Consider the following 56827-nt stretch of genomic DNA (forward strand, 5'->3'; position numbering starts at 1 on the left):
CTGCAGGTCGCGGGTCACGGTGTCGTCGACGAACCAGGAGAGCTCCGCCACCGTCATGTCCTGGCTGGAAACCGCATAGGTGACGACGGATTGCGCCTCTTCCTCGATCCGCTCGATCACCGGCTCGTCGATGGTGCCCGGAAGGTCGCCCCGGATCCGGGCTACGGCATCGCGTACGTCGGCCATTGCCCGGTCGGGAGAGACAAGGCCGAGTTCGAATTCGACGGTGGTCACCGACCGGCCTTCGCCGATCGTCGACGAAAGCTCCTTGATCGCCGGTAGCGAGGCGATGGCGTTCTCGACCAGCCGCGTCACCTCGGTCTCGAGTTCCACCGGCGTGGCGCCGGACTGCTCGACGGTGACCTTGACCGCCGACGTGATGATCGTCGGGAAGTAGGTGATCGGCAGCTTCACGAAGCTGTAGAGCCCGACGACCGTGAGGACGACGAAAAGAAGGATGGACGGGAGCGGGTTGCGGATCGCCCAGGCCGAGATATTGCCGTTCATCGCGCCGCCTCCACGTTTTCGATCGTAAAGGAAGCGGCCAGATGATCCGCCGCGGGACGGTCGGAGGCAGCAATCACGGGCCGGACCTTCTCCTCGGCCTTCAGGAAACCGCCGGATTTCAGAACGACCATCTCACCGTCGCGCAGCCCGTCGAGAATCTCCACGAAGCCGTCCTGCCGCACGCCCACGATCACCTGGCGCAAGTCCACCACGCCGTCCTTGACGACGAAGACATTGCTCGCACCGCTGGCGGTCTTCACGGCACTGCCGGGCAGAAGAATGTTGCGCCGCGCCAAGGCATTGATGCTGCCGCGGGCAAAGACGCCGGGCTTCAGGCCATCCACGTCGTCGAGTTCGATGCGCACTTCACCGCTGCGCGTCGCCGGATCGAGCTCGGCCGCGTTGAGCCTTACAATGCCGCCGAGCGGACCTTCATATCCCGGCAGGGTGATGGTCGCATGCATGCCCTCGGCCAACCGCACGAAGCTCGTCTCTGTCACCCGGGCAACGAATTCGATGGCCGCATCCTCGGCGAGCACGAACAGCGGGTCGCCCGAGTCGGACGTTATGGCGCCGACGCGGGCCGTCCTGCGCAATACCAGCCCGGCCCCGGGCGCCCTGACGGTGCTGCGCTCGATCGTCACCTCGATCTCGTCGCGCTCGCGGGCAATGAGTTGCGCGTCGGCTTCGGCCAGCCTGAGCGATTGCCGTGCCAACCCCAGTTCCGCAACCGCGCGGGCATGGGCATTCTCGTGCTGGTCCAGGACCTGCTGCGAGACGGCTCCCTTCGGCTGCAGCGCCCTGCTGCGCTCCAGCATCTTGCGGGCTTCGGCCTCGCTCACCTTCGCGACATCGAGCCTGCTCTCTTCTACCTGTATCGCCGCCGTTGCGCGCAGGATGCTGACCGAGTTCTTGTCGAGCAACAGGCGGGCATCGGTCGTATCCAGCATCGCGAGCGGCTGGCCCTTGTCGACCTTCTGCCCGACTTCCACCAGGATATGCTCGATCGCTCGCCCCTGAATGAGGGGGCGAACCTGTACCTCTTCCCTTGCGGCGAGCGAGCCGACCACGGGGACCTTCTCCGTCACGGCGCCCTGGCGGGCGACGATAACCGTAACCGGCATCTGCTCCTCGGCTCGAGACGCGGACACGAATCCAAGCCAAAGAAGCAGCGCGCCCGTCAAAAGCCCCGGAACCGGAGGCGCCTGCGACAAGATTGATCGGGATATCCCACCCATGAAACGACCTTCCGTTTGATCCGCAGACAGTTGCGGATGATCCGGATAAGACCGTAGCGTTCAGGGCATCTATGGGTGTGTCATCGCATTAAGAAACGTTGCGTCGGCTGATCTGGAAACGAAGAGTTCCGTTGCCGGCCAATGAAGCACGCCATTCACCTTCAGATGAGATGTCGCACCGCCAGATTGCGCATCAGGTGCGAGACGCCGAATGTCCAGGGAGGGCACTCGGTCGACAGGCGCACGCGGTTCGTCAGCGCCCCGAGCCGGTCATTGGCGATCGTGACGATATCACCGACCTTGTGGGTGAAGCCCTGCCCCGGCACGTCCCGGTCCTCCGTCGGCGCAAAAAGCGTCCCCATGAAGAGCATGAAACCGTCCGGATACTGATGATGGCGGCCGATCGTCTGGGCGACGAGATCGAGCGGATCGCGGCTGATCTCCTTCATCGAACTGCGGCCATCCAGGACGAAGCCGTCCTCGCCCTCGACGCGCAAGGTAAGCTCGGCATTGCGCACGTCGTCGATGTTATAGCTGGCATCGAACAGGCGGATGAAGGGCCCGATCGAGCAGGAGGCGTTGTTGTCCTTGGCCTTGCCGAGAAGGAGGGCCGAGCGACCCTCCACGTCGCGCAGGTTGACGTCGTTGCCAAGCGTAGCGCCCTGCACGACGCCGCGCGAATTGACCGCGAGCACGATCTCAGGCTCCGGATTGTTCCACTTAGAGATAGGATGCAGCCCGACATCGGCGACATGGCCGACGGAAGACAGAACCTGCGCCTTCGAGAAGACCTCCGCGTCGGGCCCGATGCCGACCTCCAGATACTGCGACCAGATCCCTTCCTCGATGAGCGCGTCCTTGACCTTTTCCGCAGCCGGTGAACCGGCCCTGAGGTCGCGCAGGCTGTCTCCGATGATGGCGGTGACCTTCTCGCGGACCTTCTGGGCGAGGTCCGGATTGCCTGCCGCGCGCTCCTCGATCACGCGTTCGATCATGGAGCGGGCGAACGTCACGCCGCAGGCCTTTACGGCCTGGAGATCGTTCGGCGCGAGAAGGTGCGGCGTGTCCTTGCTCAGCGAGCCGATCCCGGCGGAGAGCAGCGCATGCAGGGGCGCAAGCACGGGGCCCTCGGCCTCCGCCGCATAGGCTGCCGCATCATCGCGCTCGAGCAGGTCGCGCACGGTCGGGACGGCTCTGGAGGTGATGTCGATGACGTGGCCGTCTCGAACCACCACCACGCTCGGCCCCGCCACCTCGGGGTTCCAGGCGCGCCCGACGAATGTCCCGGCGCCGATAGGGGTCTGTTGCGTGCTCACGTCTCAATGCTCCTTGAATGCCATGGTCAGTATCGTGTCTTCCGTCATCGCCACGCGGTCGAGGATCCCGGCGAGCCGGCCCTTGGAGAGGACGGCGACCCGATCGCAGAGCGCGAGAATCTCCGGCACTTCGGATGAGGCGATGACGACGGTCAGCCCCTTCTCCGCCTCGCGCGTAACGATGTCGTAGAGATCGGCCTTGGCGCCGACGTCGACGCCATGCGTCGGCTCGTCGAGCAGCAGCAGGCGCGGTTCCGCCATCAGGGCGCGGGCGAAGATCACCTTCTGCTGGTTCCCGCCCGACAGCGTCGAGATTTCCTGTGTGTCCGTCGCCATGCGAATGCCGAGGCTCTGGCGATAGGATGCCATGCGGCGCGGATCTCCGCCCCGATCCGAGAAGATGCCGCGGGAAAAGCGCCGCAGGCTGCTGATCGCCGCATTGTCGCGCACGGAATGCTGGGGCAGGATGCCGGCGGTCTTGCGCCCCTCCGGCACAAGCGCGATCCCGGCCCTCACCGCCTCGCTGGGGTCGCTGAGAGAAAGCCTCTCGCCGAAAAGCGAAATCGTGCCGGCGGTCGGGCGATGGACGCCATGGATCAGATCCAGCAATTCCGTGCGCCCGGCGCCGACGAGGCCGAACAGACCGAAGATCTCCCCCATTCGCACGTCGAGGTCGATGCCGCTCAGCAGGCGGTCGCCTGACACGCCTTTCAGCGACAGCGCCATCGTGTCGCTGGCGGTTCGTGGACGGTGCTCGTAGATCGCAGGCTTTCCCGTCATGTCGGTGATCAACTGCTGCCGGCTGGTTTCGGCAGGGCGCCGCTCGCTGACGATCGCGCCGTTGCGCAGCACGACGACCCGGTCGCAGAGCGCCATCGCCTCTTCCAGCCGGTGCGTGATGAAGATGATCGCCACGCCCGACGCCCGCGCCTCGCGGACGTAGGAGAAGAAGCCTCCGACCTCGTGCGGCGTGAGCGAGGATGTCGGCTCGTCGAGGATCAGGAGCCGCGGCTTGCGCGCCGCCGCCTTGGCGATCTCGACGAGTTGCTGTTCGCCGGCGCGCAAGGTCGCCGCCTCGCGGCGCGGCTCGATGTGGCCGGCGCCCACCCGCTCGAGAAGCGCACGCGACGCTTCCTCCATCAGCTTGAAATCGACGAGACCGGTGCGGCTCCGGGACATCCGGCCAAGGTGCAGGTTCTCGGCGACGCTGAGCGCGCCGACCACCGACAATTCCTGGTGCACGAAGCTGACGCCCGCCTCGATGCCATCGGCGACGGAACCGAAGCGCACGGGCGCTCCGTCCATCTCGACCGTGCCGGCGTCGGGCTGCAGGCCACCCGAAAGGATGTGCATCAGCGTCGACTTGCCGGCGCCGTTTTCGCCCAGCAGCCCGACCACCTCGCCGGCGTGGAGATCGAGGTCGACCGACTGGAGTACTGCGTTGCCGGAGAAGCTCTTGGCGATGCCCCGTGCACGGATCAGCGGCGGCAAGGAAGCGGAGGCGGCCGCGCCGGATGCGGCTGCCTCCTTCAGGTTGTCACTTCGCATCATCGGGCGTCAGCAGCTTGCCGGTCACCGGAATGACCTTGGCGGGCGGCTCCTGGCCGGCGACGATGTAGTTGTAGAGCATCACGCTGGAATCGAGCGCCTGCTGGTACGGCGCCTGGTCGAGCAGGCCCACCATCTCGCCGGTCTTGAGATACTGCATGTTGTCGGGCGTATGATCGAAGCCAACGACGCCGACCTTGCCGGTGAGGTTCAGGTCCTTCACCGCCTTGGCCGCGCCGAACGGGCCGCCGGCGGTCACATAGACCATTGAGAGATCCGGATTGGCCGTCATCATGTCCTGCACCAGCGAATAGGCCGATTCCGCCTTGTCCTTGTTCTCGAACGGGCCGACGATCTGGATGTCGGGGAATTTGGCCTTCAGGTAATCGACCGCGCCGTTCATGCGCTGGGTATGCTGGGTGGCGCCGAAATAACCGGTGATCACGCCGAGCTTGCCCTTGCCGTCCATCTTTTTGGCGATGTACTCGCCGATCTGCTGGCCGGCCGAGATCGCATCCTGGCCGATGAAGGCGAGGCGCTTCGATTCCGTGGCGCCCTCGGCGACGATGTTGAAGACCGGCACACCCTCGTCCGTCGCCTCGTTGATGATACGCGCGGTGCCGTCGAAGATCGGCACCACGACGATGCCGTCATATTTCTTGGCCAGCGCCCCCTCGATGCCGGCGACGACGGCCTCTGCCGAAAGTTCGTCGCCGAGATCGACGAAATCGACCGTAGCGTCGAACTTCGTCAGATAGTCGTTTGCCGCTTTCGCCCCTTCGGTCACAGGCGTCCAGAACGGATTGTTCTGGAACGACAGGAAGGCGATGCGGACCGGTCCCTTGGTGTTTTCCACCGCGGCCACGCTGCCGCCTTCCGGGGCCTCTGCGGCGATCGCGGGAAATGCAACCGCGGTTACGGCAACCGCCGCCATCGCGATCATTCTGATCTTTTTGAGCAACATGTTCGTCTCCTTCACTTGTCTGTTGTCAGTCGTCGTCGCCACGACGCTGGAGCCCGTCCAGGCCGACGGCAAAGATGATCACCAGCCCCTTCGTCACCACCTGCCAGTAGGCGGAGATGCCGAGGAGCACGAAGGCATTGTTGAGCAGCGCCATCAGCAGTGCGCCGATGACGACACCCAGGATCGAGCCGCGGCCGCCGCTGAGCGCCGTACCGCCGAGAATGACGGCTGCGATGACGTCGAGTTCGTATCCCATGCCGAGATTGGGATCGGCGCTGGCAAGATTGCCGGCGAGGATCAGCCCGCCGAGACCCGCAAGCAGGCCGCAGAGGGCAAAGACGATCAGGCGGATCGCCCGCAGATTCACGCCGGCGAGGCGCGAGGCCTTCGGATTGTCGCCGATCGCATAGATCTCCCGGCCCATGACGGTGCGGCTGGCGAAGACATGCACGACGATGGCGAGCACGATCATCAGCAGGAAGGATACGGGAACGTCGAAGATGCGGCCGGCACCCACGAATTCGGCAAGGCCGCCGAACGGCACGGGAATGCCGCCGGTCATCAGAAGGGCAATGCCGCGCGCGATCGACAAGGTGCCGAGCGTGGCGATGAAGGGATTGATGCGGAAGCGGGTATAGAGGACGCCGTTGACGAGGCCACAGGCAAGCCCGGTCAGGAGGCCCGCCATGAGCCCGATCGTCTCGCTCCCCGTATCGCGCATCAGGACCGCCGCGACCACCGCCGACAGGCCGATCACCGAGCCGACCGAGAGGTCGATGCCGCGGGCGATGATGACCAGCGCCTGGCCGAGCGCTACGATCGCGACGACGGACGCCTGGCGCCCGACGTTGAGAAGGTTGCGCGGCTCAAGGAAGTAGTCGCTGGCAAAGGAAAGGTAGAGGGCCACGGCAGCGAGCATCGCGAGCACGGAAGCTTCACGGTAACGGCCGAGGCTGCGGATGTAGGCGACGCCGGTCTGCATGGCCGTCACCGCCGCCGGAAGACGGGTGCGCGCTTCTCCTTGAAGGCTGCGCGGCCCTCGGCGGCGTCCGCCGTCGCAAAGCAGATCGTCTGAAGGTCGCGCTCGTACTCGATGGCCTTGTCGACCGGCATCGATACGGCGGCCTTCAGATTGGCCTTCGCCGTCTCGGCCGCGATCGGCGCGCGCGAGGCGATGACGTCGGCGATGGCACGGGCACGCGGAAGAAGTTCGGCTTGTGGCACGATCTCGCTGACCAGCCCCCAAGCGAGCGCCTTGTCGGCCGGGATCGCATCCCCCGTCATCAGCATGAGCGCCGCATTCGAGGCGCCGATCGAATGCATCAGGTGCGCGGCCATGCCGCCGCCGCCGATCCATCCCAGCTTGATCTCGGGTGCGGCGAACTGCGCATTGTCCGAGGCGATGCGGATGTCGCAGGACATCGCCGTTTCCAGCCCGCCACCGAGCGCGTAGCCGTTGACCGCGCAGATCGTCGGCTTCAGCAGCGCGCGGAAGGCGTCGCAATAGTCGGGGCGGTTGCGGAACTGCCAGGGCGTCTCGTAGGTGTCGAGCTCGCGGATGTCGGAGCCGGCGCAGAAGGCCCGCTCGCCCGCACCCGTCAGGATGACGCAACGGATCGTGTCGCTGTCGTTGCATTCCTCGACGGCGGCCACGATCGCATCGGCCATTTCCGGCGTCACCGCATTGAGCTTCTGCGGGCGGTTCAGCGTGATGGTCGCGATCGCGCCATCCACAGTGAAGAGAACGTCGTCTGTCATGTCATTCCTACCTTTCGCCGCCGGCCGAGCGGTGGCTTGCATAGAGAGCCTGCAGGTCGTCGAGCACGCGATCGGCCGCCGCCCGCTCTTCGAAGGCGTGGCGCAGCAACGCGGACGCCTTTCCCTGAAAGGCGATGTAGCCGTCGTGGCGCGGGCGCACATAGGCCTGCTCCAGCGTGTCGGCGGTGTTCTCGTAGAAGCTGCCCCAGCGTGCGTTCACCCCGGCGTTATGCCAGGCCTCGCGGCGCGACGGCTGGCCGTCATGGCCGGGGATGAAGCTGACCTGCGCCTCTCGCCCCATCAGCCAGAGAAGGTGCCGTTTCAGCGCGGGCGTGACCTCGCATCGCCTGGATATCCCGATGCCGGTGCCCCCCAGCGTGGAGCCCGGACGGCCGCCGGCGATCCGGCGGGGCGCATTGTGGAACGCAATCGCGTTGCCCTCCAAAGGTGCCGCGTAATTCACGTAGCCGTAGATCAGCGGGCAAAGGACGACGTCGTCGTGGTTTGCCATATGGCCGAGGATGCCGATCGGATTTTTCTCGCGCACCGATGGCGGACTGCGCGCGGCAACGTCGCACATCAGGTCGTAGACCTGCCGGCCCGTATCCTTCGAGACCAGCAGGTCGGGATCGCTTTCCGCTGGCGGCTCGCCGAACGCGGCTGCAATCGACAGGAAGGAGAGCGCGGCATGCGGCCCCGCCAGCGACAGGGCCACCTTCCCCGTGGACCTCGAAAGCTCCGCCACGTCTTCCCAGAGAAGCGGCACCTGCCGTTCCAAGAGGTCGGCCCGCACCGCCATCACCTGCGTCGCCGCATCGAGCGGCAGAGCCCAATGGACACCCGCAAACCGATAACTCCGCAAGGACGGACCAATGCTTTCGGCCTCCAGCGCCTGCAGCACCTCTTCGCCGAACACGCTCTCCAGGGACTGGAGGCAATGGCCGGCCACGGCTTCGCCCACATGCGGGTGGTCGAGGACGACCAGATCGTAGCGGTCGCAGAGGTCCGCGATCGGATGGGACTCGAAGCCTTCGAGCGGCTGCCTGTCCCACGCGATCGCAAGGCCGCTCTCCGTCAGTTCGGGTCGTGCCGCCGCTGCCGCAAGGGCATTGTAGCCGCGTGGGTGATCCCACGTCAGCGCCTTCAGCCGCTGCATGTCAAAGCTCCCCGGCGGTCACCGCACCCGCCCGCTCGAGCGCTGCGATCCGGCCGTCGTCGTAACCGGCGTCCTTCAGGATCTCGCGCGTGTGCTGGCCGACGATCGGCGCGCCGCGGTCGATCGTCGACGGCGTCTTGGAGAACTTGATCGGAAAGCCAGGCGTCTTGACGCGGCCCTCGGTCGGATGATCGTATTCGACGAAGGTGCCGTTGTGCCTGATCTGGGCATCCTCGACGACGTCGGCATAGCCGTAGACCGGACCGCACCAGATATCGGCTGCGCGCATCCGCTCCAGCCATTCGGCAGACGTCCGCGTCTTCAACCGCTCGCGGGTCTTGGCGAAAATCTCGTCGCGCCTGGCCCAGCTGTCGACCTCGTCCTCCATGGTCAGGAAACTCTCCTCGCCGATCACTTCGCCAAGCGTCTTCAGCTTGGGGAAGGCGACGATGATGAAGCCGTCGCTGGTGGCAAACGCTCCGTAGGGCGCGCGGATATAGACGTGCGCATGCGGCTCGGCCGACCGCGTCTGCGGCTTGTTGCCGATGGTGAAGACCGAGAGTTCCTGCATCTGGATCGTGGTGATCGCATCCAGCATGTTGACCTGTACCAACTGCCCCTCGCCCGTCCGCTCGCGATGGAACAGGGCTGCAAGCGCGCCTTCGAAAGCGTTGTAGGCCGTGATCGCATCGACGAGGTACTGCCCGGCGGCCGTCGGCGCCTCGTCGGCCCGACCGGCCGAAAGCATGGCGCCGGACATGCCCTGCAGCACGAGATCCTGCCCCGGACGGTCGATATAGGGACCATCCTCGCCATAGCCGGACATGGACACATAGACGAGGCGAGGATTGATCTTCGACAGCGTTTCGTAGTCGACGCCTAGGCGCTTGGCGACGCCCGGCCGATAGTTCTGCAGGAAGACGTCTGCCGTCTTCACCAGGTCGAGCAGGACCTGCTTGCCATCCGGCGACTTGAGATCGACCGCCAGCGATCGCTTGTTGCGGTTGAGCGACAGGAACGAGACGTTGATCTTGTTGCCGCCTGCACCGCCTGCCGAGACGTGCCGCTGCCATTCGCCGGTCACCGGCTCGACCTTGATAACGTCCGCCCCGAGATCGCCCAGTCTTTGCGCGGCAAACGGCCCGGCCATGGCGATCGAGCAGTCGAGGACGCGAATTCCACTCAGAATTCCCATTTCTTTCAAATCCTTATCAATAGAAAGCGATCAGTGCATGACCCAGCCGCCGTCGACGTTCAGCGTCTGACCGGTGATGAAGCCCGCGGCATCGGAAATCAGGAACGACAGCGCGGCGGCAATGTCGGCCGGACTGCCGCGCCGCTTGACGGCCTGGTGGTCCAGCACGAAGCGCGTGTAGCCTTCCGGGTCTGGATGGATCTTCTCGGCATCCGTCGGAAAGGCGCCGGGCGCGACCGCATTGACGGTGATGCCGTAGGCGCCGAATTCCCGTGCCCAGGCGCGCGTCAGCCCGACGAGCGCACCCTTGGACTGGACGTAGGGCGAGAGGTTCGCCCATCCGCCGTAGAAGGTGACGCTGGCAATGTTGACGATGCGGCCCCAGCCCTGCTTGCGCATGTGCGGCAGGGCCGCCTGGACGCAGACGATGCCCGCATCGACGTTCACCCGCTGCACCATCTGGAAGTCTTCGATGCTGTAGTCCTCGAACGGCTTCGAGGGGTAGATGGCGGCGTTGTTGATGACGACGTCGAAACCGCCGACCTCGTCGGCAACGCGGTCGAGCTCGGCGCGCAGGCCGGAAAGATCGGAAAGATCGATGGCGCGCACCGTCAGGCCCGCCAGTCCCTCCCTGGTCACAGCATCGCGCAGCGATTGCGTCTTGCGCTCGTCGTTGTCGATGGCGACGACCTTGGCGCCGGCCCGCAGGAAGCTCAGTGTCGTCTCGACGCCGAGACCGCCGGCGGCACCGGTATAGAGGATGACCTTGCCCGCGATCGACGCCGCAGCGTCCATGTCCTTGCCCGGGGAAAGCTGCATGTTCATCCGCGCCCCCCGATCGCGACGTGATTGCCGGACAGCGCCGGAAAATCCTCGGCAGGCTGGTCCGCAAGATTGCGGATGCGCTGTTCGCTGGCTGCGATCGCATGCGTGTCCGTCAGGATGCGGAAGGTCGTGTCGTAGCGGCGCTCCTCGGCATGCTCGAGCCAGATCAGTTCGCCTCGCTCGCGGGCAGCCGAATGGCCGAGCACATGGTTCGTGGACGGTTCGATCCCGAGCGCATACTGGCCGGACTGAAGGTTCTGCCACTCGAACATGCAGGGGAACTGGTCCTTGCGGGTGACGACCTCGAAGCCGATGCCGAGCGCATCGTTGACGAGGGCGACGGGCACCTCGCCATTGCCGTCGGCAACCAGTTCGTGCTGCCAGACCTGCTCGTGGAAGTTCATCTGCGGTGCCGGCATGGTGCGGTAGCCGACTTCCTGCTTGCGGTAATCGGACCCGGCATGCGCCGCCCAGACCACCTCCCGGATCGGTGCGAGATAGCGCGACTTCTCCGCCAGCACCGGATGGCCGACATTGATGTGGTAGCAGTACATGTGCGGCGTCCGGTAAAAGCCGCGGTTGACGACCCGGTCGGTCAACCTGATGTCGTTCGTGCCGGCCTTGATCTCGATGCGACGGACGAGTTCGAGGTGCTCGCCGAACACCGTCCCCTGCGTCACGACCCCTTCGCACCACAGGATGCAGTCGTCGCCCTGCCAGTCTTCGCCATATCCGGTCAGCTTGCCCGGTATGGTGCCGATGCGGCCGTGCAGCGAATGGCTGATGGTCTTGCGCGGTCCGTAGACATAGCTGTCGCCCGGCTCGTCGTTCATGAACAGGATGTGGTCGAGCCCGCAGGTCACCATCAGGCCGGAGAACGAGCGCAACCAGGCCAGGCCGCCCTCTCCTTCGTATTCCGCCAGCCCCGGATGCTTGAAGCCGGCCGGCGAGTTCCAGCCGATCGCCAGACCACGATACTCGCAGTCGGCGATGTCGAAGGCACGGTCGACGAGGACGGTGAAACGCAGCCCCGTGCCGCTGCGGAATTCCAGCATGCGGATACCACGCTCGACACCGTCTTCGAGCGTCATCAGGCGCACGCCGGCAAATTGCGAGAAGGATCCGGCACTGGCGGCGATGTCACGACGTGACATTGACCTCCCGTAGAGTTCGACCATGTCAGTTTTCCTGTTGTGAGTCCGGGGGTTGCGGACTGTCCTGTCTTCGGTTGCGGCGGCCGGACGATGCCCGGCCGCCGGGTTGGCGTTCAGAGACCGTTGGCGCGAAGCTTCCCGTCGAGGAACGTCTTGGCCCGCGGCACATCGCTTTCATCGAGGTGCTCGATGATGATCGGGATGTTCGGGTGCTTCTTCGAAAGCCGCTGCAGGTAGAGATCGTAGTTCAGCGAGCCGAGACCCGGTGCCGGCAGTTCGATCTCGCCGACGCCGCGGAAGGTGTGGCTTTCCAGCGCGTCCGCGTCGCCGATATCGGCATGCTTCTCCGTCTTGTCGTCGCCCGAACGCTTCACGTCCTTGGCATGGGCGATCCTGATCTTGTCGGACAGCGTGTCGAAGACCTGGTTGAGGATCTCGTCCATGCGCTCGATGTTGTGGGATTCGAAATAGTTGGTCGGGTCCATCAGGAGACCGAGGCCGGGATGATCGACCTGCGCGAACATCTTCACCGTTTCCTCGACGGAGCCGACGACGTTGTTGACGTAGGTCTCCAGCAGGAACACGGCGCCATGGTCATAGGCATGCTGCGACAGGTCGGCGATGACCTTGCGGCATTCCTCGAAGCCTTCCTCGGTCTTGTTCTTGGGATGATGGACCCAGTCGGATTCGGTGTTGAACGTGCCGGTTTCCGAAATGACGTAGGGCGTGCCCAGGTGCTGGGCGTAGCGGATGATTTCCTTCAGGTAGCCGACCCGCCGCTCGCGCTCCGCCTTGTCCGGGTGGATGATGTTGGTGTAGCCGGAGATGCAGGAGATGGGCAGGTTGTGATCGCGGAAGGTCTCGCGGATGCGGACGCATTTGTCCTTGGTGATCTGGCCCGCCGACAGGTCGACGTCCTTGAAGTGCATGTCGAGCTGGACGGTGTTGAATCCGAGCCCCCTGATCTTCTGGGCCGTCTCCTCGAGGCCGTAGGGGAAATATCCGGAGAAAATGCCGGTTTGCATCATGATGAAAATCCTCCCTTGGAATTCAGTTGATTGCGATTTCTGAAAGCCTGACCGTGCGCCGCTCCTCGATGGAGCGGTAGCCCGCCTCCACGAGTGCCACGGTCTTGACGTTGTCGGCGACGGAGAGCGCCGGCGGAGAGCCGGACTTCACCGCATATTGCAATTGCTCCATCACGCCCACGAAGGCATGCGGGAACCACATGGTCTCCCATTTCGGGGACACCCATTTGCCGTCCGTGGTCCTCTTCGAGGCATAGGTCAGCGTCGACGGCGACCCGTCCGGCCAGCCGATCGTGCCCTGGGCCACGCCCTCGGTGCCCTCGACGCGCCACTTGATGTAGATGTCGCTGTCGAAGCCTTCTTCGCGCGGTCCCGACCAGACATCTTCCATCGACACGGCGAGGACGCCGCTCGGGAAAGTCAGCGTCGAGACGGTAATCCCGTCCTTGTGGGCAAAGCTCGTGCGCGGATCGGTGCGCGTCACCGTGGTGATCGCATCGGGTTCTCCAAACAGGAAGCGCAGCACATCGAGATGATGCACGCTCATGTTCGACAGCGTCAGCCGGTCGTAGTCCTCGAGGAATGTCTGCCAGTGCGGGATGGCGCGCATCTCGATCGTCGCCATGACGACTGTGCCGAGTTCCTCCCTGTCGAGGATCTGCTTCAGCACGCGCATCGACTGGTCGTAGCGCATGTTCTGGTTGACCGAGAGGATCTTGCCGGCCTTCGCCGCCTCGTCGCGAAGCGCCTTGGCCTCCTCGAGCGTCAGCGCCAGCGGCTTCTGCGCCAGGATCCCCTTGATATGCGGCGCCTTCAGCGCCTCTCGGATCAGCGCCGGCTGCTGGTCCGGCGGGAAGGCGATGTCGAGGATCTCGACCTGCGGATCGGCAATCAGCGCCGAGGGCGTATCGTGCACCGTCGGAATGCTCCAACGCTCGGCAACGGCTCTCGCCTTTGCAGCGGTTCGCGACGCGATGGCTGCGACTGGAAACCCCGCCTCCTTGTAGGCGGCGAGATGGCACTCGGCCATGATCATGCCGGCGCCGATGCAGCCGATCCGGTAGTCCTTCGCCCGCACCGGCGGATCCGGCACGAAGCTCCTGTTGTCTCCCATAGTTTCCTCCCATTTCACCTGTTCGTTCATGGCCGCAGCGCCTCTCCCGCCGCACCAAAGAAGTGCACTCTCTCCGGAGAGCAACTCAGCGCCACATCACTGTCGATGCGGATATCCGGCTGTCCTCTCAGAAGGGCGCGCAACTTCTGGTGCCCCGTATCGAGCGTGACCACGGTGTAGCCGCCGAGCGGTTCCACCTCATAGACCCTGGCCGGCCGGCCGGGCCGGCCTTCCTGCCATGGCTCCACCTTGAGATCCTCGGGGCGGATGCCCATCCCCGCGACGTTTGCGGGGATCGAACCGGACGGCAGGACGATCGTCCCGTCAGCCGCGGCCAGCGGATCGTGGTCTCCCGCCGCCATGATGTTCATCATCGGTGCCCCGAGAAGCTGGGCGACATAGCGGTTGGCCGGTCGATCGTAGATATCGACCGGGGTGCCGATCTGGCGGATTGCGCCATGCTCCAGGATCGCCATCCGGTCCGCGACCGACATGGCTTCCTCCTGGTCGTGGGTGACGTAGATCAGCGTCTGGCCGAGATCGCGCTGGATGCGCTTCAGCTCCACGCGCGTCTCCTCGCGCAGGCGCGCGTCCAGCGCCGAGATCGGGTCATCCATGAGATAGGCGACCGGATCGCGCACCAGTGCGCGCGCGATCGCCACGCGCTGGCGTTCCCCGCCGGAAAGCTGCGCCGGCGGCTTGTGCAGCAGATGGCCGATATGCAGCTTGGCTGCGACCGCGTCGACGCGCGCCCTGATGTCTTTCTCCGGCACCCTGCGCTCGACCAGCGGGAAGCGCACGTTCTGCATCGCCGTCATGTGCGGAAACAGCGCCAGGTTCTGGAACACCATCGCGATGTTGCGGCCCGCCGGCGAAACATTGGTCACCGGGCGACCGTCGATCAGCACCTCGCCCTCGTCCGGCGTCTCGAGCCCGAGGATGAGCTTCAGGATCGTCGACTTTCCCGAAAGCGGCGGGCCGAAAAAGCAGAAGAACTCGCCGGACTGGATGTCGAACGTCGCATTGGCCACCGCGACGGTCTTGCCGTAGCGCTTGGTGACATTGCGGAAGGAAATCGAGCCCATCGTCACGCCTCCCTGATGCCATGGCCGGAGGCCGCATCGAACAGCCGCACCGAACCGGGCTCGATGGCGATGGCGGCGGAGACGCCCGCTTCGAGCGCCACGTCGTTGTCGAACACGGCCTTGACCCGCTGCGCGTCCGTGCCGAGATGGACGACAGTGCGGGCACCGATCCGCTCGACAAACACGACGGGCATGGTCATGCCTTCGCCCGAAGGCGCCAGCGATACGCGCTCCGGCCGGAAGCCATAGACAATGTCGCGGGAGCCGTTCGAACGGGCGGCCGCGGCAAGGGCGGGGCCGAGCGGGGCAGACCGTCCGAGCGCGGCGAGATCGACGACGAGGCCGCGGTCGCTATCGGCGAGTTCGCCCTTCAGAAGATTCATCCCCGGCGCCCCGATGAAGCCGGCAACGAAAAGATTGTCCGGGTTGTTGTAGACCTCGAGCGGCGTGCCCACCTGCTGCAGCACGCCATGATCCATGACGGCGATGCGGTCGGCCATGGTCATGGCCTCGAGCTGGTCATGTGTGACATAGACCATCGTCTGCCTGAACTGGCGCTGCAGATGCTTCAGCTCCGTCCGCATGACGGCGCGGAAGGCAGCGTCGACATTCGAAAGCGGCTCGTCGAGGAGAAAGATCGCCGGCTCGACGATCGCCGAGCGGCCGATCGCCAGCCGCTGCAGGATGTTGACCGAGAGCTTGGCCGACGGCTGTTTCAGCAGCGGGCTCAGTTGCAGGAAGTCGGCGATCTTCCTCACTCGGCTATCGACCTCGCCTTCCGGCAGCCGGCGCATCCGCAGGCCGTAAGCGAGATTGTCGTAGACGTTCATGTGGGTGAAGATCGCGTAGTTCTGGAACACGAAACCGACGCCGCGGCGGCCCATCGCCACCCCGTTCATGTCCTTTCCGTCGAACAGGATCCGTCCCTCGGAAGGGTTCTCCATACCGGCGATCATGTTCATCGTCGTCGATTTGCCGCAGCCGGACGGTCCGAGCAGCGCCATGAATTCGCCGTCGCGGATTTCCAGGTCCATCGTCTTCAGCGCCGTGAAGGCCCCGAAGCGCTTGACCAGGTTCTGAAGGTGAATTGCGGTCATGGATCAGGCTCCCTTCGCGGCGTTCATGCGGCTGATCGCCAGCGAGACGAGGATGGAGAGAGCGACGAGGATGACGAGCGCGATGGCCGCGACATAGCCCCAGATCAGGTCCTGCTGCGTCACCTTGTAGATGTAGACGGAGATCGTCTCCGTCGCGACGCCGGGGCCGCCGCCGGTCATGATGTAAAGCGTATCGAAGATCTTGAAATTCTCGATGACGCGGATTGCGAGCGCGATGACGATGATGGTTTTCATCTTCGGCAGCACGATGGTGCGGAAGCGCTGCCACCACGACGCGCCGAGCAACGTGGCCGCACGAACCTGGTCCTCGGGCACGCCGACGAGGCCGGCAAGCAGAATCAGGAACATCAGCGGCGTCCACTGCCAGATATCGGCGATCATCACGGCGATCAGCGCGGTGGTGGGATCGGAGAGCCAGGCGATCGCGACGTTCATCCCGGTAAGGCCGGACAGGATATCGTTCACCGGCCCGCCGGACTGGAACAGCATGAAGAACATGTAGCCGGCGACGGCAGGCACCACCATCATCGGGATCAGCATGATCGAATAGAACACGCGCTTGCCGACGAAATCGTCCACGAACAGGATCGCGAGCCCGAGCCCGATCAGGAATTCCGCCGGAACGCAGATCGCCATGACGAGCGCCGTGCGGCCGAGCGCGCTCCAGAAGCGGCTATCCGCCATCAGGTCGGTGTAGTTGGCGAAGCTGTTCCAGAGTTCATAGGCCTGCCACCAGCCGATGCCGTCGAGCGGCGACCAGTCGGTCAGGCTGATGTAGAGCTGCATGAGCAGCGGAAAGACGGCGATGAACAGCACCAGCAGCTGGGCCGGGAGCGTCAGCAGGAAGCCGAGGCGACGGCCGCCATCTTCCGCCCGCAGGCTGTCGTCGAGTGCCACATCTGCCATGGACACCTTCTCCGGGTTTGCCAGGCTGGTCATTGCTTCAGCGCTCCGAAGGTCAGGCCGCGCACGAGATGCCGCTGGATGGCGATGCCCATGATGACGGGCGGGACGGCCGCTATCAGGCCGAGCGCCGCCTTGGCGCCATAAAGCTGGCCGGTCATCGAGGACGACAGCGACGCCATGTAGACGGGGATCGTCACCCATTCGCGCGTCGTCAAGAGCAGCGCGATCAGATAGTCGGACCAGTTGAGGATGAAGACGAAAAGGGCCGAGCTTGCGAGCGCCGGCCGCATCATCGGCAGCGTGATCTTCATGAAGACCCGGCTGCGCGAGCAGCCCTCCACCAGCGCGGCATCCTCGATCTCGCGCGGCATGTCGTCGAAGAAGGTCTTCATCAGCCAGAAGGCGAAGGGCAGCGTGACGATACCGTAGATCAGCGCCAGACCCCACCAGCTGTCGACCATGCCGAGAAAGGCCCACATGATCATGACCGGGATCATGACCGCCATCGGCGGGAAGAGCCTGAGCTGGATCAGGGCCAGCGGCAGGTTCTTTCCCGATCCGAAGCGCGACAGGCCGTAGGCGGCAGCAGTTCCACAGCCCATGGCGATCAGCGTGCCGAAGACGGCCGAAAATAGCGACGACAGGATCGGCTTGCCGGCCGTCCGGTCGAGTGCAACGATCAGGTCGCTGGTCGACGTGCCGAAGATGAAGCGAAAATTGTCGAGCGTCGGGTTCTTCGGCCACCAGGTCAGGTCGACGCCCGCGGCAGACCATTCGGCGATCGGCTTGAAGGCCATGGATGCCATCCACAGCGTCGGAACGAGCGTGACCGCGAGCGCCAGCGAAATGGCGGCATAGCGAAAGACTTCGAAAGGCAAGGAGCGGTTCATGAAATCAACTGCAGCGTTTGCGTGTCTTCGGAAAGGGCGGATCCGTGCCCGCCCCTTTCCGCCGATGAGACGGCCGGTCAGCCGGTCACAGGATCGAGCACGGTGGGCCACGCCTCCTTGTTGGACTTGATGGCGGCCACGAGCTTGTCCTCGCCGATGCGCCGCGCGATGCGGTTCCACTGCCGCTCCGTATCGGCCATCGCGTCTTCCGGGCTCTTGGTCTTCGTGAGCGCGGCCATGAGGTTCTCGTCGAGCGCGTTGTGGAAGGCGGTGGCACCCGGATAGTTGATCGTCGGCACGGTGCGCGCCACCGTCTCCCGCACGACGTCCATGTGGTAGTCGTGGTAGGTCTGGCGCACGAGCGGATCGGCGAAGTTCGATAACTGGAACGGATCGAAATAGCCGCCCGGATTGGCCGTCATCCACGAATAGATGCGGCTGGAGCCGAGCCACTGCAGCAGCAGGTAGCAGGCTTCCGGATGCGGGCTCTGCGCGGATACCGACGCCGAAAGGTTGAGCCAGAGGACGGAGCGCCGGACGAGCTGCCCGTCGAACTCGCGGCCGGGCGGCAGCATCGAGCCGACCTTGCCGGTCACCTTCGAGCCCTGGTTGCCGGCATTGTCGAGGAACTTCGGCAGGTTGGAGAAGGCGCAGGTCATCGCTGCACCCCCGCCGGCAAAATTGCCGTACTGCTCCGGCCAGCCCCAGGAGATCGCATCGGGCGAGTGATAGGACAGGGAGTCGATATACTCCCGGGTAGCCTGGAAGCCGGCCTCGCCGTTGATCAGCGGCTTGCCGTCGTCGTCGAACAGGAACTGGTTCGGCGACGCCATCGAGACGAAGCGCTGGTACCAGTTGGTGTAACCCCAGCCCTGGTTGCGCAGGTCCGTGCAGCCGAACAGGCCCTTGTCCGGCCGATGGAAGAAGGCGGCGACCTCATCGAGCTCCTTCCAGGTCTTCGGCGGCGCCAGTTCATGGCCGTGCTTGTCGGCGAAGGCCTTCTTTTCCGCCTCGTCATTGAAAAGGTCGGTGCGGAAGTTCCACGTCTGGAAGTCGCCGTCGAGCGAGACTCCGTAAGTCGAGCCGCGATACTGGTTCAGCAGCGAAACGCCCTTCTGGCCGTTCACGTAGCCGCGCTCGGCATCGTCCCATTCTGGCTTGTGCTGAGCGACATAGTCGTCGAGTGCAACGATGCCGCCGGCCTCCGCAAGGTCGCCGAGCCGGTTCCATTCGACGGCATAGATGTCGAAGGCCCCCCCCTTCGTGGAGATGTCCTGCATCGTCTTGGTGAATTCCTGGCCATTCGGAACGCCGACGATATCGAGCGTGATGCCGGTTTCCTTCTCCCAAAGATCCTTGATCGAGGGCGCGCCTTGCGGGAACGGCTGCGTCAACTGGCCGATCGAGCCGTCCGACAGGCCGAGCACGATGCGCGTCGGCGCCTTGCCGGCGCCCTTGAGCGCCTTGAGCGCCTCGATGGCGCGCGCCTCCGGCGTATCGGGGCCATACTGGTAGCGCTCCGCGCCGTCGAAGCCCGTCGGCCCGCCGATCATTCCGGGCGCCAGCGCGTCCGAGGCGAAAGCGCGCGCCGGGCGAATGAATTGCGGTGCAATGCCTGCAGCAGCGGTCAGCGCGATGGCCTGCCCGCTGCCCGCAAGAAATCGGCGCCGCGATGTACGGTAAATCTCTGCCATGATGTTCCCTCCCATCGACAGACCCCTCCTGTGCTGCCGAATTGACGGGATACTGCGGCGGCGCACCATCATTGTCAACATCATAAAAGATCATTTTACATCATAAAATTTTTCACTAACGATCAACATCATACATCTTGACCGCTCAGACACATGATCGACCGTGATGATAGGGCCTCTATTTCTGCCTAGGCGGTTCAGAATCGCGCACTCTCCTGCGGAAAATCGCCAATGGGGGCTTGCATCTGGCTCCCGACGATTTACATCAAATCACATCATTTGGAGAAAGGAATCGCTTTGCGATCGACTTTGATTGACATCGCCCGGGCGGCGGGAGTTTCCAGCGCCACGGTCGATCGTGTCATCAACAACCGCAGCGGCGTGAAGGAGCGCACGCGCGAACTCGTGATGGAGGCCGCGCAGCGGCTCGGATATCTGAGCGCCGGTAGCGTGATGTCTGAAACCATCCGTAGAATTCGGCTCGACTTCGTCCTGCCCGCCGGCACGAACACGTTCATCGCCAACCTGCTCTCGCAACTGGAGAGCCAGGCGTCGGCGCGATCCGACCTCGATGTCCGCATCCATTCGATCGAGGGCTTCAATCCGGACACGCTGGCGCGGACGCTGCAGGACCTGCACGGGCAGACGATGGGCGTCGGTGTGATCGCGCTCGACCACCCGACCGTGCGCGAGGCCATGCGCTCCCTTTGCGCATCCGGCGTCCCGGTCGTCACATTGGTCTCCGATATCCTGCACGTACCGCGGATCGGCTACATCGGCATCGACAATCGCGCGGCCGGGCGGCTCGGCGGCTATCTTCTCGGACGTTTCCTCGGGCGCGGGGTCAAGCGCAAGATCGCGCTTTTTGCCGGATCGCTCTCCTATCGCGGCCATGAGGAACGGGAGATGGGGTTTCGCCACATCATCGCAGACGATTTTCCTGATCTCGAGGTGGTCGAACTACGCGAAGTTCGCGACGACCGCGACCGTGCGTTCGAGGAGGCCACGGCCCTCTTCCGGCGTCATCCCGATCTCGCCGGCATCTACAATATCGGCGCTGGGAACTCCGGCATCGGCCGGGCACTGGTCGAGGCCGAGATGGCCGGAAACCTTATCTTCGTCGGCCATGAACTGACCGAATACACGAGGAAGCTCCTGCTCAGCGGCGTAATGGACGCCATCATCGACCAGAATCCCAGGGTGGAGGCACGGGAGGCGCTGTCCATGCTGACCAGGACCGCCCAAGGCCTTCCGATCGACTATCATCCTCCCCGGCTGCAGGTCATCTTTCGCGAAAACATACCTGAAACCTAGGTCGTCCGTTTCTCGATGCATCGGGCGAGACCGGCTGTATTCCGAGTTCGCCCGATAAGCTGCTGACGATCGTTTGCCCGCTATTCGGCAGCGAGTTGCGGCCGGTATGGCGCATGCTCCCGGGCGTCTTCGGCGTCCTGTCCACCGGCCTGCTCCGGCTCATGCGTCCTGCTTTTCGGCTCCCGGCCGAAGAACAGGGCGTAGGCGGCCGGCAGGACGAGGATTGTGAGCACCGTCGCGACCAGGATACCGCCCATCATCGCATAGGCAAGCGGTCCCCAAAAGACGCCGCGCGAGATCGGGATCAGCGCGAGAACGGCGGTCAGCGCGGTCAGCATGATCGGCCGGAAGCGCCGGACGGCCGCCCCGATGATCGCTTCGGAACGCTCCATGCCCGCCGCGATATCCTGGTCGATCTGGTCGATGAGGATGATCGAATTGCGGATGATGATGCCGAGCAGTGCGATGACGCCGAGGATCGCGACGAAACCGAAAGGCGCACCGCTGATGAGGAGCGCTGCCGTCGCACCGATGATGCCGAGCGGGCCGGTGGCGAGCACGAGCATCGCCTTGCCGAAGTGCTGGAGCTGAACCATCAGCAGCAGGAGGATGACGAGCAGCATGATCGGTGCCTTGGCTGCGATCGAAGCCTGGCTTTCGGCCGAGTCTTCCGCCCCGCCCTGGATCTCGACGCGGTAACCGGGCGCAAGACCGTCGCGAAGCGGCTGCAACTCGCTGTAGAGCTTCAGCGCCACGTCGTTCGATTGAACGCCGTCCGGCAGCGTCGCGCGCACGGTGATGGTCGGCAGACGGTCCCGGCGCCACTCGATGCCCTGTTCCATCACCGGAACGACCTTGGCGACCTGGGACAGAGGCACGAAGCCGCCGAAGTCCGTCGGAATGTAGACCGACCCGACCGCCGTCAGCAGCCGGCGGCTGTCGTCCGGCTCGCGGGCGACGATCGACACGGTTTCCTCGCCGTCCCGGAAGTCGCCGAGCGGCGCGCCGCTCATCGTCGCCTGCAGCATCTGGCGGATGCGCTGCGAGGTGACGCCGAGCGCACGGGCGCGGTCCTGGTCAATGACGAGCTTCATACCCGGCACCGGTTCTAGCCAGTCGTCGTGAATGGCCGCCAGCTGCGGATTTTCCTGGAACTTCGCCTTGACCTGGTCGGCGATGCGGCGCACCTCGTCCCGGTCGGGTCCGGTCACGCGCATCTGCACGGGCCAACCGGTCGGCGGTCCGAGGAAGAGACGGTCGACCTTGGAGCGGATCGACGGGAAGTCGGCGGCCAGGATGGACCGCAGCTCGACGATCAGCCGTTCACGCGCCGGCTCGTCCTTCGCCATGATGAGCAACTGGGCGAAATTCGGGTTGCGAAGCTGCTGGTCGAGCGGCAGGAAGAAACGGGGCGCGCCCTCGCCGATGTAGGTGGCGATGAACCGCTTGTCGTCGTCATCCATCATGCGCGCCTCGAGCGCCTTCGCCTGGCTCTCGACCTCCTCGACGCTGGTGCCTTCCGGCAGCCAGAGGTCGACGAGGATTTCCGGCCGCGAGGACTGCGGGAAGAAGTTCTGCGGGATGAACTGGAAGGCCCACAGGCTGCCGACGAAGGTGCCGATGGTCAGGGCGAGCACGATCAGCCGATGGCGAACGGCCCAGCCGACGGTCGCGCGCAGCCGCCGGTAGAAGCGGGTATCGAAGGCATCGTGGTGCTCGCCGGCATGGTGGCGCTGCTTGAGAATCATGTGGCCGAGCCAGGGCGTGAAATAGACCGCCACGAACCAGGACACGACAAGCGAGATGCCGACCACGTAGAACAGCGAGCGCACATATTCGCCGGCCGTCGACTCGGCGAAGCCGACCGGTATGAAGCCCGCGGTGGTGATGAGCGTTCCCGTCAGCATCGGGAAGGCGGTGGACGAATAGGCGAAGCTCGCCGCGTCGATCTTGACGAGCCCCTCCTCCAGCTTGCGCTCCATCATCTCGACGACGATCATCGCGTCGTCCACCAGAAGGCCGAGCGCAATGATGAGCGCGCCGAGCGATGCGCTGCAGGTCGATGCCGAGTTCGTACATGATGGCGAAGGTTGCCGCGAGCACCAGCGGAATGGCAATGGCGATGACCAGGCCGGAGCGCCAGCCGATCGACAGGAACGAGACGACGAGCACGATCGCCAGCGCCTCGCCGAGCGCCTTCATGAACTCGCCGATCGCCTCGCGCACGACCTCCGGCTGGTCGGAGATCTGGTCGACTGCAACGCCGTAGGGTAGCGCGCTTTCGAAGCGGGCAAAGGTCTCGGCGATCGCCGTGCCGACGCTCGTCACGTTGAACCCCTTGGCCATCACCACTCCGACCTGGACGCTGTCGCGGCCGTTGAAGCGGTACTTGCGCTGGTAGGGATCTTCGAGACCCGCCGTGACGGTGGCGATATCGCCGAGACGCGTCACCTGGTCGCCGGCGCGCAGCCGGAGTTCGCGGATGTCGTCCACCCGGTCGACGGCGCCCTCGACGGAAATGCGGACGGACTGCCGGCCGGTATCGACCGAGCCGGCCGGATCGACGCTGTTCTGGCCGGCAATGGCGTTCTGGAGATCGGTAAGCGTCAAACCGCGCTCGGCGAGCGCCTTCGACGACACGTCGATGAAGATCTTTTCGGGCTGGTCGCCGATGATGACCGCTTTCTCGACACCCGGCGTCGTCAGCAGCATGTCGCGCGCCTGGATCGCGAACGTCTTGAGTTCGGGATAGCTGTAGCCGTCGCCGGAGAGCGAGTAGAGCGTGATGAAAGTGTCGCCGAATTCGTCGTTGAAATAGGGACCGAGCAGTCCGTCGGGCAGTTCGTTCTCGATATCACCGACCTTCTTGCGGGCCTGGTAGAAGGCATCTGCGACGTCCTGCGCATCCGTGTCGCCCTCGACCTGCAGCGTGATGATGGCGCTGCCGGCACGGGTGTAGGATTTGACCCAGTCCAGATGCGGCGTCTCCTGCAGCTTGCGCTCGATCTTGTTGACGACCTGGTCCTGCATGTCCTCGATGGAGGCGCCTGGCCAGACCGCCTGCACCACCATGACGCGGAAGGTGAAATCGGGGTCTTCCTTCTGTCCCATGCGCATCAGGCCGAAAACGCCGGCGACGATGATGAGCCCGAAGAGGAAACGGGCGATGCTCGGGTGGCCGATGGCCCACCGGGAAAGATTGAACGAACGCTTCTCGTCGGTGGACGTGTTCATGGCTCCGCTCCCCGTTCCCGGCTCAGCGCATCGTGAGGTGTTCGGCGGACGCGGAGAGGGCCGACTGCGCCACCTCCGACTGCAACTTGACCTTGAGGTCCTCGGTCATGAATTGCGTGCCGGCTGCGACAACGAGGTCGCCGGCCGAAAGCCCCTTGGCAATGCGAACGCCGTCAGCGTCGAAGGAGGCTACCTCGATGTCGCGTGCATGGACCGTCGCGCGCGCTGGATCGACCGTCCAGACGATCGGCTTGCGGTCCTTTTCCGCCAACGCGGTGAGGGGGACGGTGACCAGCGCTTCGTCGGCGTCGGCAGCCGCCCGTACCGTCGCGGTCATGCCGAGCAGCACACGCTCTTCGGCCGGGATGCCGATACGCACCGCGAAGGTGCGGGAGCGTAGATCGGCGCTGCCGGCCACCTCGCGCACCTTTCCCTTCAGGCCGAGGCCCGGATAGGACCAGAACCCGACATCGACCGCCTTGCCCGGCTGGAAGGCGAGGATGTCCGTTTCAGGAACGGCAACCAGCACCTCCTTCTCACCGTCGACGGCAACCGTCATGACAGGTGTTCCCGACGAGACGACCTGGCCGACCTCGCCGTTCGTCTCTGTCACGATGCCGTTCTCGGCGGCTGTCAGATCGGTGTAGCGCACCTGATTGCGACTTTGGTCCAGCGTGCTTGCAGCATCGTCGCGCGCAGCCACCGCCTGGTTGTAGGAGAGTTCCGCCTGTTCGAGGCTGGATTTCGACGCCACGTTCTTGGCGAAGAGATCGCGAGCGCGCTGCAATGCAAGCTCGGTGGTCTCGACCTGGCGCTCCGCCGCGGCGACGTTCGCCTCGGCGCTGCGCACCTGCAGTTCGTAGTCGGACGTGTCGAGGCGCGCCAGAACGTCGCCGCTGACGACACGGTCGCCGACATCCACCAGACGCTCGGTGATTTTCCCCGACACCCGGAACCCGAGCGCCATTTCGCGACGCGCCCGCACTTGGCCGGAATAGTCGAGGCTGCGCGTCGAACCGGGCGCCTTCACCTCCACCACCTTGACCGGGCGCAGCACCTCGACAGTGCTTTCGGCCTTCTCCGCCTCGGTGCATCCGGCCAGCGCGAGAGACGATAAAAGCATCAAATAGGCAAAATGGGACTTGGGGATTACTGGCGAAAACATCTTCGCTCTCCAACTGAAAATTGGGCCTTCATGGAGCGCTCTGCGAGCGCTTCCGGTCACCGCAGCGCCTGTATGGCGAATTCGATCAGGTCTTCGGCCCGTGCCTGGTTCTCCTTCATCAGGCACTGCGCAACCATCTGCGGATGGCACAGCGTGACGAGGCTTGCGCCGAAGCATTTCGAGGCAATCTCGGGATCCTGTGGACGAAACTCGCCGGTGGCGATGCCGTCGGCGATAATCTCCGCGACGATGGCGTGCAGTCTGATGATGTGCTTCTCGATGACGTGCCAGTCGCGCTCGATCGCGACGACGACCATCTCGTGCACCTTCTCCTGATCGAGCATGGTGTCGACGGTCATCTTGTGCTGGGTCGAAGCATAGCGTCGAAGCCGCTCGGCCGCACTTGCGGGTTCTCCGGCGACCGAACGGGCGAGATCATAGGCTGCCTGCAGCATGCGGCTGCAGAGCGCCTGATGAATGTCCTGCTTGGAGGCGAAGAACCGGTAGATGTTCGCTGTCGACATGCCGAGGTCACGCGCAATGTCTGCGACCGTCGTCTTGCTGTAGCCATAGTGCCGAAAGAGGCGCTCCGCCGCATCGAGGATGCGGTTGATGTTTTCCTGGCGCACGGAATCCAGTCCGTCATCAAGAAGGAGAGTGTCGGTCATGAGCGCAGTCCTGACGAGTGACGATTTTCAAATTTCGTCAGTCATAACTCGAAATCCGTCAGGCGTCAATCAGACTCGACGGCCTCGTCGCAGCCTTCCTGCCGGCCGCCTCCTTGCCAGAAGCGGCCCGAGCCGGATCCCTGCCGTCGTGGGCGATAGGTGCTGCACATAGTATATGCCGCCCTATATCTTTTCGGCTGCGTGAATAAGAAACTGGTGGAAGTCACTGTACTCTGGTAATTTGCTGGTGCTTGAGCAATGGTAACACGATGGAGGAACCCATGGTGGCGTCAGTAAACTTCACAGCAGCTCAATCCGAGAAATACCTAAGAATAACCGATCTATATCCCGACAAGCAGCACCCAAAGGCATCAGGATTGCTAAAGGTTGGAGAAAAATTTACTGTCAATATCGAGACATTCGACGAAAAAACGGGCTTGGCAAAGGTTGAAGTAAGTCGCGACGGGAAAGCCTTTGCGACGCACGCCGAAAGAATGCCTGTCGTTCACGGACAGACATACCCGATCGACGACAGCAAGCTTCCGGCAGGGAAATAGGGGCAGTCGGCGACAGACTAGAGTCCGCTGCGCCAAAACGCGCAGCGGTCTTGCGGCAACGACACGCAAAAACAAAGACTTATGCGAACCCGCAGAATCGCGACGCACTTTGGCGGCAGTGCGATCTGCACAGTTGCAAGTTCGGCGAATGTTAGCCGCCGTTTCCCCCTCCACGGTTCAGCCGGCCACCTCGATGTCCGAGCATGAAGCTGTTGCCGTAGGTGTTCGGATTGCGGTTTCCCGGAAGATTGGAATTCAGGACGATCTCCTCGGCAAGGTCCGTGGCTGTGGCAAGCTCCATGACGGGCGTCTTCTTTGTGATCTGCCACATCGCGTATCCCAGATCCTCAAAGCCGCATCCGTTTGCCGGCGCCCCAGCCACGCCAGGGCGGAACACCAGCAGCTTCGGCTTGTCAAAGCGATAGCATTGTCCTTCGAAGGCATATCCGTAGATGGCCGCAATCACCATCACTGCGGGGTCGACCGGATCGTCTGAGTCGATTGGCACAACCGAAAGCCGGACCAAGTGTCCTTCGAACGGAAGATTGGCCGCATTGGCCGTCGTTGGGAGGTTCAATGCAACCCCGTAGAGCGTAATCTGATCTGGCCAAAATCGCCGCGGGTCGGGTGCCGCAGGAATGTTGTCTGTTGTCATGGAAGTTTCTCCCTCTGGATCGCGTCGGCGCCGACGGGATCTATCCGCCTGTGCCGACCGGCCGTCGCGGCCTCAGTTCATCATCCGGCATGCGTTTCTCTTTATAAAATCCCGCGCCAGGCGAAATTGTCGATGATGCTGCCGGCAAAGCGGCTGCAGCGTCCGTTCTCGGCCGCAACGATCATCGCCTCCGCTGCCCAGCTGTAGTCGAGGCTTTCCGGGTCAAGCTCTTCCCATGAGCGGACCAGCGTCTCGCCGACAAGATCGCGCGCCTCTTCCAGTGCCGATTTCAGGGCAAAATGCCGGCTCTCGTTTCCGCTGAGCGAAGCCGACAGTTGCTGCTCCAATTCCTCTTCCGACAGTTCGCTCCTGAGATCCCGGAATTCGCGCGGATCGAGATCGGAAAGCCCACGCTCGAAAAGCAGCACCTGGTAGATTTCAATCAGGATGTCGAACAGCGCGCCCGCAAAAGGTTTGGAGAGATCGTGCACCTCGGCGCTGACGTCGCTCATCCGCAGCGAGTGGCTGAAGAGCCGCACCTGCTTCTCATCGGAAAGCTCACCGAATCGATCAAGCTCGTTGGCGATCAGCAGATTGCCACGCGTCCGCCGCAGAAGCAGGTCGAGCGCCGTATCGAAGTGCAGCAGGCCGATGAGCCCGATGAAGTCGGCGACGGCCTCGTGATAGCCGTAGTATTCGTGCGGGGGGTCGAACCGGGGAGCCCCCATCACGCCGAAGATGATCAGGTGCCCGATCTCGTGCGCGACGGCGTCGAAATTCAGCGCGAAGGGCTGCGGCTCGCCGCGCGCCGCGTCTTCACCCATCTCCAGAAAGCCGTAGCCCGACTGCGCATTGTCCCAGCGCAGGCGCGGCACGATCTCGAGACGCTCGTAGGTCGGTTCGAAGAACCAGGGGATCTCGCGCCCGAGGTAACTTTCGCAGATGTCGAGCACGCGCCGGACGCAGGCATAGGCATGTGCGGCCTCGAATTCCGGCGTGCCTATCGGAATGTTGTCGAAGTGACCGTCCGGGCCTGCCGTTGCAGGCGGTCGCCGTGCGCCGGCGTAGGGAGGCAGGTAGGGGAACTGGTAGGGTTGCTTCTCGGCCAGCGGGTCGATCACGTACATCCGGCGGTCGGCCGGCCCGGGGCCGATCCGATCGGGCGCAGTGGAAACCCAGATTGTCTCCGGCCGCTCATATCCAGGGATGAAAGGTGGTTGCGGGAAAACGAGAAAACGCGTTCCAAGGCCGGAAACCGCGGTCCTCTCGCCAGACTGCCATTGTCCGGTAGAATCCATGCTGGCGCCCCCGCCTCCTCCCCGTCAAAGGGGATGAATAAAGTTATCCTTAAGTCATTTTGCTGTTTCCCGCAAGTATTGTTGCAATATCGTCGTCCCACAGGCCTGCCGCGTCGAGGTCATATGCCCATGCCTCGGTCAGCCGGAAGGGCGGGGTGTCTGGCCGTTGGAGAACCAACCCCGGGTGGCGCGCGAGCTTCGTCAACAGACCGAGCGCGTCCTCGCGCTTGCGGTCGAGCGCCCCGGACGGGAGCCAGTCCGCTAGCCGATCCAGAGCGCCACCAGATTCTTCAATCCGTGTGGATCGTGCATCTGCTAGAAGGCGCGCATAGCTGCGATCGACGAAGTGCATGTTGCGCGCCTGCGCTTCGAGTGCGCGTCTCTCCGGCGCGGTCACGATCCCGGTGCGCATCGCGCGGCGCAGTGTGAGGCGGATGTTGATCAGCGCCTCGCTCAACGGCGCCGCGCCGAGTTCCGGAGGACACATGGCCACCGCAACCTCGTCGTCGTCCGCCATGGGCGTGAGCGCGTACCACCGGTAGATGAAACCGTGGCCTTGCATTCCGACCGCTGCCAGTTCCGCCGCCCGGAGCGCGCCCATGCTTGCCGCCCCGAATACCGGGATACCTTTCGCAAGCGCCCAGAGAATCTCCTTGTGACGAACTGCCGGCGCCGTTGCGAACGAGCCGTCGATCAGCACAATCGCTCTCGGAGAATACGTCCGCACCGCGCGCACGACGGAACCCTGCTCAGCCGGCGGCAAATAGACGGCATCGAGAATTTCGGCGGCTTCAGCGCGCCGCAGCGTCGGTCCAAGGAATACAACCAGTTCACCTGCCATCGCCTTACTCTCCGAGATCCCTGAGTGGCGGTACGACGAGGCGGACGACGTCAATGTCCGGATCCTTGTCGCTGTAGAGAGGCACCACGAGTGCCGCGAGCGCTCCGGCCGCCTTGAGCGCAGAGAGCAAGGCCGTGAGCGCGGCAGCGCCGGAGGCGGGCTCGTCGTACTCGGCGGGAAATGGGACCGTTTCGCTCGACGACCGGAACGCGTGCCGGCGCGCATCCAGATATTTGCGATCGTGGCGCTCGGGATAGGACATACGGGTAATGTCTTCGCGGCCGCCGGCAAGTGCTGTCACCCGCGCCTGCGCCGCTTCCATCAGGGCGGCCGCCAGGGCGCGGTCATGGGTGAAATCGCACGCAAACCCCTCACCCGGCATCGGCGCGATTTCTCTATGGCCCTCGGTCTCGATGACCTGGCAGCGGAAGACGGGCAGATTGTGCTCGGCCGGAGCCAGCCAAATGCCTGCGACGAGATCCGACGCCTTGAGCCGGCCCAAAACCTGCGACGCCAGGGGTCCGCTGACGCTGGATGGATCGATCCGAAGCTCGGGGTAAGAGCGTGGATAGCGTTCCGCTTCCGCAACGCTCGCCCTTTCCAGGACCTCGAGCGCCGCATGGATGATCGCTGCAAGCACGGTTCGACCGGCGGCCAGTCCCCGTGTCGAGCGTGGAAACGCAACCGGGTGTGGCGAGGGGAGCGTGTAGATCGTATCGACCATGGCGACGGGAACCGGCAGGACGCGCGCCGAAAAAAGGTCGTAGCCTTCCGTCCAGCCGAGTTGCAACTGATCCCAGCCGGCATCGAAGCCGTGTACACGGCAGCCGGCGTAAAGATTGCGAACCTCATCTCCCAGGTCGCGCGCGGTGGCGACCTTGATGCGCTCGGGTGCAATCCGTTCCGCCGCCCAGCATTCGAGCGCTTCCATCAGGGCCGATGCCGCCGCCTCCATGAGGTTTGCGCCCTTGCCCTGGGAGACGGCGTTGGACAGCGAAAGCGGCCGCACGACCTGGGCCACCGCGACGCCGGCACGATCGAGCCGGGTCAGCGATCCAACGCGCGTGATTCCGAAGCGCCGGCGCACAGACCAAAGCGCACGAACGAGTTCCTCGGTGGCTTCGGGTTCCCGGCCCCGGAAATGGCCGCGGGTGGCGATTTCCTGCTCCAGGCGCGCTCCCAGTTGGTCGGCAGTGACCGCATATGCCCCGTTCATGCGTCGGGGGCCGCGGCACGAATTCCGAGCCGCTTCAGATCCAGGCGCGCACGCGAAACAAGCGCCGAAGCGTGCTGTTCGGCCGCGACCTGGAGCGCACGGCCAAGGTCCATGGCGATCGCCTTTTCCGGCTCATGGCGGGCATGGCGAAGAAGAGCTCGCTGGCGAAGCAACTCTGCGAGCCAGAAGACCTGTCCACTGCCGATCGAGGCAGCGATCGCACTGTCCAGAATTGACAGGGCCTCGTCGTTGCGTCCGGCGCGCTCGAACAACTCTGCTCGCATCCCTTCGTAGACCGGTGCTCCCTCGTATGTGGCGATCTCGCGCTGCCGCTTCAGCCCGGCTTCGAATTCCGCCAGGCCAGCTTCCTTGTCCTTGCTCAGACCGCGCGCCCAGGCGCGAAACAGCGTTGCCTTGGCGAGGACACCAGGCACGGCTTCGGCGAGTTCGGCGATCCTGTCCGCAGCCGCAATCACGCCCGCATGATCGTTCCGATAGCGCTTCAACTCGATATCGAACTCCAGCGCATGAAGAAGGCTGTTCAAATGGTTGACATGCTCGGCCCACTGCTTGGCCGCATTGATGCTTTTCGACGATCCGGCGTCGTTGCCGATGAACCAGAGAGAGAAGGCCCGTTCGCCCAGGCCGCAGACCCTCGCATCATGGCCGCCGTAGCGACCGCGGCTAAAGCGCGCGCGGCTCTCGTCATAGAGCTTGAGGCCGTCCTCGACGCATTTCAGGCAGTGCAAGTGCTGCCCGGCATCTTCGTTCGTCGCCCAGGCGCAATGGAGCGACTGAAGCCGGACCTCCGGATCGGCCGAGCCTTCAAGGTCTCGGACGAGGATGTCGGACCGGGCGCGCTGCGTCTCGTAGTCAGGGGCGGTGAACCACCAGCCCCAGTAGAGCGGGAACCACTTCGCGCGATCCTGATCCTTGTGTTCGGCGCACAACGACACACCCCGTTCATAGATCGAGCGCGCTCGCTCGCCCCCTCTCCCGAAGAGCGCCGCGGAAACCGGCCCGCGGATCGCGAGAAGGCGAAGCAGCAGATCATCAGCGTCGTCGCCTTTCTCCGCCTGCACAAGTTGCCGCTCGGCAGTATCCAGCAGGTGTTCGGCTTCGTACATGGCTGAACGCAGCCCACAGGCCTCGGCCGCCTGAATTCCGTAGCGCGCCGCCTCGAGTGGCTGGCCGGCCAGTTCGAAATGCCACGCCATCGTCTCATCGGGGAGAGGTGAAACCGAACCTGTCTGGACAAGGCGAGCAATGCGTCCGTGGATTTGCCGCCGTTCCGATTTCAGGAGGCTGTCATAGGCCGCCTCCTGGATGAGAACGTGGCAAAATCGATCGTTTGCGCCCGCGGACTTTCGCCGCAAGATGCCGGCGTGAACGAGTTTCTCGATCGCCTCATCCAATGAAATAGGAAGTTGCTCAGGCTCCATGACGGCAACGAGGAGCTTCCGTCGGAACTCCCGCCCTATGACGCTCGCGATTTGCGCCACGCGCCTCAACGGCCCAAGGTCGGCGAGCCGGGTCGAAATGAGGTCCCGCAGATTGATGACGCCCTCGCGAAGCGGCGCCTCCCATGCGGACCGATCCTGGATGCTCTCTTTTGTGCGCTCTCTAAGCAACAGGGCGAGCTGTTCGGCAAACAGAGGCACACCGTCGCTCTTCTCATAGACAAAGGCAGCAAGCCCATCGGGAGGTGTCGTCTCCCAGATGCCCTCGATCAGCTCCGAGGTGGCTTGAGCCGTAAGGCCGGACAACTGCATTGCGAGAACGTTCGGATCATCCAGAAGATGTGATTCGATGGCATCGCGCGACGTTGCAAGGGTAAGAACAGGTCTTGCCTCGATCCACTCAGGCAGGCGAGCGACAAGCGCGCTCGTGAGTGTATCGGCCCAGTGGAGGTCCTCAACCACGATCAGGATAGGTTTTGACGCGGCGGTGGATGTTAGCACCGCCAGCATGGCTTCGACCGCGCGGGCGCGAATTTCCTCGTCCGAGAGATCGATCAACCAGGCTTCGCCTGACGATTCCTGCGTCTTCCCGAGCATCAGGAACGCAACGATCTCGGCATCCAGTTCGCCTACTTCGCAGCTGAGGGATCGCAAATAACGAACGATGGCATCCCGGTCCGGCTCGGCCTGCTTGCTCGCCTCAGCGACGAGTTGCCTGATGAGCTCCAGGAAGGGATGAAGCGGTTTGGTACGACCGCGAGGCTGGCACTGGAATACGACAGTGTCCACGCCTTGTCTTTCAAGGTCACGACGAAATTCTGTGATGAGCCGCGATTTCCCGATGCCGGCGTTGCCATGCAGGAACACGAACTGGCCGTTGCCGTCTATGGCTCGGGCCCAGCGTCGTCGGCACAATTCGATCTCCTCGTCGCGGCCGACCAGAGGCGCCGACACGCGCCGGGAAGCCGTGAAGCGGTCGGATGGCTGCCGTCGGGCTATTGGTCGCCACAATGCAACCGGCTCGTTGAACCCCCTGATCTCCCGGTACCCGATCTCCTCGAATTCAAACACGCCACTGGTCAGCCGGTAGGTCGCTTCCGCCACCGCGATGCCGTTCGGCGCGGCTTCGGACTGGATGCGGGCAGCGAGCGCAGGTGCGATCCCGATGACCTCAGTCTGATGGGGAAGCGTTGGATTTGAAGCTTCCGCAAGGACGACCACCCCGGTGGCGACGCCAACCCTGACTTTCAGGTTGGATCCGAAATGTTGCTCGCATCGCTCGACGATCTCAAGGGCCGACATTACCGCGCATTCGGCGGCATCCTCGCTCGGCTGGGGAAACCCGAAGAAGGCGCAACCGCCATCGCCCTGAATCCACTCAAGGTAACCACTGTTGTTTCTGATGACTGCGGCCGCCTCGTTGTGGAGCGCCCGCTGCATATCGCCGAACTCTTCAGGATCGAGCTGGTGCAGCAAGGCGGTAGAGCCAACAATGTCGTAGAAGAGAGCGGTGACCTGCCTACGCTCTCCCGAAAGCGCACCGGTTTGTATTAGTCGACCTGCTTTGGACATCGAACAGCCCGCAAGATTTTAACACTGCCACGAATGCCGCAGCACTATCGTATCCAAACTCAACCTCCACCGCGAGCCCCGCGGGGCAACAAAAAGCACGTCTCGTGTAACCGAGCAAAACAGATCGAATTCTTCGAAAGCAGGCGGTTGCAGCTACGAGGCCATCCGCCGGCTTTTCCACCCTGGCTACACGCCCAGACCGTCAAGGAGCCTTTTTCGATGTCCGACGAACTCGGGATCGGCTCGATCGCGGATATTCGGCAGCTTGACCGTTTCATCAAGAACAATCCGCCCGCCATGCAGCACGATGGTCCTGTCGGCAAGCAGCACGGCCTCATCGACGTCATGGGTGACGAGCAGCACGGCCGGTGAATGCGCGGCGCAAAGTTCACGCAACAGCTTGTGCATGCTGATCTTGGTCAAGGCATCGAGCGCGCCGAACGGTTCATCGGCCAGCAGAAGCTCGGGCTCGCGGACCAGAGCGCGGGCAAGCGCAACGCGCTGCTGCTCGCCGCCGGATAGATCGCCCGGCCATGCCGTCTCCCGTCCTGTCAGTCCGACTTCACCGAGTGCCGCAACCGCCAGATTACCGCCATCCTGTCGTCGGAGGCCGAGCCTGACATTGGTCAGCACGCGCTGCCACGGCAGCAGCCGCGCATCCTGGAAGATGACGCTCGTCGCATCCGGCACAGTCAGCCCGCCGGCAATCTCGACATCCGGATCAAGGCCTGCCAGAGCCCGCAGCATGGTGCTCTTGCCGGAGCCGCTATGACCGAGTAGGGCGACGAATTCGCCCGGCGCAATGGTCAGGTCGACATTGTCGATGATCGTCCGTCCGCTGAAGCGCCGGCTCAGGCCGCGAACCTCGACGCCACCTTTCGGGGCCCGTTTCGCGTTGGTCAGCGGAAGGTCTTGCGCCATGAGAGCACCCTCTTCTCAAGAAGCCGTAGAACACCGTCGGTCGTCAGGCCGAGCAGGGCATAGACGACAAGCCCGACGGCAATGATATCGACCTGGCCATTCACCCGCGCCTCGCCGACCATATAGCCGAGCCCGTTGATCGTGTTGGACTGCTCGACCACCACCAGAACCAGCCAGGCGCTGACGGCGGATAGGCGCAGGCCGGTGAAGAAACCCGGCAGGGCGCCGGGAATGACGACGTATCGGACAAACTCCCAATGCGTCAGCCTGATCGTATGAGCGAGCTCGACGAAACGCTTCTCGACGCTTGCGATTGCCGCGGACGTGTTGATGTAGATCGGGATCATCGTGGTGAGGCAGATGAGCGTGATCTTCATCTGCTCGCCGAGGCCCAGCCAGTAGATCGCGAGCGGGATGACGGCAAGCACGGGCGTCGCCCGCCAAATCTGCAGCGGACCGTCGACGATGGCCTCTCCCCAGCGGTTCAGGCCGGAAATAAGGGAGAAGCCGATCCCGAACAGCACCCCGAGGCCAAGCCCCGTCATCGACCGCTGGACCGATGCGAGCAGCGCCCGTTGCAGGACGCCGTCTGCGATCAGCTGCCAGGCCCGGGAGACGACCTGCCAGGGTGGTGGCAGGGTTCGGGGGTCGAGGGCTCCGGTGGCCGAGGCAACGCCCCACACCACCAAAAGCAGGACCGGGCCGAGCAGCCTCAGGAAGGGTATGGGCTTCTCCGCCCGGATGCGTACGGTTCCCCAGGCGCTCATAGGCCGGCATATTCCTTCTTCGCCGCCTGGTTGATCGCATCGAAGCGGTTGTCGAAGTAGTCTGCGATCGTCAGGCCCTGCGGAAGCTCGCCGACCGACGCCATGAAATTGACCGTCTTCTGCAGTTCGGCAGCGAGTTCGGGCGTGAATGGCGGAATATCCGTCTTGCCTTCCAGTTGCGCCAGCTTCTTCGCATCCGCCGGATTGTAGTTCCTCAGCTTCACGTAGACGGCATCCGCATATTCATCGAGATGGTCGTCCTTGTAGAGCTGGGCGATCGTCCAGAGCCGCGTGAATTTCGCGATCGCGGCCGCCTTGCCCGGATCGTCCAGCGCGCTGCGGACCGCATAGATGGGGCTCAGGCCCGTGCCCTGGTTGATACCTTCCGGAAGCAGATGGATCTGGCCCTTGAAGTCCGTTTCGAATCTCGACCGCAGCGGAGCGGTGATCACCGCCGCATCGACCTCGCCGGCTCGAAGAACATCCGGCACGTCCGGTATCGTGACGTTGATGAGCTGTACCTCGGTCGGCTTGAGACCGGCCTTGTCGAGGACACGCAGGATGTATGCCGACATCTGGGTGCCCTTGGGGTAGGCGATCTTCTTGCCTTTCAACTGGGTGGCAGACGTGATGTCACTGCCGGGCGCCGAGTAGAAGCCGTAATAGTCCCGGGTGTTGCGGGCATAGCCGATATTATAGATCTCGGCCCCCTGGGCTCGTCCGAAAGCGGTGGCGATGTCGGTGCCCCAGCCCACGTCGGCGGCGCCGACCCGAAGCGATTCAAGCACGAAGTTGTTGCCGTTGAAGTTCTGCCATTCGATCTCGACATCCTTCTCCAGCTCGGCAAGCCCGCCCGAAAGCCGCAGCAGCGTCACGTTGGTCTGGTTCTGGTCGGCGATGCGGAGCTTCGTACCCTTCGGCACTTCGGTCGGCAGCGGATCGGAAAGCAGCAGCTTGCCGGGGGCCGCGAGCGCGATGCCGGAATGAAGCGTGGCCCCGAGCGCGGCCGAGCCGGCGAGGAACCGGCGTCTGTTGATGGAAAGGTTCATGACGTTTCTCCTGGATCGTGATGGCGGGGGGTTAGACTGTTTCGGACATTCTGGCGCCGACCGACTGGCGGACAAGCGCTCGCGCCGCCCTGCGGGCAAGCGCGATGACCGTTAAGGTCGGGTTGGGTGCCGGACTGGTGGGAAATGCGGAGGCGCCAACGACCCAAAGGCCGCGGGCATCCCAGGACTGCAGGTCGGGATCGACGACCGAGGTGGCGGGATCCTCCCCCATGACGGCCCCACCTGTCGCATGGGAATTCGTGTAGTGGACGGTGTCGTAGCGATCGGGTAACTCGGTCCCGCTCTTCGACACAGAGGCTCCGGCCTGCCGCAGGATCGCGTCCAGCTTCGCCCCGACCTTGCGCACCATGCGGCGATCGTTGTCCAGCCAGTCGAAATTGAGCCGCAGCAGCGGATCTCCCCAGGCATCGCGGTAGGTCGTGTCCAGGTCGAGGTAACGATGCCGGTGCGGTACCACCTCTCCCAGCATGCCGACATTCGCGGCCCGGCCTGCATGGGCCTTGATAGCTTCCTGCCATCCGGCGCCCCATTGGGGTGCATCGCCGGGGACGGTCGGAGATTCGCGCCACAGGTTGGTCAATCCGGGCACGTGGATGCGAGCGCCACCGACATGGTCGGCCGACAGGTCGCCCGGATCGAAATCGGAATTTGCCCAGCCGGCGGCATTGGTCGAGCTTGCCTCACGGACCGGAGCAGGCAGGAAACCTTGCGCGGATGCGCCGATATGGTTGGCGTAAAAGCGGCCGACCCTTCCCCCGCTTTCGGGCGAATAAGGGGTGCCGATGCCGGAAAGAAGAAGCAGGCGAACATTGTTCAGCGTCCAGCCGCAGAGCGCCACGAACTGGCTCGATACGGTCCGTCGTTCGCCAGTCTCGTCGGAATAGACCACGCCCGTCGCGCGGCCGGACTGGTGCAAGATCCGATGGACATGGCCCGTCTGCACATCGAGATTGCCGGTCGCGGCGGCTGCCGGCCACAGTGTGTTCAGCGGCGTTGCCAGCGAATAGCCATAACGGCCGTTGAGCCCGCGGGTGATGCCCAGCGGATTGGTATAGGGCTCGAAGCTCACCGCCGCCGGCATTTCCGTGACGTTCAGGCCGATGGCGGATGCCGCCTCGGCCAGCAGCGCCGCCTTCCGGCCCATTCCGATAGGTTTGCCGGGCAAAGGGCGGGAGCGCGGATATCGTTCGGAGGGGAGCCCGTCGGTCGTCGCAACGCCCAGCAGCGCCTCGGCCCAGCCGTAGTCGGCCTCGATGTCGTCGTAGCCGATCGGCCAGTCCGAATAGTCGAAATCTTTGGCCCAAGGCCTTTCGAGCAATACCCGATAGGCACTTTTCGACCTGAACCCATGCGGGTGGAAGCGTGCGCTGATGCCGCCCCACAGAAGCCCGGCGCCGCCCAATCCGCGCCCTGCCAGGAAAGCCCCGAGACTGCGCATCGGGAAGGATTGAGACCGGCTGTCATGGCGCAGCGTGAAGGTCTCCTGCACGGGGTCTGGCAGGCGTTTCGACGGGATGCTGGAGGCGCGCGGGCGGTAGAAGACATTCGAGCCGATCAGGCCGGCGGTCTCCCCCTTTTCCAGAACGAGGGTCCGCAGCCCGCTGCGGCAGGCTTCTTCGGCGACCACGGCGCCGGCCCAGCCGCCTCCGACGATGACGAGATCATACTGCCGGGCCATGTCAGGCCCTGCCCGGCGCATGGACATCGCCATCCAGCCAGCCCCAACCGATGGCGGCCCGTTCCCAGGTGTCGCTGAAGAGAATGTCGTAGATCAGTTGACGAAGGACGCGAAAGCCGGTCGATGCCTCCAGCGAGAAGGATGGCGCGTCTCCCGCCGTCACCGAGACCAGGATCGCCTCTGCCGCCTCGTCATCGAGATCTTGGAACGGCCGGCCAGCGATCTCCCGGCCTTTTTCGTCGAGGACCAGGAGCAGCGCAGAGGCGAAATCGCGCGGGCTGTGCGGGTCCTGCCAGCCGGCGGCCGGATGGGCATCGGCAAGGAAGGGTGCGGCCTGGTAGGACGAGCGGCCCCGCCCCCAGGCCGATTCCAGCCTGTCGAGCAGTTGTTCGTTCAACCCGCGGGCCAGATCGGCATCGTCCTGCCTTGCTTCGTCCAGGGGCCAGACCAGCGAAACCAGCCGCGGCAGGCCTTCCAGTCCCTGTTCGATGTGTCGACCGGTCATCATCATGTCCTTGCTGAACTGGTGCTATACGAAGCCGCAGACCGTCTCCGCGTCCCTTGGCAGGCCTGCCGTTGACGGGCATTCTAGCCAAGTCGGGAAAAGCGAGAACGACCTGTCTTTCTATTTTCCACTATTTTTATAGATTATATTTTCTTGAAGAGCCGGCTTGAAAACAGTGGTGTTTGAAGCGGAGAAAATCGGCAGGCAGGGAGCGGCCTACCTGCCGCGCCCAGTCATGCTTTCTGTCACGCCTGTCCGACGATTTTGCCTGGATTGAGGATGCCTTTAGGATCGACGGCATGCTTCAGCAGTGCCATGAGATCGACGGCATCGCCGTGTTCCTCGCGCAGATAAGCCATCTTGCCGATGCCCACACCGTGTTCGCCGGTGCAGGTGCCGCCGACGGAAATGGCTTTGTGGACCATCTTCTTGTTGAGCCGTGCAACCTCCGCCAGTTCTTCCGCATTACCCGGGTCGACTGCAAAGACCACATGGAAGTTGCCATCGCCGACATGGCCCAAAATGGCTGCCGGCACTTGGCAACCCTTCAGGATTTCGCGGGCATGGAGGATGCAGTTGCCGAGCTCTGAGACCGGCACGCAGACATCGGATGACCAGCCCTTTGCGCCCGGCCGCTGGGAAACAACCGCATAAAATGCGTTGTGACGCGCCTTCCACAGGCGATTTCTGTCCTCCGGCGACGTCGCCCACTCGAAATTCCGCCCGCCTGCGTCCGTAACGACTTCGCCGACGAGTCGGACATGCTCTTCAACGCTGCCGGGAGAGCCGTGGAATTCGAAGGCCAGTTTGTCATCCACTGTCAGATCGAGGCCGGAATAGCGGTTGACGGCCGAGATCAAGCCACGATCCATCAGTTCCATGCGTGCGACGGGGACTCCGAGCTGGACGATCGCGGTTGCCGCCTCCACCGCCTGCCCGACATCGTCGAACGAACAAAGGGCAACTGAGATGCTTTCCGGAATGCCATAGAGCCGAAGCGTTACCTCGGTGATGATCCCGAGCGTTCCTTCCGATCCCACGAAAAGCCGTGTCAGATCGTATCCCGCCGAGGATTTCCTCGCTCGCCCGCCCGTATGGATGACCTGGCCGGTCGGCAACACGACCGTCAGTGCCAGGACGTTCTCCCGCATCGTGCCGTAGCGGACGGCATTCGTCCCCGAGGCGCGCGTGGCGGCCATGCCGCCGATCGAAGCGTTCGCACCCGGATCGATCGGAAAGAAAAGCCCCTGGTCGCGGAGGTGGCTGTTGAGCGCTTCGCGCGTGACTCCGGCCTGAACCGTGCAGTCGAGATCGGATGGACTGACCCTCGTCACCCGGTTCATCCGTGACAGGTCGAGCGAAATGCCGCCCCGCAGGGCAATGAGATGCCCTTCGAGCGACGTACCCGCGCCATAGGCGATAACGGGGATATCATGAGCGGCGCAAAGCCCGACAACGAAGGAAACCTCTTCGGTGCTTTCCGCATAGACCACCCCGTCCGGAATGACGCCGGTATGGTGCGATTCCCCATGGCCGTGCTGCTCGCGCACCGCGACCGCGGTGGAAAACCGGTCGGTGAAGCGGGCTGACAGCGCGTCCAGGAATGCGGCAGGAAGCACGCTCATGCCTTGGCCTCCCCATCGCTCGCCAATCCGGTCTCGACCGGAGTTTCATCCTCCAGGCCCCGCGCCTCCGGCTGGACGCTCGGCATGGTGAAGCTGCCATCCAGAACGATCAGGTCAGAACCATCGAGATGGGATGCAAGCCAGTCCGTCTTGACCAGCGGGCCTGGTATTTGAAGAGGCACGGATCTCATCTCCTGCAAAGAAGTCATGAAGCGACGAGCCGTCGCCTTGGGCGCCAAACGGATCGCGGTTGAGTGAATATGATCGGCGCAAAAGGCCCTTGCCGATCAGGCCGGCACCCTGGACCGTTCCAGATGGCGTTCGAGAAACGGAAGGCTGTCCTGTCCCCAGTACAGCTCGTTGTCGAAGTGGAATGTCGGCAATCCGAAGACGCCGCGTTCCACGGCCTCGGCATAGTTTGCTTTCCATGCTGCGGCGATATCGCTCTTCGCAGCCCTGCCCTCCAGCCTGGCAGCATCGAAGCCAGCCGCTTCGAGCACCGACCTGCGCACCGCCGCATCGCCGATGTCCAGGCCCTTTTCCCACAGGGCAGCCTGCAGGACTTTCGCCAGTTCGGCCCAGACTCCGCCGTCGACAATCTCACCGAGAACAAGAAATCCGGCCGGCGTGGGATCGGACAGGCTGCCGCGGCCTTCGAGCTTCAATGTCTTGCCGCGAAACTCCGCCCAGCGGCGAAGGTCGGTGAACCAGTAGGCGCGGCGCGCCTCCGGCCGGTTGCGGGAATAGATCGCGCCGTTTTCCTCGATGAGCGGGATGAGCACAGGGCGGATTGCCACACCAAATCGCTGCGAAAGGTCCAGGAGCGGGTCGAGACCGATATAGGACCAGGGCGAACCGATCCCGAAGTAGTAGTCGATGACAGGCATGATCAGTTGATTCCGCTTGAGTTGCGCTGTGACCAGTCGAAGACGTCAAGAGCGGCGTCCTTGGCGGCGAGGACCGCTGACGGGTCGCGATTGACCGCGACCGTCGCCAGCGCTCCCTCGTAAAGCAGCGCCAGATGGGCAGCCGGGCCCGGCGCGGTCACGCCGGCGCTTTCCAGTATCCGCACAAAAATGTTCCGGACCGAACGCTTGTGTTCACGGGCGATCGTCACGACCCGTTCGGATTCGCCATGTTCGGCCACCGCCAGCGCAAAGGCGCAGCCGCGGAATTCCGGGCTGTCCGCCTTGTCGTGAAGCCGCTCGAAAATGGTGTGGACCTGATCGCGCGGCGCGGCTACGGCCGTCAGCACGTCCTCAAGCGAACGCAGCACACGCACATGGCGGTCGCTCAGATAGGCAGCGACGAGATGTTCCTTCGACGCGAAATGTCGATAGAGCGTGGCCTTGGCCACGCCCGCCTCCTCGATAATGCGATCCACGCCCACCGTGCGGATGCCCTCCGTGTAGAACAAGGTGCCCGCAACATTCAGTATTTCGTCTCGTATGGAGGCTTTCATCAATTCTACCGCTGGTCGGTTCCACTTGAATTATCTGGCGAGGCCCCGGCACCGCCGGGACCTCGCATGTCGTCTTACGCGGCAAGCGGGCTTTCCCGCACAATGGTACGCACCTCGGCAAGCGAGATCGAGCCAGGCTGCCCTCCCGTCAAGACCAATCTGGCCGCCGCTTCCTGCACCGCCTGGTTCCACGGCGTCTCGATGCCATGGATACGGCCGAGCTGGACGATCTCGCCATTGAGATAATCGATCTCGTTGGGAACGCCGCGCGCAAAGCTTTGCCAGGTCGATTGCTGGCCGGACTTGATACCGCTGTCGGGCGCAGCGCCCCAGCCAGCCACGCTGACCTGGCGCTCGGACGGTTGGGCGATCTCGTAGCCGGCCGCGCTGAGCACGCGCGTCGCCTCCTGCGACAACGTCTCGCCTATCGAGGCGACATCCTCGGCACTGCCCTCGAAGACTTCCAGCGCGTTCTTGACGTTGTAGACCAGCTTGGCGGCCTTCCAGCGCGTGATGTCGGAGCGGGCCTCGGCGAGATAATTCGCCTTGACCAGATCACCGGCAATGGCCCTGCCCAGGTCGTCCAGGCCACTCGGATAAATGCCGAGCGTGACGACGCCGACCTGGGGCGAACCGCCGGCGACGACGGTGCCGACCTCGGTGAAGCGGGCTGGTGTCAGGATGCTCGCGCCATAGACACGGGCAAAGCGCCGGCTTGCCACGGCCTCGGCGGCGAGGCCGTTCTGCAGCGTCACGAGCGGCAGCGCAAAGCCTGCGGTCTCCAGCTTGTCTGCCACCGGACGGCGCGCCCAGAATGCCGTGGCGTCCTCGACGTCCTGCGCCTTGACGGCGAGAACGAGAACGTCGTCGGCCTTGAGTTCCGGCGGATCGGCCGTATCGAAGGCGTTGAGCCGGATCTGCTGCGTGCCGGTCGGCCGCTGGTAGGTCAGCCCGTGCTCGCGGATATGACGGATCTGCGCGCCGCGTCCAACAAGCGCATAGGCGATGCCGGCGCTTTCGAACTGGGCCGCAAGGCTTGCGCCGACAGCGCCGGCACCGATGATGATATAGCGTGTCATAATGTCGTCCTCACTCGCTGGCCAGAGACTGCTTGAGATTGTCCTCGAACTTCGTCGCCTTCAATGCGTCCGTGATCGTGTCGGTATAGCGATTATCATAGGCCAGCGACGTGTCGACCTGCTTGCCGATCGCGCCGAAATCATAGGTGACCGCGGCAATGCTGCGGGCCTCGTCGATACGCGCCTCGTCGATCGGCTGGGGCAGCACGCGGGTATAGGACCAGATGAAATCGGCGTTCTGCGGCGTCAGCTTGCGCACCTTGACCAGCGCTTCCTTGGCTTCCTTCGGATGCGTGTTGTACCAGTTCTGGTATTCGACATAACGGTGAACCAGATCGCGGATCGCCGCGTCCTTGGCCGGGTCGGCAAGCGAGCCGGAATTGGCGATCAGGCCACCGGGGCTGCCGGGGCCGACGTCACCGCTCTTGGCGATCACCCGTGCGCCGCCGGCGACGGCCGTGGCATAGGAGTCGATCGCGCCGGACACCAGGTCCACTTCGCCATGCAGAAGGGCGAGCGCACCGGCCTCGTTGTTCAGCGTCACCGGAACGACGTCCTTCGGCGTCAGGCCGAGGTGCTTCAGGCTCTGGAGGTAAAGCAGGAAGTTGGTGGCGCCCGGCGAGGAGGCCCAGCGCTTGCCGCGCACCGCATCGGCGGTCAGCTCGGTGATGCCTGAGGCCTTCGACGCCACAGTCACGAAGCGTTCGTGGTTCACCGTGTCGGCTGTCGCCGCGACGACGATGGACTTGTAGGGCACGGTCTCCTTGGTCCAGTCGGGATTGGCGGCGGCCTGGGCCTGGATGGCGGTGAACTGCGCGAAATAGCTGACATCGACCCGGCCGGCGGCAAGTGCTGTCGCATTCTCGACGGCGTTCGGGAAGGTTGCGAATTCGATTTTGTAGGGTGCGTCCTTCCAGATGCCGGATGCATCCCATCCCGGCTGCAATTCCGTTCCGTTCTGGCCGACGACCAGCGTCAACTGCTGTGCCTGGGCGGCCGGGCCTGCAACGACGGCCATCCCCAGGGCGGTCACGCCCAGTGCCAGCACGCTGCCGAAGCGGAAGTCGCCGCTATGCGTTGCCGTCTCGAGTATCTTCATTTCCGATCTCCTTGATGTTCCGTTGACGATTATTGGATTTGCGCGCCTGTCGAGACGCCGAGCTCGGACAAAAGCCGGTGTTTCAGGTGGTTGACGTCCTCGGCGGCGTCTTCCTGCGCCTTGCGATTGCGCACCAGCGCTGGAGAGACGTCGATATCGAGGGAGAAACGTCCGTCCTTCAGCACCAGGATCCGGTCTGCGAGAAGGATGGCTTCGTCCACGTCATGGGTGACGATCAGGACGGCCGGCTTGTGCTCCGCCCACAGGGCTTCGACCAGCGCATGCATTCGGATGCGGGTCAGTGCGTCGAGCGCTGCGAATGGCTCGTCGAGGAGAAGCAGCGCCGGCGCCCGTACCAGCGCGCGGGCCAACGCCACGCGTTGTGCCTCGCCGCCGGAAAGATGTTTCGGCCAGGAATTGGCCTTTGCAGCCAGCCCGACCTCGGCCAACGCCTTCTCCGCCACGGCTCGGGCATTGCGCCCGAAGCGTGTGCCGAGCAGCACGTTGCGCCACGCCCGCCGAAAAGGCAGGAGCCGGTGCTCCTGGAAGACGACGGAACGGTTCGGCGCAACACGCAGGTCCCCTTCGTTGGCTTGGTCCAGGCCGGCGAGGATGCGCAGCAACGTCGTTTTGCCGGAGCCGGACGCCCCGAGCAGGGCGACAAACTCACCTTGACGGAGCGTCAGATCGACCTTGTCGAGGATGGTCTGGGTTCCGAATTTCTTGGCGACGCCTGTGAAGTGCACGACCGGTTCGCGCCTGTCTGCTGCCAGGAACTCGCTGACGAGCGCAGGTTCACCATCGTCGTTGGCCACAAGCTGCCGGGGATTGGTTGCCACGTTCATGTGCTTATCTCCAGGGTAGGGCCGATTTCTCGATGAGGCGCATCACCAGGTCGATCACGATGCCAAGGGCCGCGTAGATCAGGACGCAGGCGACGACCATGTCGATGCGCATCGCCCCGCTTGCGACGAAGATGAGGTAGCCGATCCCCGCACGGCTGTTGGTCTGCTCGGCGACGATGAGGGCAAGCAGCGAGATGCCCATCGAATACCGCACCCCCACCAGCACGCTCGGAAGGGCGGCGGGTAGCAGCACCTGGAACGTGATCTGCAACGGCGAGAGGCCGAAGGTGCGCGCCGCCTCGACAAGCCGGCTGTCGACATTGCGCACGCCGGCATAGGTGTTGAGATAGGCCGGGAACACGCAGGCGAGCGTGATCAGGATGATCTTCGGCTCCTCGCCGATCCCGAACCAGATGATGAACAGCGGCACCAGCGCGATGAACGGCACAAGTCGGACGATCTGGAAGGTGGAATCGAAGATCTCCTCGGCGAACCGGGACAGGCCGTTGATAAGGCCGAAGGCGATGCCGATGAGAAGGCCGAGGAAAAGTCCGGCGCCGGCCCGCGCCAGCGAGGCCGGCATGGCCGCCTGCAGATCGCCCGTGTCGAAAAGTTCGACAAACGTCCGCGCGACTTCGGTCGGCGATGGCAGCGTCTGCGACTGGATCAGTCCGGTCGCACTGCCGGTCTGCCAGGCGGCAAGCGCTGCGACTGGCAACAGGAACCGCACGACGTTGCGGGGGGCGTACCAGCGCAGCGGGACAAGCTCCCGCTGCGGCGTGGTTTCGAGCGTCTGCAGGACGACCGTGCTCATCGTATCAGGCTCAGGCGGCCGCGGCACGGGCGACGGAGACCGCCACCGAATGCTGCTCGCCCAGCCCGCGGACCGTGGCGCGGATCTTGTCGCCGGCCTTCAGCGCAAGCTTTTCGGCTTCGTGCAGGCGATGCGGGCTGCCGGTCAGGATCACGTCGCCCGGCAGGAGCCGCAGCTTGCGCGACAGGCGGGCGACCAGCTCCGGCACGGCGAAGATCAGGTCGTTGGTGTTGCCGCGCTGGACCGGCGTGCCGTTGATGTCGAGCTCGATGTCGAGATTGCCGAGATCGCCGGCCTCGTCGAGCGATACCACCTGCGGGCCGATCGGCGTGAAGGCGGCAAGCGACTTCGACGGGTTCAGATAGTTGGCCCCGGGGCCGCCATCGAGCTTCGGGATCTTGACGACCGAAGCGGGATCCATCAGGTCCTGGGCGACGGCCGCGCCCGCCAGATGGCTCAATGCCTCGGATTCCGAGATGTGGAAGGCTTCGCGCTTGATCACCACGGCGAGTTCCGCCTCGGTCAGCACCACGTCGCTCGGCAGCGGGATTTCGTCATAGGGGCCGGCGAGCGAGGTGAAGAACTTGGCAAAAACGCCCGGCTCGGTCGGGGTCTTCAGGCCCGAGTGGAGAACGTGCGAATGGTAGTTCAGGCCGACGCCGATGATCTGGCGCGGTGCCGATACCGGCGAGCCGACGCGGCCACCCTGAGGCAGCGTCTCTTCCGCCGAGCGGGTGGCCGAGTTGGCCCATTCGACGAAGGCGTCCCACTCTCCATAGATTGCCTGCGGGTCGGCGGCAAAACGTCCGTCGCTGGCGCGGGCGACATCAAGGATGCCATCGCCAAGAATGAGCTTGAGACGGCCGGAATCGTTGAGAATGCGGGTCATGGATAGGTCTCCTTGTTGAGTGGCGATTTTAGATACTGGGGTTGTGGCGCCGCAGGCTCTCGGTGCCGGCGGTGAGAAGGACGGAATCTTCCTGCGGTGAATGGATGCGCGAGCAGAGCACGTCGCGGAAATGCCGTTCGAGCGGGTTGTTCCGAGATAGCCCGGGATTGCCGAGCGTCTTGAGCGCCGTTTCGACGGCCGTTATCAGCGAGGCGGAAATCAGCGTCTTGGCCGCAGTGACGGTGGCAAATGCAGTTTCGTCGTCCGCGTCCATCCGTTCGGCAAAATGGTAGAGCAGGGATTCGGCCTGGATGATGCTGAGTTCGATCCGGCCGGCCGCCGAGCGGATATGTTCGGTCGTTGCGATCGACCTGCCGAGGTTCGCCGGAACCCTTTGATGCGCAAAGCGGGCAAAGGCCTCCTGCGCCGCCCTCGCAACGCCGAGATAAAGCGACTGGATGAGCAGCACGGCCGGCGCGACGGAGCGGGCGTCCTGCTTGGTTTCCGCGGTGATAACCTCGGGATTGACGATGTGGTCGTGGGGTACCAGAACCTGATCATAAACGATGTCGTGGCTCTGGGTTGCTCTCAGGCCCAGATGATCCCAGGTAGGAATGATGCTGATGCCGGCCGAGGAGGCAGGTACAAGGAATTCCGCGACGCGCGGCTCGGCCTCGTCGGTCACGGCCCAGGGCAGATGATAGCTGAGGCCGGTAGAGCCGGTGCAGAACATTTTCCGTCCGCACAGAACCCAACCTTCGCGGCTGTAGCGCGCCCTGGTCGCAGGAAGCCCGCCGCGGGCAGGCGCGCCGAGATCCGGCTCCGCCCGCAAGGGATTGATCAAGGTCGGCCGATCGAGCGATTCCGACAGGATTTTCTCGTAGAGGTGAGGAGCGACCGAGCGCCAGGACCCGCTTGCCTGACCGGCATGAAACTGCAGGTTCATCAGCACGATCAGCGCCGCCGACGGATCGCCGCGGCCGATCGAGGAAACGAGACGCACCAGATCGGCGATGCCGAAGGGCGTCCCGCCATGTTCCGGCCGGACGCTTGCTGTCAGAAGGCCCGCCTGATGGAGCAGGTCGATCGCTTCGGACGGAAAGGTACCTTCCGCGTCATGGACGGGCGCATACCCGGCGATCCTCCGGACGATGTCGTCAAGACGAGCGAGGTCGATCGGGCGCACGCTGGGCGTGGCCCAGGCAGTGGGCTTCAGGTTTGGCATATGGATCTACTATCTTGAAGAGTGGTTGAAGCCGGGCGCTATTCGGCGGCGACGCCCGGCAGGTCCAGGCCGCGTTTTGCCAGCCCCTCCCTCACCAGCGGCAAAACGTAGCGGCCATAGTCGATCGCGTCATAGAGGTTGTCGTAACCGCGGATCGAGATGAGGTCGGCACCGAGATCCACGTAGTCGAGAATGACGCGGGCCACGGTCTCGGGGCTGCCGACCAACGCGGTCGAGGCGCCTCGTGCATTGGTAGCCGCGACCGGCGCAAACCACAGCGCCTTGTCATGGACCTCAGCCTTCGACGCGAAATCGAGAAGGCGTTGCGAACCGATGTTCTGCGGCTGCGGCTTGGAACCGCCGCCATTGTGCTTGTTGAGATTGTCCAGGATGCGATGCGCCCTTGCCCATGCCAGTTCATCGGTCTCGGCGATGATCGGGCGGAAAGTCACCCAGATGCGCGGTTTCTCGGCGCGACCGGCTTTTGCGGCCTCGCCATGCACCCTGTCGATCTGCTGGCGGGTTTCCGCAAGCGGCTCTCCCCAGAGGCCGAAGATGTCCGCCTGCCCGCCGATCCGGAAAGCATCGGCGGAAGAGCCGCCGACCGAGACGGGGATGGCCGCCTGCGCCGGACGAACGGCGCTGCGAAAACCCTTGAACTGGTAGAACCTGCCGTCGAAATCGAAGGGTTCCTTTTCCTTCCAGATGCGCTTGAGAATGGCGATGTACTCCTCCAGACGGGCGTAACGCTCCTCCTTGGTCAGGAAATCGCCTTCCTTGGCCTGTTCCTCGTCGCTACCGCCGGCGATGAAATGCACGACGACACGGCCGTTCGACAACTGGTCGAGGGTCGCAAGCGCCTTGGCCGCCACCGTCGGATAGATCGTGTTGGGGCGAAGCGCGATGATCAGTTTAAGGCGGGAGGTGACGGCCGCAATGGTCGCGCCGATGGTGAAATTGTCAAAGGAAGAAGAATCGTAGGGGATCAACGTGTAATTGAAGCCGGCATCTTCCAATGCGCGGGCGTAGCGGACGAGATATTTCGGATCGACAGGCGCGCCCGGAATCGGTGCTATGTCGGTGGACTCGTTTGGATACGTAATACTGATAAATTCTACGGACATTTCCGATCCCATCTGTTTCCAGAGTTCGATTGCCCCAACCTTATGCTGGAGCATGGAGAAAGAGAATGACCTGTCTTTCTAATTTCTATGATTTTTATAGATTTAATTTTCATAGCGCCTGCTGCGTGAGGCTACTTGAGGCGAGGAGCCCGCGCGGCCGGGCTTGCGACACCCTCTCTTTAAACAGAAGAACCCGGCGCGAGGAAGCACGCCGGGTTGCCGAAAGTCCTCGCCGGACTTTACCTCACGCCAGCCCGATGGCGCGCTCCAGATCGGCAATCAGGTCGTCGGGGTGTTCGAGACCGATGGAAAGGCGCACGTAGCCGGGCGTGACGCCGGTCGCGAGTTGGTCTTCCAGCGAGAGCTGCGAATGGGTCGTCGTCGAGGGATGGATCGCCAGCGACCGGGCGTCGCCGATATTGGCAAGATGGTAGAAGAGCTGAAGGCTGTCGATGAAGCGGCGCCCCGCCTCGCGTCCACCCTTCAGTTCGAAGCCGGCCAGCGCGCCGAAATGGCCGGGCTTGAAGTATCGTTCCGCCCTCTCGCGTGCGGTCCCTTGCTGGAATTTTGGAAAGATCACCCGTTCGACTTTCGGGTGATTCTTGAGGTATTCGGCGACCTTTACCGCATTCTCGTTATGCTGGCGCAAGCGCAGCGGCAGCGTCTCGAGGCCCTGGATGAACTGGAACGCGTTCTGCGGGCTGATCGCCGCGCCAAGATCGCGCAACAGCACGGCGCGGGCGCGTAGGATATAGGGATGGAATGCAATCGCAGCCGCCTTCTCGATCCAGGTCTTGCCCTGATAGCTCGGGTCCGGCTCGTTGAGGTTCGGCTGGCGCGCCGCATACTCGGCCCAGGGAAACGTGCCGCTGTCGACGATCGCCCCGCCAATGGACGTGCCGTGGCCGCCGATGTACTTCGTCGTCGAGTAGACGACGACCGCAGCACCGTGCTCCAGCGGGCGAATGATCAGGGGCGCAGCCGTATTGTCGACGATCAGCGGAACGCCATGGCGGCGGCCGATGGCGGCGACCTCGGCGATGGGGAAAACTTCCAGCTTCGGGTTCGGCAGCGATTCTGCATAGTAGGCGCGGGTGCGCTCGTCCGTCGCTTTCTCGAAGGCTTCCGGATCCGATGCGTCGACGAAGCGGGTCTCGATGCCAAAGCTCTTCAGCGTCGCGGCGAAGAGCGCCCAGGTGCCCCCGTAGAGCCCGGCCGCACTGACGATGTTGTCACCGGCCCGGGCGACATTGAGAATGGCGAAGGCGGAAGCTGCCTGACCGGAGGCGAGCGCCAGCGCGGCCGCGCCTCCTTCGAGTTCGGCAAGCCGCTGCTCGAAGGCATCCTGCGTCGGGTTGGACACGCGTGTGTAGAGATGGCCGGGGGCCTCGAGAGCAAAGAGCTTGTCGGCGCCGTCGGTTCCGGGCAACTGGAAGGAACTCGTCTGGTAGATCGGCACGGCCACCGCACCGCTCGAGGGATCGTAGCGGAAGCTGCCGCCGTGGAGCGCGATCGTCTCGGGATGGCGGCTCTTGAAGGTGGCCGTTCCGGCCGGCACCTGCACGACATCCTCGGGGGACTGATGGATCGTCATGAAACTTCTCCTTGGATGAGGCGCCTTCAGGCGCGCGAGTTGCGGGCGGACAGAAGCACACCCGTTACGAAGACGGCCGAAGCCGCCCAGAAGGCTTCCGGTGCATACCACCGCAGGCCATAGAGATGGTCGTTGGTGCAGAGCGCCTGGGCGAGCGCGCAGAGATCGCTCGCCCCTGCAAGGCATGTGACGGCCTGGCCGACGGTGAGGTAGTCGTTCTCGACGACCTGGCTGAAGATCAGCCACCACCAGCCGAACGAAAGCAGCGCGGAAAAACCGCCGGCGATCGCCACAACCTGATAGGTCCGACCGCTAGACGTCATCCGAGATCCCCAGCTTTTCGAGCAGCGAGCGGCGGAGCGCGACGAGATCGGCGTCGTCCCGCCGTCGCGGATGGGGTTGGCCGACACGCACTTCCGCGACGATCGAGGCGGGACGGTCAGAGAGAACGACCACCCGGTCGGCCAAGAGAAGGGCCTCCTCGACATCGTGCGTGACGAGCAGCGCGGTGAAACCCGCGTTTTTCCAGAGATCGAGAAGCTCGTTCTGCATTCTGAGCCGCGTCAGCGAATCGAGCTTGCCGAAGGGCTCGTCGAGCAGCAGCAGTTTCGGATCGTTGACGAGCGCGCGGGCGAGTGCCGCGCGCTGCGCCATGCCGCCGGACAACTGATGGGGATAGAAATCGGCGAAGCTTTCTAGCTTCACCAGTTTCAAGACTTCACCGATGCGGTGCTCCCGCTCGCGAATGATGCCGCGCGCTTCGAGGCCCGTCGCGACGTTGGCCCGCACGGTACGCAAGGGGAAAAGCGTCGGGTCCTGAAAGACGAGGATGCGGTCCGGGTTCGGGGCCGTGATCGGCCGGCCATCCTCCAGCACCTTGCCGGCCGTCGGCGTCTCCAGCCCGGCGGCAAGCCGCAGAAGCGTTGACTTCCCGCAGCCGGAGGGACCGAGCAGCGCGACGAATTCACCGGGCTCGATGGCCAGACTTACATTGTCGAGGACCTGGAGTTCCTTGCCGTCGAGGCCGTAGCGGTGCGAAACGCCTTCGACATCGAGCGCAATGCTGGCGGAGGAACCGGTTTTGGCAAGAGCGAGAGACATCAGAGAATTCCCTTCTGCCAATTGAGAAGGCGGTCGCGCACGACGAAGAGCAGGCGCACGAGGCCGGCGCAGATCAGCGACATGATGATGAGCGCGGCGTAGACATTGGCGTAGGCCGAATAGGCCGTGTTGAACTGGAGATACCAGCCGAGGCCGAACTTGGCGCCGAGCATCTCCGCCACGACCAGCACCGCGAAGGAGTAATAGAGTCCCATGAACAGGCCGACGAAGACGTTCGGCAGCGAGGCCGGGATCGCCACCTTCAGCACGAGGAAGCGGTTGTCGGCGCCCAGGGTGCGCGCGACATCGTAGTACGACCGGTTCACCTGGCCGACGCCGGAGGCCGTGAGAATTGCGACCGGAATGCCGGACGCAAGCGCCACGAGGAAGATCGAGGCGTGGAAAGTCGTCGGGAAGATGAAGAAGGTGCAGGGAATCCAGGCACTTGCCGGCACCGGCCCGATCAGCTTCAGGAGCGGCATCCCCCAATAGGCGAAGCGCTTCGACCAGCCGAGCGCCACCCCGGCCGCAAACCCGACGAGAACACCCGAGAAGAAGCCGAGGCCCCAAAGCCGGCCCGTATAGGCGATGCAGATCAGCAGGCGGTCCCAGTCCGTCACGTAGACGTGCAGGAGCCCCTGCGGCGGCGAGAAGAAGGGCTTCGGCAGCCAGCCGAGCTTTGCCGTCACCACTTCCCATATGGCGAGCCAGAGGCCCAGCACGATGAACCAGGGGCCGTAGTGCACCAGCGTCCGCCCGACGCTGCCGAGGCGATACACCGTGAAGGAAAGGGCGAGGAAAATGCCCGCGCCAACGAGGATCACGAGCGCAAAGAGCTCCGTCGCCCCCCAGGTGATGACGTCGGGCAGGCCATAGGTAAGCGCCGCCGCAAGAAACCAGGTGCCAGCCGCCAGCAGGCCGTTCCACCAGACACTGTCGATCGGCAGGGCGAACGATCGCCGCCCTGCCCCCTCGAGACCATCTTCAACCGCAGCGCTCATGGGATCACGCAAAGATGTCGATGGTGATGCGGTTTGCGATCTCTTCCGGATCGGTCGAGGCATCAATGACGCCCGTCAGCTTAAGGTCCTCGTAGCCGATCCGCACTTCCTTCAGCAGGTCCTTGCCGAACCAGTGGTCATGATAGGTGAAGGATGCCAGGACTTCGGTCAGGTCCTCCAGCGGCAGGCCGGGTCTCAGCGTGTCGAAATACCACTTCGCCACCTCGTCCGGATGCTTGGACGTGTACTGGTGGATTTCGAGGTTTGCCGCCGCCACGCGCTTGATCGCGTCCTTGTTGGCTTCGTAGTAGTCGCCGTTGACGCCGAGCACACAGCAGACGCGGTCCTGGAACGTGCCGGTCTGGGTATCGGCGACGCGATGGAACCCATGCTGCTTTTCGTAGGAATAGGCCCAGGGATCCATGTGGGCGACAGCGTCCGCCTCGCCCTTCAGCACACCCTCGGCGACGAGATCGAACGGGAAGACCTTCCACGTCACGTCGGTATCCGGGTTGAGGCCGGTCTTGGCGAGCGCGACCGAGAAAGCGACGCGCGAAGGCGACATGACGTCGAAGGTTCCGATGGTCTTGCCCTTGAGGTCCGTCAGCGTCTTGATGCCTGAATCCGGCTTGACAAGCACGCTCTGGCAACCGCCGTGCGAACCGGCGAAGAGGCGCACGTCGAAACCCTGCTCGATCGGCTTCAGCCAGTCGTACAGCAGGCCCGGACCTGCCTCCGCCTTGCGGGTGGCGAGCGCCTGGATCAGGGTCTGGCCGCTGGCCCCCTGATAAAAGAGTTCGACCTCGAGGCCGTGCTTTGCATAGATGCCCTTGGCAAGGCCGAAGCCGACCGGCGAATGGCAGGCCGCCACCTCGGTCCATTCCAGCTTGATGGGAATGAGGTTGCCGGCAATGGCATAGCGCGTGGACCGCGCGCCGATCACGCCGGCCGCGGCTGCGGCCGCCGTCACGCCCGCTGCCTCGATCAGGCCGCGCCGCGAGACGCCTTTCGAGAAAATGGTTTCGGATTGTTGGCTCATCGGATGTCCCCTCGCAACTGAGGTATCCAGCCTATCAAAAATACACCTAGTTGATAGATTTTATGAATTATATCTCTTCGGCGTTGAGGAATTTTGTTCCTGCGCAGAGGCATCCGGCGGATTGGCGTCCTCTGGCCCTGCGCCGCGTGACCCCGGCGACGCCCCGATGCGGCACCATTCAAGTCAACCCGGGAAATCCATTTGCGCAGCCCGCACGCCGGCAGGGCCATTGGGACGTTCTCCTTGCAGGCAACGCTCCTTCACCGATTGATACATGGCGCCCCGGCACCGCCGCCGGGAAGCAATTTCCCTTCTCAGTGCACAAATTGGGACATCCATTTCTTAAATACACTATTTTTATAGATAATATAGATGAACCTTCCGCCAGCGAGCCGAAACGGTCCATCCGGCGGAAGACCACCTTTTTTGAAAATGGGGACATTTCAACATGATAGTGCAAAAAATCTTCCAGCGGGCAGTCAAGGCGACGGTGGCGGCCACCTTCCTCGCCACCACGATGCTTTCAGGAACAGCCCATGCCGGACCGACGCTCGACAAGATCAACCAGCGCGGCACCATCAAGGTCGGCGTCGGCACGACGCCCGGCTTCTTCGCGCCGGACAGCGACGGCAAGTGGCAGGGCTTCTTCATCGATTTCGGCCGCGCCCTTTCCATTGCCGTCTTCGGAACCCCCGACAAGGTGGAGTTCACCTCTTCCTCGCCGCAGCAGCGCCTTCCCGCCCTCCAGAGCGGCGAATTCGACGTCCTGCTGTCCGGAGTGACGGTCACCGCCACCCGCGCCTTCAAGCTCGGCTTCCACTTCGGCCCGACGGTCTTCTATGACGGCCAGGGCATTCTCGTGCGCAAGGATCTCGGCGTGACGAAGGCCGCCGATCTCGATGGCGCGACCATCGGCGCGCAGAGCGGCACCACGGGCGAACTCAACGTCGCCGACTTCTTCCGCAAGACGGGCAAGAATTTCACGCCGGTCACCATCGAGGATACCGGACAGTTCATCGACGCGCTGGAATCGGGCCGGGTCGACGCGATCACGCAGGATTCCTCCGACCTCGTCGGCAAGCGCACTCAGCTGAAGAACCCGGACGACTACGTGCTTCTGCCCGAGCGCCTTTCCAAGGAACCGCTCGCACCGGCAATCGCCGGGGGCGACGACCGGTGGCTGGAGCTCGTAAACTGGACGGTGAACGCGACGATCCAGGCCGAGGAATGGGGCATCACCTCGGCAAACGTCGATACATTCCTCGACTCGGACGATCCGGCCATCCAGCGCTTCCTCGGCGAAGATCCGTCCTTCGCCCAGGAACTGGGGCTCGACCCGAAGTGGGCCTACAACATCATCAAGACTGTCGGCAATTATGGCGAGATCTACGAGCGCAACCTGAAGCCGCTCGGTTGGGAACGCGGCTACAACAGCCTGTGGACCGATGGCGGTCTGCTTTATTCGCCGCCGTTCCGTTGATGTCTGACAGACGCGTATTCCATGCCATCGTGCCAGGCCCTCCGAGGCCCGGCACGATCGGGAAAGTTCGCGCCTGGTGGGGCGGCTGGCCGATCGGCCAGTTCGCCTTTCTGGCCGCATGCGCACTTCTGGGCTGGCTGTTCATCCAGAGTGTGCTCGAAACCATGGCACGGGTCGGCATCCTGCCCGGTTTCGGTTTCCTGACCGGTTCCGCGAATTTCGAGATCGGCGAGAGCCCGATCGCCTTCCGCGCCGGCGACACCTATCTCCGGGCAATCCTCGCGGGGCTTCTCAATACACTCAAGGTTTCCCTGCTCGGCTGTGTCCTGGCCACAATTCTCGGCGTTGCCGTCGGCATTGCCAGCCTTTCACGCAACCTGCTGCTTTCCGGGCTCGTGCGCTGGTTCATCGAGATCACCCGCAACACGCCGCTGCTGCTCCAGCTTTTCTTCTGGATGTCGCTGGCAAAGGCCCTGCCCGCGCCGCGCCAGGCCTCCGCTCTCTTCGGTACAGTCTTCCTCACCAACCGCGGCATCTACACGCCAGCGCTGGCCCTGGAGGGCGGTCCGCTCGGCCTGCCGGCAGCCCTGGCGCTTGCAAGCCTCGCAGGCGGCGTCCTTGTTCTGGCGCTCCGCTTCTCACGCCGCCTGACGCGCCGAACCGGCGTCGCGGCGGTCGTGTTCACCTTCGCCGCAACCCTCTGCCTCCTTTTTCTCTCCGGCGCCCGGCCCGTTGCCGAGGTGCCGGCGCTCGCCGGTTTCAACATCCGCGGCGGTCTCAATCTCTCGCCGGAATTCGCCGCCCTCCTCACCGGCCTCGTCGTGAAATTCTCCGCGCTCATCGCGGAGATCGTGCGGGCGGGCATCCAGTCCGTCGGCACCGGCCAATGGGAGGCGGCGCGGGCGCTGGGCCTGCACGACGGCCAGATCATCCGTCTCGTCGTGCTGCCGCAGGCGTTGCGGGTCATCACGCCGCTGACGACGTCGAGCTATCTCGACCTCACCAAGGATTCCAGCCTCGCCGTCGCCATTGGCTTTCCCGACTTCGTCAGCATCATCAATACGACAGCCAACACGACCGGCCAGTCCATGGAAGCGCTGCTTATCCTGATCGGCACCTTCCTCGCGATTAACCTTTCCCTTTCCGCCCTGATGAACGCCTACAACAACCGCGTCGCGCTGCGGGGAAGCGTACGATGACGGCCGCCACCCGCACCCTCACGGCGCTGCGCACCGGCCTGCTCGGCTCCCGGGCAAACACGCTGATCACCGTCGCGACGCTGCTGCTGCTGTATCTGGTCGTGCCACCGCTCCTCCGCTGGGCGGTGCTCGACGCCACCTTCACCGGTGATGCCGGCGCCTGCTCCCGGGACGGCGCCTGCTGGGCCTTCGTCGCGGCCAAGCTGCGCTTCATCCTGTTCGCCTTCTACCCGCCCGATCTGCAATGGCGGCCGTCGCTCGTCATCCTCCTGCTTGCGGCGATCCTGTCGGCAAGCGCCCTGCCCCGCTTCTGGGGCCGTCCGCTCCTTCTCGCCTGGCCGCTGACGATCCTTGCCTGCTGGTTGCTGATGCAGGGCGCCTTCACATCCACGCCGATCCCCTCGAACCAATGGGGCGGACTGCCGGTGACGCTCTTCGTCTGGGCCGTCTGCTTTGCCGCTGCCACGCCGATTGCCGTGCTGCTGGCGCTGGCCCGCCGCTCGACGCTCGGGGGCCTGCGCACCTTCTCCGTCCTCTATATCGAACTGATGCGCGGCACGCCGATGGTCGCCATCCTCTATGTCGCCATGCTGATCCTGCCGATGGCACTGCCGGACGGCCTCTCCATCGACAAGATGCTGCGCGCGATCGTCATGGTAACGCTGTTCTGGGCAGCCTACATCGCCGAGGTCATCCGCGCGGGGCTCCAGGCCATTCCCAACGGACAGGCGGAGGCGGCGACTTCGCTCGGCCTCGGCTACTGGAAGACGCAGCGCCTCGTCATCCTGCCGCAAGCCTTCCGCGTCGTCATTCCGGGCATGGTCAATCTCGCGA

General features: G+C 63.9%; 51 protein-coding genes and 1 pseudogene (2 of these 52 only partly in view). 5 read left to right on the forward strand and 47 right to left on the reverse strand.

The window, feature by feature from the left end; genetic code table 11:
• The 18 genes from GGQ64_RS13990 to GGQ64_RS14075 all read right to left on the reverse strand — a co-directional run.
• Window positions 1-507, reverse strand: partial view of an efflux RND transporter permease subunit gene (locus GGQ64_RS13990; RefSeq protein WP_183805234.1) — the beginning only. It extends 2577 nt beyond the left edge of the window; the window shows 507 of its 3084 coding nt (coding positions 1-507); the start codon lies at window positions 505-507; the stop codon falls past the left edge of the window.
• Window positions 504-1631 carry an efflux RND transporter periplasmic adaptor subunit gene (locus GGQ64_RS13995; protein WP_183805236.1) on the reverse strand — a complete coding sequence of 376 codons (1128 nt, stop codon included), beginning with the start codon at window positions 1629-1631 and terminating at the stop codon, window positions 504-506. Before GGQ64_RS13995 ends, GGQ64_RS13990 begins: the two co-directional genes overlap by 4 nt.
• 275 nt (window positions 1632-1906) lie before the next feature.
• Window positions 1907-3061, reverse strand: coding sequence for a fumarylacetoacetate hydrolase family protein (locus tag GGQ64_RS14000; RefSeq protein WP_183805238.1), 1155 nt, complete (start codon window positions 3059-3061; stop codon window positions 1907-1909).
• Between the two features lie 3 nt (window positions 3062-3064).
• The gene (locus GGQ64_RS14005) at window positions 3065-4612 is read right to left on the reverse strand and encodes a sugar ABC transporter ATP-binding protein (RefSeq protein ID WP_183805240.1); all 1548 of its coding nucleotides are present in this window, start codon (window positions 4610-4612) and stop codon (window positions 3065-3067) included.
• On the reverse strand, window positions 4599-5573 hold the full coding sequence (locus GGQ64_RS14010; RefSeq protein ID WP_183805242.1) for a sugar ABC transporter substrate-binding protein: 975 nt from the start codon (window positions 5571-5573) through the stop codon (window positions 4599-4601). Before GGQ64_RS14010 ends, GGQ64_RS14005 begins: the two co-directional genes overlap by 14 nt.
• Before the next feature lie 25 nt (window positions 5574-5598).
• Window positions 5599-6555, reverse strand: a complete 957-nt coding sequence (locus GGQ64_RS14015) for an ABC transporter permease (protein WP_183805244.1) — start codon at window positions 6553-6555, stop codon at window positions 5599-5601.
• Window positions 6556-6560: 5 nt separating this feature from the next.
• On the reverse strand, window positions 6561-7331 hold the full coding sequence (locus GGQ64_RS14020; RefSeq protein WP_183805246.1) for an enoyl-CoA hydratase/isomerase family protein: 771 nt from the start codon (window positions 7329-7331) through the stop codon (window positions 6561-6563).
• A gap of 7 nt (window positions 7332-7338) precedes the next feature.
• Entirely contained in the window at window positions 7339-8487 is a 1149-nt protein-coding gene (locus GGQ64_RS14025; protein WP_183805249.1) for a type 2 periplasmic-binding domain-containing protein, read from the reverse strand.
• Between the two features lies 1 nt (window position 8488).
• A complete protein-coding gene (locus tag GGQ64_RS14030) occupies window positions 8489-9682 on the reverse strand; it encodes a CaiB/BaiF CoA transferase family protein (protein ID WP_183805251.1) in 1194 nt (397 codons plus the stop codon).
• Between the two features lie 30 nt (window positions 9683-9712).
• Window positions 9713-10507, reverse strand: a complete 795-nt coding sequence (locus GGQ64_RS14035) for an SDR family NAD(P)-dependent oxidoreductase (RefSeq protein WP_183805253.1) — start codon at window positions 10505-10507, stop codon at window positions 9713-9715.
• Window positions 10504-11685 carry an aldose 1-epimerase family protein gene (locus GGQ64_RS14040; protein WP_183805255.1) on the reverse strand — a complete coding sequence of 394 codons (1182 nt, stop codon included), beginning with the start codon at window positions 11683-11685 and terminating at the stop codon, window positions 10504-10506. Before GGQ64_RS14040 ends, GGQ64_RS14035 begins: the two co-directional genes overlap by 4 nt.
• An 89-nt stretch (window positions 11686-11774) precedes the next feature.
• A complete protein-coding gene (locus GGQ64_RS14045; RefSeq protein ID WP_183805257.1) occupies window positions 11775-12689 on the reverse strand; it encodes a sugar phosphate isomerase/epimerase family protein in 915 nt (304 codons plus the stop codon).
• Window positions 12690-12711: 22 nt separating this feature from the next.
• A complete protein-coding gene (locus GGQ64_RS14050; RefSeq protein ID WP_183805258.1) occupies window positions 12712-13803 on the reverse strand; it encodes a Gfo/Idh/MocA family protein in 1092 nt (363 codons plus the stop codon).
• Window positions 13804-13829: 26 nt separating this feature from the next.
• Entirely contained in the window at window positions 13830-14888 is a 1059-nt protein-coding gene (locus GGQ64_RS14055) for an ABC transporter ATP-binding protein (protein ID WP_183805260.1), read from the reverse strand.
• Window positions 14889-14890: 2 nt separating this feature from the next.
• Complete coding sequence (locus tag GGQ64_RS14060) at window positions 14891-15985, reverse strand: ABC transporter ATP-binding protein (protein WP_183805262.1); 1095 nt, start codon at window positions 15983-15985, stop codon at window positions 14891-14893.
• Between the two features lie 3 nt (window positions 15986-15988).
• Window positions 15989-16912, reverse strand: coding sequence for a carbohydrate ABC transporter permease (locus tag GGQ64_RS14065; RefSeq protein WP_183805466.1), 924 nt, complete (start codon window positions 16910-16912; stop codon window positions 15989-15991).
• Window positions 16913-16941: 29 nt separating this feature from the next.
• On the reverse strand, window positions 16942-17802 hold the full coding sequence (locus GGQ64_RS14070) for a carbohydrate ABC transporter permease (protein WP_183805264.1): 861 nt from the start codon (window positions 17800-17802) through the stop codon (window positions 16942-16944).
• Between the two features lie 77 nt (window positions 17803-17879).
• On the reverse strand, window positions 17880-19496 hold the full coding sequence (locus GGQ64_RS14075; RefSeq protein ID WP_183805272.1) for an extracellular solute-binding protein: 1617 nt from the start codon (window positions 19494-19496) through the stop codon (window positions 17880-17882).
• Between the two features lie 297 nt (window positions 19497-19793).
• Between GGQ64_RS14075 and GGQ64_RS14080 the strand changes: the two genes are divergently transcribed.
• The gene (locus GGQ64_RS14080) at window positions 19794-20810 is read left to right on the forward strand and encodes a LacI family DNA-binding transcriptional regulator (protein ID WP_183805274.1); all 1017 of its coding nucleotides are present in this window, start codon (window positions 19794-19796) and stop codon (window positions 20808-20810) included.
• Between the two features lie 80 nt (window positions 20811-20890).
• Here the strand turns inward: GGQ64_RS14080 and GGQ64_RS14085 are convergent.
• The 3 genes and pseudogenes from GGQ64_RS14085 to GGQ64_RS14095 all read right to left on the reverse strand — a co-directional run bounded on the left by GGQ64_RS14085 (window position 20891) and on the right by GGQ64_RS14095 (window position 25877).
• A pseudogene (locus tag GGQ64_RS14085) lies at window positions 20891-24044 on the reverse strand (efflux RND transporter permease subunit).
• A gap of 22 nt (window positions 24045-24066) precedes the next feature.
• On the reverse strand, window positions 24067-25209 hold the full coding sequence (locus GGQ64_RS14090) for an efflux RND transporter periplasmic adaptor subunit (RefSeq protein WP_183805276.1): 1143 nt from the start codon (window positions 25207-25209) through the stop codon (window positions 24067-24069).
• Between the two features lie 56 nt (window positions 25210-25265).
• On the reverse strand, window positions 25266-25877 hold the full coding sequence (locus GGQ64_RS14095; protein ID WP_183805278.1) for a TetR/AcrR family transcriptional regulator: 612 nt from the start codon (window positions 25875-25877) through the stop codon (window positions 25266-25268).
• A 281-nt stretch (window positions 25878-26158) separates the two neighbouring features.
• Here GGQ64_RS14095 and GGQ64_RS14100 point away from each other — a divergent pair, with 281 nt between their 5' ends.
• Entirely contained in the window at window positions 26159-26434 is a 276-nt protein-coding gene (locus GGQ64_RS14100) for a hypothetical protein (protein WP_183805280.1), read from the forward strand.
• A gap of 151 nt (window positions 26435-26585) precedes the next feature.
• Here GGQ64_RS14100 and GGQ64_RS14105 read toward each other — a convergent pair whose 3' ends face one another.
• The 26 genes from GGQ64_RS14105 to GGQ64_RS14230 form a co-directional block, all read right to left on the reverse strand.
• On the reverse strand, window positions 26586-27089 hold the full coding sequence (locus tag GGQ64_RS14105) for a hypothetical protein (RefSeq protein WP_183805282.1): 504 nt from the start codon (window positions 27087-27089) through the stop codon (window positions 26586-26588).
• Window positions 27090-27190: 101 nt separating this feature from the next.
• Window positions 27191-28216, reverse strand: a complete 1026-nt coding sequence (locus GGQ64_RS14110; protein ID WP_343059477.1) for a gluzincin family metallopeptidase — start codon at window positions 28214-28216, stop codon at window positions 27191-27193.
• A gap of 220 nt (window positions 28217-28436) precedes the next feature.
• Window positions 28437-29228 (reverse strand): TfuA-like protein, encoded by a 792-nt coding sequence (locus GGQ64_RS14115; RefSeq protein WP_183805286.1) that lies wholly within the window; start codon window positions 29226-29228, stop codon window positions 28437-28439.
• 4 nt (window positions 29229-29232) lie between these two features.
• Window positions 29233-30444, reverse strand: a complete 1212-nt coding sequence (locus tag GGQ64_RS14120; protein WP_183805288.1) for a YcaO-like family protein — start codon at window positions 30442-30444, stop codon at window positions 29233-29235.
• A complete protein-coding gene (locus GGQ64_RS14125; protein WP_183805290.1) occupies window positions 30441-33476 on the reverse strand; it encodes an ATP-binding protein in 3036 nt (1011 codons plus the stop codon). Before GGQ64_RS14125 ends, GGQ64_RS14120 begins: the two co-directional genes overlap by 4 nt.
• Before the next feature lie 186 nt (window positions 33477-33662).
• Complete coding sequence (locus GGQ64_RS14130; RefSeq protein ID WP_183805292.1) at window positions 33663-34397, reverse strand: ABC transporter ATP-binding protein; 735 nt, start codon at window positions 34395-34397, stop codon at window positions 33663-33665.
• Entirely contained in the window at window positions 34376-35164 is a 789-nt protein-coding gene (locus GGQ64_RS14135) for an ABC transporter permease (protein WP_183805294.1), read from the reverse strand. Before GGQ64_RS14135 ends, GGQ64_RS14130 begins: the two co-directional genes overlap by 22 nt.
• The gene (locus tag GGQ64_RS14140) at window positions 35161-36213 is read right to left on the reverse strand and encodes an ABC transporter substrate-binding protein (RefSeq protein ID WP_183805296.1); all 1053 of its coding nucleotides are present in this window, start codon (window positions 36211-36213) and stop codon (window positions 35161-35163) included. The genes GGQ64_RS14135 and GGQ64_RS14140 overlap by 4 nt, the downstream gene beginning before the upstream one ends.
• 31 nt (window positions 36214-36244) lie before the next feature.
• Window positions 36245-37912 carry a GMC oxidoreductase gene (locus tag GGQ64_RS14145; RefSeq protein ID WP_183805298.1) on the reverse strand — a complete coding sequence of 556 codons (1668 nt, stop codon included), beginning with the start codon at window positions 37910-37912 and terminating at the stop codon, window positions 36245-36247.
• Between the two features lies 1 nt (window position 37913).
• On the reverse strand, window positions 37914-38417 hold the full coding sequence (locus GGQ64_RS14150) for a hypothetical protein (RefSeq protein WP_183805300.1): 504 nt from the start codon (window positions 38415-38417) through the stop codon (window positions 37914-37916).
• Window positions 38418-38662: 245 nt separating this feature from the next.
• Window positions 38663-40042, reverse strand: coding sequence for an FAD-binding oxidoreductase (locus GGQ64_RS14155; RefSeq protein ID WP_183805302.1), 1380 nt, complete (start codon window positions 40040-40042; stop codon window positions 38663-38665).
• A complete protein-coding gene (locus GGQ64_RS14160; protein ID WP_183805304.1) occupies window positions 40039-40224 on the reverse strand; it encodes a rhodanese-like domain-containing protein in 186 nt (61 codons plus the stop codon). Before GGQ64_RS14160 ends, GGQ64_RS14155 begins: the two co-directional genes overlap by 4 nt.
• A gap of 105 nt (window positions 40225-40329) precedes the next feature.
• The gene (locus GGQ64_RS14165) at window positions 40330-40932 is read right to left on the reverse strand and encodes a DsbA family protein (RefSeq protein WP_183805474.1); all 603 of its coding nucleotides are present in this window, start codon (window positions 40930-40932) and stop codon (window positions 40330-40332) included.
• Window positions 40932-41504 carry a TetR/AcrR family transcriptional regulator gene (locus GGQ64_RS14170; RefSeq protein WP_183805306.1) on the reverse strand — a complete coding sequence of 191 codons (573 nt, stop codon included), beginning with the start codon at window positions 41502-41504 and terminating at the stop codon, window positions 40932-40934. Before GGQ64_RS14170 ends, GGQ64_RS14165 begins: the two co-directional genes overlap by 1 nt.
• A 74-nt stretch (window positions 41505-41578) precedes the next feature.
• The gene (locus GGQ64_RS14175) at window positions 41579-42583 is read right to left on the reverse strand and encodes a ketopantoate reductase family protein (RefSeq protein ID WP_183805308.1); all 1005 of its coding nucleotides are present in this window, start codon (window positions 42581-42583) and stop codon (window positions 41579-41581) included.
• Between the two features lie 10 nt (window positions 42584-42593).
• Window positions 42594-43682, reverse strand: a complete 1089-nt coding sequence (locus tag GGQ64_RS14180; RefSeq protein ID WP_183805310.1) for an ABC transporter substrate-binding protein — start codon at window positions 43680-43682, stop codon at window positions 42594-42596.
• 29 nt (window positions 43683-43711) lie between these two features.
• Window positions 43712-44527, reverse strand: coding sequence for an ABC transporter ATP-binding protein (locus tag GGQ64_RS14185; RefSeq protein WP_183805312.1), 816 nt, complete (start codon window positions 44525-44527; stop codon window positions 43712-43714).
• 4 nt (window positions 44528-44531) lie between these two features.
• On the reverse strand, window positions 44532-45341 hold the full coding sequence (locus GGQ64_RS14190; RefSeq protein WP_183805314.1) for an ABC transporter permease: 810 nt from the start codon (window positions 45339-45341) through the stop codon (window positions 44532-44534).
• A 10-nt stretch (window positions 45342-45351) separates the two neighbouring features.
• Window positions 45352-46230 carry a fumarylacetoacetate hydrolase family protein gene (locus GGQ64_RS14195; protein WP_183805316.1) on the reverse strand — a complete coding sequence of 293 codons (879 nt, stop codon included), beginning with the start codon at window positions 46228-46230 and terminating at the stop codon, window positions 45352-45354.
• Window positions 46231-46258: 28 nt separating this feature from the next.
• Window positions 46259-47455, reverse strand: coding sequence for an acyl-CoA dehydrogenase family protein (locus GGQ64_RS14200; protein WP_183805318.1), 1197 nt, complete (start codon window positions 47453-47455; stop codon window positions 46259-46261).
• A 38-nt stretch (window positions 47456-47493) separates the two neighbouring features.
• Window positions 47494-48579 (reverse strand): LLM class flavin-dependent oxidoreductase, encoded by a 1086-nt coding sequence (locus tag GGQ64_RS14205; protein ID WP_183805320.1) that lies wholly within the window; start codon window positions 48577-48579, stop codon window positions 47494-47496.
• A 244-nt stretch (window positions 48580-48823) separates the two neighbouring features.
• Window positions 48824-50173 (reverse strand): O-acetylhomoserine aminocarboxypropyltransferase/cysteine synthase family protein, encoded by a 1350-nt coding sequence (locus GGQ64_RS14210; RefSeq protein ID WP_183805322.1) that lies wholly within the window; start codon window positions 50171-50173, stop codon window positions 48824-48826.
• Between the two features lie 26 nt (window positions 50174-50199).
• A complete protein-coding gene (locus GGQ64_RS14215) occupies window positions 50200-50496 on the reverse strand; it encodes a hypothetical protein (RefSeq protein WP_183805324.1) in 297 nt (98 codons plus the stop codon).
• Window positions 50486-51274: an ABC transporter ATP-binding protein gene (locus GGQ64_RS14220; RefSeq protein WP_183805326.1), complete on the reverse strand. Its 789-nt coding sequence runs from the start codon at window positions 51272-51274 to the stop codon at window positions 50486-50488. Before GGQ64_RS14220 ends, GGQ64_RS14215 begins: the two co-directional genes overlap by 11 nt.
• On the reverse strand, window positions 51274-52275 hold the full coding sequence (locus GGQ64_RS14225) for an ABC transporter permease (RefSeq protein ID WP_210300254.1): 1002 nt from the start codon (window positions 52273-52275) through the stop codon (window positions 51274-51276). Before GGQ64_RS14225 ends, GGQ64_RS14220 begins: the two co-directional genes overlap by 1 nt.
• Window positions 52276-52279: 4 nt before the next feature.
• Window positions 52280-53314, reverse strand: coding sequence for an ABC transporter substrate-binding protein (locus tag GGQ64_RS14230; RefSeq protein WP_183805330.1), 1035 nt, complete (start codon window positions 53312-53314; stop codon window positions 52280-52282).
• A gap of 448 nt (window positions 53315-53762) precedes the next feature.
• Between GGQ64_RS14230 and GGQ64_RS14240 the strand changes: the two genes are divergently transcribed.
• The 3 genes in view from GGQ64_RS14240 to GGQ64_RS14250 are tightly spaced (each overlapping or abutting the next) and all read left to right on the forward strand, a layout consistent with a single transcriptional unit that may run on beyond the window.
• On the forward strand, window positions 53763-54794 hold the full coding sequence (locus GGQ64_RS14240; protein ID WP_183805334.1) for an amino acid ABC transporter substrate-binding protein: 1032 nt from the start codon (window positions 53763-53765) through the stop codon (window positions 54792-54794).
• Window positions 54794-55993 (forward strand): amino acid ABC transporter permease, encoded by a 1200-nt coding sequence (locus GGQ64_RS14245; protein WP_183805336.1) that lies wholly within the window; start codon window positions 54794-54796, stop codon window positions 55991-55993. Before GGQ64_RS14240 ends, GGQ64_RS14245 begins: the two co-directional genes overlap by 1 nt.
• A protein-coding gene (locus tag GGQ64_RS14250) for an amino acid ABC transporter permease (RefSeq protein ID WP_183805338.1) crosses the window boundary here: on the forward strand, window positions 55990-56827 show its 5' portion. Its footprint extends 218 nt past the window's final position; only the first 838 of its 1056 coding nucleotides appear in the window; the start codon lies at window positions 55990-55992; its stop codon lies off the right edge, out of view. The genes GGQ64_RS14245 and GGQ64_RS14250 overlap by 4 nt, the downstream gene beginning before the upstream one ends.

The sequence above is a fragment of the Mycoplana azooxidifex genome (genome assembly GCF_014196765.1).
Taxonomy (GTDB): domain Bacteria; phylum Pseudomonadota; class Alphaproteobacteria; order Rhizobiales; family Rhizobiaceae; genus Mycoplana; species Mycoplana azooxidifex.

Bases quoted from the DNA above. Each gene is read 5' to 3' on its own strand.
- GGQ64_RS13995 (WP_183805236.1), bottom strand. From the start codon at position 1,631: ATGCCGGTTACGGTTATCGTCGCCCGCCAGGGCGCCGTGACGGAGAAG.
- GGQ64_RS14005 (WP_183805240.1), bottom strand. From the start codon at position 4,612: ATGATGCGAAGTGACAACCTGAAGGAGGCAGCCGCATCCGGCGCGGCC.
- GGQ64_RS14010 (WP_183805242.1), bottom strand. From the start codon at position 5,573: ATGTTGCTCAAAAAGATCAGAATGATCGCGATGGCGGCGGTTGCCGTA.
- GGQ64_RS14015 (WP_183805244.1), bottom strand. From the start codon at position 6,555: ATGCAGACCGGCGTCGCCTACATCCGCAGCCTCGGCCGTTACCGTGAA.
- GGQ64_RS14020 (WP_183805246.1), bottom strand. From the start codon at position 7,331: ATGACAGACGACGTTCTCTTCACTGTGGATGGCGCGATCGCGACCATC.
- GGQ64_RS14025 (WP_183805249.1), bottom strand. From the start codon at position 8,487: ATGCAGCGGCTGAAGGCGCTGACGTGGGATCACCCACGCGGCTACAAT.
- GGQ64_RS14030 (WP_183805251.1), bottom strand. From the start codon at position 9,682: ATGGGAATTCTGAGTGGAATTCGCGTCCTCGACTGCTCGATCGCCATG.
- GGQ64_RS14035 (WP_183805253.1), bottom strand. From the start codon at position 10,507: ATGAACATGCAGCTTTCCCCGGGCAAGGACATGGACGCTGCGGCGTCG.
- GGQ64_RS14040 (WP_183805255.1), bottom strand. From the start codon at position 11,685: ATGGTCGAACTCTACGGGAGGTCAATGTCACGTCGTGACATCGCCGCC.
- GGQ64_RS14045 (WP_183805257.1), bottom strand. From the start codon at position 12,689: ATGATGCAAACCGGCATTTTCTCCGGATATTTCCCCTACGGCCTCGAG.
- GGQ64_RS14050 (WP_183805258.1), bottom strand. From the start codon at position 13,803: ATGGGAGACAACAGGAGCTTCGTGCCGGATCCGCCGGTGCGGGCGAAG.
- GGQ64_RS14055 (WP_183805260.1), bottom strand. From the start codon at position 14,888: ATGGGCTCGATTTCCTTCCGCAATGTCACCAAGCGCTACGGCAAGACC.
- GGQ64_RS14060 (WP_183805262.1), bottom strand. From the start codon at position 15,985: ATGACCGCAATTCACCTTCAGAACCTGGTCAAGCGCTTCGGGGCCTTC.
- GGQ64_RS14065 (WP_183805466.1), bottom strand. From the start codon at position 16,912: ATGGCAGATGTGGCACTCGACGACAGCCTGCGGGCGGAAGATGGCGGC.
- GGQ64_RS14070 (WP_183805264.1), bottom strand. From the start codon at position 17,802: ATGAACCGCTCCTTGCCTTTCGAAGTCTTTCGCTATGCCGCCATTTCG.
- GGQ64_RS14075 (WP_183805272.1), bottom strand. From the start codon at position 19,496: ATGGCAGAGATTTACCGTACATCGCGGCGCCGATTTCTTGCGGGCAGC.
- GGQ64_RS14090 (WP_183805276.1), bottom strand. From the start codon at position 25,209: ATGTTTTCGCCAGTAATCCCCAAGTCCCATTTTGCCTATTTGATGCTT.
- GGQ64_RS14095 (WP_183805278.1), bottom strand. From the start codon at position 25,877: ATGACCGACACTCTCCTTCTTGATGACGGACTGGATTCCGTGCGCCAG.
- GGQ64_RS14100 (WP_183805280.1), top strand. From the start codon at position 26,159: ATGGTGGCGTCAGTAAACTTCACAGCAGCTCAATCCGAGAAATACCTA.
- GGQ64_RS14105 (WP_183805282.1), bottom strand. From the start codon at position 27,089: ATGACAACAGACAACATTCCTGCGGCACCCGACCCGCGGCGATTTTGG.
- GGQ64_RS14110 (WP_343059477.1), bottom strand. From the start codon at position 28,216: ATGTACGTGATCGACCCGCTGGCCGAGAAGCAACCCTACCAGTTCCCC.
- GGQ64_RS14115 (WP_183805286.1), bottom strand. From the start codon at position 29,228: ATGGCAGGTGAACTGGTTGTATTCCTTGGACCGACGCTGCGGCGCGCT.
- GGQ64_RS14120 (WP_183805288.1), bottom strand. From the start codon at position 30,444: ATGAACGGGGCATATGCGGTCACTGCCGACCAACTGGGAGCGCGCCTG.
- GGQ64_RS14125 (WP_183805290.1), bottom strand. From the start codon at position 33,476: ATGTCCAAAGCAGGTCGACTAATACAAACCGGTGCGCTTTCGGGAGAG.
- GGQ64_RS14130 (WP_183805292.1), bottom strand. From the start codon at position 34,397: ATGGCGCAAGACCTTCCGCTGACCAACGCGAAACGGGCCCCGAAAGGT.
- GGQ64_RS14135 (WP_183805294.1), bottom strand. From the start codon at position 35,164: ATGAGCGCCTGGGGAACCGTACGCATCCGGGCGGAGAAGCCCATACCC.
- GGQ64_RS14140 (WP_183805296.1), bottom strand. From the start codon at position 36,213: ATGAACCTTTCCATCAACAGACGCCGGTTCCTCGCCGGCTCGGCCGCG.
- GGQ64_RS14145 (WP_183805298.1), bottom strand. From the start codon at position 37,912: ATGGCCCGGCAGTATGATCTCGTCATCGTCGGAGGCGGCTGGGCCGGC.
- GGQ64_RS14150 (WP_183805300.1), bottom strand. From the start codon at position 38,417: ATGACCGGTCGACACATCGAACAGGGACTGGAAGGCCTGCCGCGGCTG.
- GGQ64_RS14155 (WP_183805302.1), bottom strand. From the start codon at position 40,042: ATGAGCGTGCTTCCTGCCGCATTCCTGGACGCGCTGTCAGCCCGCTTC.
- GGQ64_RS14170 (WP_183805306.1), bottom strand. From the start codon at position 41,504: ATGAAAGCCTCCATACGAGACGAAATACTGAATGTTGCGGGCACCTTG.
- GGQ64_RS14175 (WP_183805308.1), bottom strand. From the start codon at position 42,583: ATGACACGCTATATCATCATCGGTGCCGGCGCTGTCGGCGCAAGCCTT.
- GGQ64_RS14180 (WP_183805310.1), bottom strand. From the start codon at position 43,682: ATGAAGATACTCGAGACGGCAACGCATAGCGGCGACTTCCGCTTCGGC.
- GGQ64_RS14185 (WP_183805312.1), bottom strand. From the start codon at position 44,527: ATGAACGTGGCAACCAATCCCCGGCAGCTTGTGGCCAACGACGATGGT.
- GGQ64_RS14190 (WP_183805314.1), bottom strand. From the start codon at position 45,341: ATGAGCACGGTCGTCCTGCAGACGCTCGAAACCACGCCGCAGCGGGAG.
- GGQ64_RS14195 (WP_183805316.1), bottom strand. From the start codon at position 46,230: ATGACCCGCATTCTCAACGATTCCGGCCGTCTCAAGCTCATTCTTGGC.
- GGQ64_RS14200 (WP_183805318.1), bottom strand. From the start codon at position 47,455: ATGCCAAACCTGAAGCCCACTGCCTGGGCCACGCCCAGCGTGCGCCCG.
- GGQ64_RS14205 (WP_183805320.1), bottom strand. From the start codon at position 48,579: ATGTCCGTAGAATTTATCAGTATTACGTATCCAAACGAGTCCACCGAC.
- GGQ64_RS14210 (WP_183805322.1), bottom strand. From the start codon at position 50,173: ATGACGATCCATCAGTCCCCCGAGGATGTCGTGCAGGTGCCGGCCGGA.
- GGQ64_RS14215 (WP_183805324.1), bottom strand. From the start codon at position 50,496: ATGACGTCTAGCGGTCGGACCTATCAGGTTGTGGCGATCGCCGGCGGT.
- GGQ64_RS14220 (WP_183805326.1), bottom strand. From the start codon at position 51,274: ATGTCTCTCGCTCTTGCCAAAACCGGTTCCTCCGCCAGCATTGCGCTC.
- GGQ64_RS14225 (WP_210300254.1), bottom strand. From the start codon at position 52,275: ATGAGCGCTGCGGTTGAAGATGGTCTCGAGGGGGCAGGGCGGCGATCG.
- GGQ64_RS14230 (WP_183805330.1), bottom strand. From the start codon at position 53,314: ATGAGCCAACAATCCGAAACCATTTTCTCGAAAGGCGTCTCGCGGCGC.
- GGQ64_RS14240 (WP_183805334.1), top strand. From the start codon at position 53,763: ATGATAGTGCAAAAAATCTTCCAGCGGGCAGTCAAGGCGACGGTGGCG.
- GGQ64_RS14245 (WP_183805336.1), top strand. From the start codon at position 54,794: ATGTCTGACAGACGCGTATTCCATGCCATCGTGCCAGGCCCTCCGAGG.